Consider the following 57,671-nt stretch of genomic DNA (forward strand, 5'->3'; position numbering starts at 1 on the left):
CTATTGAGCAACGATTGAAATTACGCAACCCTATTTACGAAGAAACAGCGGCCTATGGTCACATGGGGCGTACCCCTCGTATGGTAGTGAAAAAATTTGAATCTCCTTACTTTGATGGCGTTGAGCTTGAAGTGGAATTATTCACATGGGAAAAATTAGACTACATCGAGAAAGTAAAAGAAGCGTTCAATTTGTAAACAACAACAAATACAATATATACAAAGCCATTCCATTTATTTGGAGTGGCTTTTCTTTTTTCTGTAAATATTCATTCGGGGGTTCCCCTATGGGGCGGGCTTTCCATTTCAAGTCCTCAGTCGTTCCTCCTTGCGGGCTTTCCACTTCAATCCCTAACCCAATAAAAACCAATTATCATGAGGGTTATGTGTATTAAATGAATAATAATGCAATAAATATTACAACAAAGGCAAAATAAATGCATAAAAAATAATGAGGAATGCCAACATTTGCGGAGGGAAATCATAAAAAAGCAAAATAAATTACAAAAAAGTAAAATAAAAATGCATTTATAGTAGGGGAAAAACAATAATTATTAGCTTTATACTCATCGATATCATTGTTCGAAGTTGAATAATTATTACAATAAGAAATCAAAAAGTATGAAATCAAAAGTTAAAAATCCAATAGCAATTAATGAATTGATACTATCCGAAATGAATCGACAAGGATTAAGTACGGCCGATTTTGCACAAAAATTACAAATCAGCATGAATTCCATGTATCATATCCTAAAACGATCTAGCATGCAAATCGATCGGCTGTGGGATATTTGTGAAGTTTTACAATTAAATTTCTTCAAAGTTCTGGCTGATGAAATAAACATTAATAAGCCTGCTGATGCTCAAATAGACCAACTAAAACAGGAAAACAAAACTTTAAAAGAGGTAATTAAGATGTTAGGTAAAGGATAATTTGCTGGTTTTTTTTATCTGGGATAATGCTTCAATGTATCCTTTATACTCTTTTCAATTGGAACGAACTCAAAATTCAAAGCTTCTTTTATTTTCTGATTCGAGTAGTATTTGATATTGTGTGCCGATCGTGCATTTTCTTTTGTAAATCCGGAAGGCTTAAAAAAGAATATCTTTTTCAATAAGGCTAATCGCCAGGCAATTTCGGTCATTTTTGGGTTCGCATATTTTGTAGGTCCGGCAATGCCTAAACCTTTGGCAATGGTTTTAAAAACGAATTCGAAAGTGCAGTTCTCGCTGTTCAAAATAAAGCGTTCATTCACAATATCACTTTTCATCAATTCAATCATCGAATGGCTTACATCACGAACATCAACATAGCCCGTAATTCCTTGAGTATAGTATTTTAAACCTTTGGCAACAGTCTTAAAAAGAAGCGAACTTCCCTTGTCCCATTGTCCGGGACCCAAAATAATTGAAGGGTTCACAATCACCGCATTTAAGCCTTCTTCTACTCCTCTCCAAACCTCCAGTTCCGATTTAAATTTACTGTTTGAGTAGCCCGACCTTTTTTCTTCCGGACTCCATGGCGTTTTCTCAGTTACAGTATCTTCTCCCTCTTCGGGCGAACCCAAGGCAGCAATAGAACTTACCATGCAAAATTTCCGAATATTTGTATCCAGGCAGGCATTTACCAAATTGCGGGTTCCCTCCACATTAATATCCTGCATGTTTTTGCCGTCTTCCTTACTAAAAGAGACCAAGGCTGCACAATGGTACACATCTTCAATTCCATCAAGAGCATCCTCTAACGAAAAGGGATCCAGCATATCTCCTTCTATCCATTCAATGGATTTAAAAAGTTCGTTGGCATTGCTTGAGTAGTAAGTAAAAGTAGTAAGTACGAACTCTACATTGCTGTTTTTTCTTTTCAGAGCACGAACTTTATTGCCTTTCGAAAGTAAATCAAATAGTAAATGTGAGCCAACAAGACCCGTTCCACCGGTAACTAAAATCATGGATTAGTGAATGTGTTAAAGAGTGAATATGAGTTGAAACGCAAGGCCGCTAAGCCACAATGTAAGGAAATATAGCTTTGTGCCTTGGCGCCTTTGCGTTCTGTTTTTCTTTTATCTCTTCCAGTTCAATTTAATCGTTTGTGTCATTTTAGTATGAACACTTAAAGGTACCGGGCTGGTTCCTGCTACGCTTTCAATAATTTGTTTTTCCTCTGAAGTATATTTTTTATCAGGAAAGTTGAATTCAACAATTACTTCATCAACTCTTCTTGGATCACTCGCCATAATTTTAGTGATATCCAGCTCAGTTCCTGTAATATCAATATTGTTATCGCGGGCAACAATTCCCATTATGGTCATAATGCACGATCCTAGTGAGGCTGCTAATAAATCGGTAGGCGAAAATGCTTCCCCTTTTCCCTGATTATCAGTTGGAGCATCTGTAAAAATTTTATTGCCCGATTGCAAATGAATGCACTCAGTCCGTAAATCACCCAGATATTTTGATTTGATAGTTGTCATGCTGTTTTATATTTAGTGAAGTGTGTAATAAGCAATTTTAGTTTTGTGAATTTAAGAATTATAAAATAGATAGTAAAATCTTCATACGAGTTAGATAATAAAATTTACTCTTGTCGGAATGTATGAGATTAGAAGTTAAATTCCTTGTTTATTTTATTTTTTTTCAATTGCATCAGAAAGGATTTTGAGTTTTGCATGTAAGATGTTTATGGAATTCGCAAAGTGCATGATTTGATTTAATTCTTAGATAAGAAACACGCACATATAATAAAACTCTGATTAGATCAAGTAAGGTCTGATAAATAGATCTCCTGAACAGCAATGTTTCGGAGATTTTTTTTTGTTTCCACTTTCAGATTCAAACCGAAAACAGAGCTTATAATTTCGAATTATAAGCAATCAGCAAAGGCTCTAAAAAAGTCAATTTTTATTACTGATTAAATAGAGCTTAGTCCCTTGATTCTACAATCACTATGACCATCAATTCTTGTAATTTTTCTATATTTGTAAACTTTTTATAACAGATAAGATAATTTTAGTCGGAATAATGTCGGTAGACATTTGTCAATCAGTATCTAATTTGCATGGATTAATGATGAATACGAATGTGGATCGGAATTAGCGAATACAAGATAAATTTTACAATAAATGAGCACTAAATTCCCAGAGTACAAGAATCTTGATCTATCACAGGTCAATAAGGATATTCTAAAAGATTGGAACGAGAATAATACATTCGAGAAGAGTTTGCAGACTCGCGAAGGCAATCCCACTTTTGTATTTTATGAAGGACCACCTTCAGCAAATGGTATGCCGGGTATCCACCACGTTATGGCTCGTGCTCTTAAAGATATTGTGTGCAGATACAAAACTTTAAAGGGATTTCAGGTGAACCGTAAAGCAGGATGGGATACACATGGCTTGCCTGTAGAACTTGGTGTTGAGAAAGAACTGGGAATTACCAAAGAAGATATTGGGACTAAAATATCGGTTGATGATTACAACCTGGCCTGTCGTACCAATGTAATGAAATATACCCGTGAGTGGGAAGATTTAACTTCTAAAATGGGCTACTGGGTAAATATGGAAGAGCCGTATATTACTTACGATAACCGTTATATTGAAACACTTTGGTGGTTGTTGAAACAACTGTTTGAGAAAGATTTATTATACAAAGGATATACAATCCAACCGTTTTCTCCTGCAGCAGGTACCGGTTTATCAACTCATGAGTTAAATCAGCCTGGCTGTTATAAAGATGTGAAAGATACTACAGCTGTTGGTATGTTTAAAGTGGCCCGCGATGAGAAAAGCGAATTTCTTTACGAAGGAATAGATTGCGATGCCTACTTTATTGCATGGACAACTACTCCATGGACACTTCCTTCGAATACCGCTTTGGCTGTTGGTCCAAAAATCGAATACGTTCGTGTTCGCACTTTTAATCCGTATACAGGAATTCCTTGTGTGGTTATTTTGGCTAAAAATTTATTCTACAATTTCTTTGATAAAAAATACGAAGGACTTGAATTGGGAGAATATGAAGTTGGCGATAAGCGTTTAACCTACAAAACGCTTTCGGAACATGTAGGAGCCGATTTGGAAGGTCTACGTTACGAGCAGTTAATGCCTTTGGTAAAACCTGAAGGTGATGCTTTCCGTGTAATTTTAGGTGATTTTGTAACAACAGAAGATGGTACAGGTATTGTTCACATCGCTCCAACTTTTGGTGCGGATGATGACAGGGTTGCCAAAGTAGCTGGTATCTCACCACTAATTCTTCGCGATAAAGAAGGTAAAATGCAGCCAATGGTTGATCGTACCGGTAAGTTCTTCAAAATCGAAGATTTGAGCGAGGAGTTTGTAAAAGAATTTGTGAATGTTGATGCTTACGGTGAGTATGCCGGTCGTTTTGTGAAAAATGCTTACGATCCAACCTTAACAGATGATGATGCGACTTTAGATATCGACATTGCTGTTGCCCTTAAGAAAGAAAGTCTGGCTTTTAAAGTTGAGAAGCATGTTCACAACTATCCACATTGTTGGAGAACAGATAAGCCAATTCTTTACTATCCATTGGATTCATGGTTTATCGAAACAACAAAAGTCCGCGATCGTATGATCGAACTAAATAAAACCATTAACTGGAAACCTAAATCAACAGGTGAAGGTCGTTTTGGAAAATGGTTGGAGAATCTGCAGGATTGGAATCTTTCACGTTCCCGTTATTGGGGAACTCCACTGCCAATTTGGGTGAGTGAAGATCGTGCTGAAATAAAATGTATAGGTTCAGTTGCAGAATTGAAAGCTGAAATTGAAAAATCGATGGCTGCCGGTTTCATGACCGAAAATATCCTGGCCGATTATATCGAAGGAGATAACAGCAAAGAGAATTACGAGAAATTCGACCTGCACCGACCATACGTTGATGGTTTGGTTTTGGTGAGTGAAACAGGCCAGAAATTGTTCCGTGAGCTTGATTTGATTGATGTTTGGTTTGATTCAGGTGCGATGCCATATGCGCAGCAACATTATCCTTTCGAAAACAAAGAGAATTTCGACAAATTGTTTCCAGCTCAGTTTATTGCCGAAGGTGTTGATCAAACCCGTGGATGGTTCTTTACTTTGCATGCCATTGCAACCATGTGTTTCGATGGAGTTGCTTTCGAAAACATCATCTCCAACGGTTTGGTGCTGGATGCAAAAGGCAATAAGATGTCTAAACGTCTTGGAAATGCAGTTGATCCATTTTCAACCATTGAAAAATATGGTTCGGATCCATTGCGTTGGTACATGATTACCAATGCTCAGCCTTGGGATAACTTGAAATTCGATTTAGGTGGTGTGGAAGAAGTTCGCCGTAAATTCTTCGGAACACTTTACAATACTTATAGTTTCTTCCAATTGTATGCGAATGTTGATGGATTTACTTATTCTGAAGCTGACGTGCCAATGGAACAGCGCCCTGAAATTGATCGTTGGATTCTTTCTCTGTTGAACTCCTTAATTAAAGAAGTTGAAGAGTGTTATGAAGCCTACGAGCCTACTCGTGCCGGTCGTGCAATTCAGAATTTTGTAAATGAAAACCTATCAAACTGGTACGTTCGTTTGTGTCGAAAAAGATATTGGGGTGGAGACTATTCTACCGATAAAATTTCTGCTTACCAAACTCTTTACAGATGTTTAGAGACCATTTCTGTATTGGCTTCACCAATTGCTCCTTTCTATATGGATCAATTGTTTAAAGATCTGAATTCAGTTACCGGTCGTTTTACTGAAGAATCGGTTCATTTGGTGAATTTCCCTAAATACGATCCAGAAGTAATTGATTCTGAACTGGAAGAAAGAATGGATATGGCTCAGAAGATTTCGTCAATGTCACTTGGATTACGCCGTAAAGTGAAAATACGTGTTCGTCAGCCTCTGCAAAAGATTATTATTCCCATTCTTGATGATTCTATGGTGCCTCAGTTAGAGGCTATTAAGAATATCGTTCTTTCAGAAATTAATGTGAAAGAAATGGAATTTATTACCGATACAACAGGTGTTTTAGTAAAAAATATCAAGCCTAACTTTAAGACCTTAGGGCCAAAGCATGGTAAGATAATGAAACAAATTGCTGCTGAAATTGGTAAAATGACTCAGGAAGATATTCTTGCTTTCGAAAAAGCAGGTAGTTACACAATTGTGGTAAACAATGAAAATGTCTGCCTGACTCCTGAAGATGTAGAAATTGTTTCTGAAGATATTCCAGGATGGTTAGTTGCAAATGAAGGGAAACTTACTGTTGCAATGGACGTAAACATAACCGAAGAATTACGTAAAGAAGGAATTGCCCGTGAGTTTATCAATAGAATTCAGAATTTAAGGAAGGACAGCGATTTTGATGTAACCGATAAAATTAAGCTTCAAATTATGATGCATGATTCTATTAATGATGCTGTAATTGCTCATAAAGAATACATTGGGACTCAGACCTTAGCAGTTAGTATTGAATTAGTAGAAAAATTAGCTGAGAATGAAGCTAAAGCAGTTGAGATTGAGCAGGGTGTAGAGAGCTTTATTAAGATTGAAAAAGTTAGTGAATAATCGATTTTTTGTTATCTTTAAAAAAAATAGAAACAATGGCAGAAAAGAAGCGATATACAGACGAAGAGTTGCAGGAATTCAAAGATTTGATTAATGCTAAACTTGAGAAAGCAAAAAAAGATTATGTGACTTTAAAAGCAGTAATCTCGAATAGTTCTGGAAATGATACTGAAGATACTTCACCTACTTTTAAAGTATTGGAAGAAGGCGCTTCTGTATTGTCGAAAGAGGAAGCAGGACGTTTAGCTGAACGTCAGGCGAAGTTTATTTCTCATCTGGAAATAGCTCTAATCCGCATTGAAAATAAAACCTATGGTATTTGTCGTGAGACAGGTAATTTAATTGCTAAAGAAAGACTTCGTGCTGTTCCTCATGCTACATTAAGTATCGAGGCTAAAAACAAACAGTAAGATCTTTTATTGAATATATCTTAATGATTGGAAGAATATTCTTCCAATCATTTTTGTTTACAAATCAGGGTTTCTATTTATTTGGAATCTGAAATAGATTAGCTGTTAACGATTAAATAGTCAATATGTCTTTATTTAAAAAATCGGTAGTACTTATTGTACTACTTCTTGTTTTGGATCAGGTAGTAAAAATTTGGATCAAAACCCATATGATGCTGGGAGAAGAGTATTCAGTATTCGGGGATTGGTTCTTGATTCATTTTATTGAAAACAATGGAATGGCTTTCGGAATGGAATTAGAAGGTCAGTGGGGGAAAATTCTTTTAAGTTTGTTTCGAATATTTGCTGTTTGCGGTATTGGGTGGTATCTGTACGATATCTCGACTAAGAAAGCGCCTTTGGGATTAGTAATTTCAATTGCTTTGATTTTTTCAGGAGCAATGGGTAACATTATTGACAGTGCTTTTTATGGATTAATTTTTAATGACAGCTACTATCAGGTTTCAACTTTTATGCCTGAAGCGGGAGGCTATGCATCTTTTTTACATGGCAAAGTAGTTGATATGCTTTATTTCCCTCTTCTGGAAGGAAGATTTCCTGAATGGTTACCCATGTGGGGCGGAGAACATTATATTTTCTTTCGTCCGGTTTTTAATATTGCCGATTCATACATAACAATTGGTGTTACTTTTATCCTTTTGTTTCAGCGAAAATATTTCATGAAAGAGCATAAATAAAAAAATAATTTATATCAATATAGTAAGTATAAAAGCCCGTTTAGGGCTTTTTGTACTATTGATAAGCAAGTACTGCCTGACCAATTCCTGATTCGTTAAAATGTCTGGAAATATGTAAGGTAAAATTTTCCTGTGACTTTTCTTTTTCTTACAAAACATAAATTATTATTTGCTGATTGTTTCAGATTGTCTTATATTTATTATTAAACTCATGTTTATGATTATATTTCTTGATTGAATTGTAATTAAGGAGTTTGTGTGTTAATAAAGACTACTACTAACGACTAGCAATTGTAAATTTATGCAAATACCATTCATTTCTATCAAACGGGAAGTATTCTCTTAATGGTAGTTTTTTTAATTTTTATCTGAATGATGTATGTAAGAACACTTCTGTAGCATACTTAAAGTATTCGATATTGCGCAATTGTTATATTAAATTGACTAAAGAGTATGAAAAGTAAGATCCGAATTTTAATAGTTGAGGATGAATATGCCATTGATGAAGGAATTCTGAACTGCTTAAACGATATGGATTATGAGATAGTTAAAACGGTATTTCATTCCAAAGCAGCTCTCGAATTTTTAGTGAGTACCGAAATCGATATTGTTCTGATTGATGTAAATTTGAACGATGATCTTAACGGATGTCAATTAGCAGAGATCATTAAATGTGAATTCAGAATTCCGTTTATATTTCTCATTTCAACTGTTGGGCAAATTAGTATTGAAAAGCTAAAGGAGGCGAATCCAAGTGTAATAGTATTGCAAAATCCGACATTAAATCAAATACATTTTTCATTAACAATTGCAGTGAGTAATAATGAGAAGTTGAATCACACTTTGGACGAAAATAAAGAAGAAAATTTGTCCTTGGAGCATTTAAATAATTGTCTGTTTTTAAAGAAGAACAATCATTTTGACAGAGTTAGTTTTGAGGAGATATTTTGGTTAAGGGCTGAGAATAACTATACGGTAATTCATACAACAAAAGGAGACTATCTATACTCAACTGTTCTTAAGAAGTTCACAGCAAAATTGACTGGAAATCAGTTTATTAGGGTGCATAGATCATATATAATTAATCTCACTAAAATTGATGGTTTTGAAGGGAAAATGATCATAGTTGATGGCCAGCACATTCCAGTTGCAAAAACTTACTGCAATAATGTGTTTGATTTATTGCATACCATATAATTATCAGTTCCCAACCAGTAAAACTGATCAAACAGAACAGCAGGAAATGATAGCAGAAATAAGAACGGCAAACAAGTTATAGTTCTTGTTGAAACGAATTGAAGTAGATACACTTAATATTACCGAAACATCTGGTACAATTATTCTGAAATATCCAGATATATTCTAATTATTTTTTGTTGAATTATTGGAACTGGCTGTAGAAGTATCAAAAGGAGAGGATAGTGCATATAAATTAGAGACATAAAAGGAAAAGGAGTTACTGGAATTGAAAAAGAGGCAGTTTCATAGTTAGGAGACAGCCTCTTTTTTAGATTAAGCGATTTTGCGTAAGTAGTATCCCATAAAGTGTGTAAGTAAAGTTATTCTGTTTCTTTGGATTAGCCTTAGGATTTTTTAACTTAACATCTACTAATTTCAGAAATCCGGGGAATGCCGTTTATAGGTTGATAAATTTCAATCATTGCAACCGTGGCAGGAGCATTTGGAGAGACTTCTTTAGCATTGCAAATGAATCTGAAGTTGGTTCCGCCAACAATTTGGCAAGCTACAGCGAAAGGACTATATTCAACTCCTACCAGATCCTCAGTGGCTTTTTGAAATATATCTATAGCTTCTTTTGAAATCTTTGTGCTGTAAGGAGTATAAACACCTGTTGTTACTTCTGATTTTTCCATCTTTGTTGTTTATTAATTATTGTATTGCAGGATATAATTCCTAAAACAAATATTAAGTTAACAAATTTGTGAAAAAAATTAAATGAGTGGATGGAATGAATGTTTTAGTGAAAAGCAAGTATTTTTGAGTAAAAAAATAATATTGATTCTAATCGAACCTATAAAAGATATTTTAGAAAGTAATTCGGTGTTTTATAAATGAAATTTGGTTTTGTTTTTTGAGAGGTTGAAGCGTATTATAAGCAAAAAAGCCCGTTAGGGCTTTTTTATGATTTAGTTTGATTGGCTTTTCTTTTTCGTTGTGCTTTAAAGTATAATATCTGACTGCGTAAACTCCATATTCCACCAGCTATTATAATGAGGAATATCCATTGTTTTCTGCCCCATCCTGCATCTCCAAAAATACCTTTCGACAGCATCACTAGAGACATGATTATTATTAGGCTTGTTACAAGTGCAGCAACATGTCCTACTGCGGCATTCTCTTTCTGAATGCCTGTGGTGCAAAAGTACAGTATAAGTCCAAAGAAAGTAGGAATCAAGGCTGTCAATTGCCAATCTCCTGCATCAAAGTACCTTGCTGAAACTCCAATTAATCCAACAAGTATTAGGATTATAGAATAAACTTTATTGATTTGATATGCTTCTTTCATGAATGTTATTTTTATTTAAATCAAATTAAAACACTAAAATACAAAAACTCATGAACAATCAAAACAGTTTCATCATTTGAATATTGATTACAAAATAGAAAGCATAAGAAAGGCCGTCACTCCTGACAGCCTTTCTTGGACAACCTTAAAACTCAACCATGTATTGATTATCGTACCGCGATTACCAAATACTTTGAAGATTTCCAGAATTCAACCGGATCCAGGATTGTAATGCCTTCAACTGTCTCAACTCCCTCAACCTTATAAGAGCTGCTTGGATGATTTGTTACAAAACTAATCTTCTTCCCGATGACAGGAATAGTAGTAACTTTGGTGATATCAATTTTTTCAAATTCACTTGTATTAAAATCTTTATTAAGAACTGCTGTTTTTCCAATTCCGATAAATCCACCGTCTTTGGTAATTACATTTTTCTCTTGTAATTCTTTGCTGGTTCCAAATATATAGTAAGCTGTATTTAGTTCGTTTGTTGCGTTTTCAATTACTTTTGTTTTGTTTTCGTTTTCAGTATTTAAAGCCAACACAGTTCCATTTAGCTCAGTCACTTGTCCATTTAAGTTATCTACTTCAATGTTCAATTTAGCTACTTTGTCATTCAGAACAATAATTTCACCTTCTTTAGCTTCCAATTCCGTTTTTAAACGATCAGTTAATTTGCGTAGCTTAGAGTTTTGATACCAGCTATTATTTAATTTTTTGTCTAATTCTTCAATTTTTAATTTGTTTTGTTCTAACAGATTATTGATTGAAGTTAAATCACTTGCAATTTTTTGTTTTTGAGATTGATTAGGATTCTCAGAGTTAACTGCAATAATATTTTCTTTTTGCTTAATCATTTCAAGATTTTCTTCAATTGAATTTAATGATCCAATAAATTCATTAATCGAAGAATCTTTTTCCTGAGCCATTACAGTTAGCTGCTGGTTTTGTTCTCTTAATTGTTTTAACTCTTTTTGATTACATGAGATAAATAATGGAACAAACAGCAATGCTATAAGAATACGTTTCATAAATTAGTTTTTAGAGATTAGGTTTCATTATCTTGTTTCTATTACATATATGAATATCATGCCAAGATTATACGCCAAAGGATATTATTCATCTATTCATTATAACTTACATGTTATCAGCGATTAATGCGCTGTTTCGTTTGCGCGGATAGATTGCGGTTTTAGAGTTGAGGAATCGGAATTGGGGAATATTTCCCCAGTTCATGGGTATAAAATACCCAAAAGGTTATGGGTTGTTTAAAGGAATGTGTACCAGTATTTTGAGCACGGACTAAAAATATTCTTATTAACTTTACCTTAAAGAATTTAAACCTTACGGTGATATAAGAAAACAAATAAATTCAAATGGTATCAGAAAGTAGAAGTAATATAAAGGTAAAAGTAGTTGCAGGGTACATATTTGTGTTCCTGGCTATTTTTGCTTCTGTCTTGATTGCTTACCAGTCTTATAATAAACTTCTGGATTCTGTTATATACTTATCGAAACCGGATGCCGAGATTGCCAGAATGAACCGGATTTTGACAAATTTATCGGAAGCTGAAAATAAAATCAGAATTTATTCATTAACAAAAAAGGAACGATACCTGGCTAATTATGCTGAAAATATTATAGAGATTCAAAATGATTTGGATTCCCTTAGATATTTTAGTGATGATAGTAGTAAATCGTTTTTATTAATTGATTCAATGAATTATTTATTGGAGGAACGTGCTGATAAATTAGAGAAGTTTGTTGAATTAAAAAGATCAAAAGAGAAGGAAAATCTTTCTCAAAAAGCGATGGAGCAACTAAGTGAAGTCTCTGATGCGGCAAAAACCAAAATTAAGACTACCACAACTACTACAACGTTTTTGGATACAGTTGTTAGTCCGGCTGAGGTGAAGGAAAAGAAGAAGAAAGGATTTGTTGCCAGACTTTTTAGTGGCAAAAAGAGTGAAACCAAAATAGATTCCATTGAAACTGTAATTCAACGAACTCAAATTCAGGTTGATACTAGTTATTTGCCACAAGCCGATAGTTTATTGAGAAGTTTAGAGAATATGTTGATTACTGCTCAGGCCAAAGAGCGATTGAACAGAGAGATTGTTTCGAATGAAGAATTGCGTTTAGTTGAGGAAAACTCATTAATGTGGGATAAAATTAAAATTTTATTGCGTCAGTTGGAAAAGGAAAGATTGCAGCAATTAACTCATGAATCCGATAGTGCTAAAATGATAGCGAGTAATTCAATATTTGTGATTTCTGTAATTATTATTGTTGGTTTTATATTGGGAATTCTGTTTATAATTTTCATTCTTACCGATATCACTAAAAGTAATTTTTACCGAAAGGAATTGATTGTTGCTAAAGGGAAAGCAGAAAAATTGGCAAAAGTGAAAGAGGATTTTTTAGCCATTATGAGTCACGAGATAAGAACTCCTCTTAATGCCATAATTGGTTTTACAAATCAGCTGAATAAAACAAAATTAGAAGAACAGCAACAGGGATTCGTACGGGTTCTTAAAAACTCTTCGAAACATTTACTTGGCTTGGTCAATGAAATTCTCGATTTGTCGAAAATTGAAGCTGGCAAACTACATATTGAAAATATTGCGTTTCAACCTTATTCACTGGTTTTTGACGTATTTGATGTTCTGAAGATTAATGCTGAAAATAGGGAAATCGATTTTACTTGGGAATACGATGGGGATTCTCAGATTAATTTGGATAGTGATCCGTTTCGAATTAAACAGATTCTATTGAATTTGGGTAGTAATGCCATAAAATTTACTTCGAAGGGATCTGTTAGAATCAAATCATCTGTTGTTCAAATCGATAAGTACTTTATGTTCGAAGTCAATGTAATTGATACAGGAATTGGAATTGATGAGAATAAATTAGAAACAATTTTTGAAGATTTCAGTCAGGCAGATTCGTTTTCGGCAAGGAAGTATGGTGGAACAGGATTGGGTTTGGCAATTAGCAGAAGATTATCACGATTGTTAGGTGGTGATTTGTATGTAGAGAGTAAGTTGGGTGAAGGATCTTGTTTTACTTTACGGATACCATTATTGGAATCGAAAGAAGAGGTGACTGAGCATAAAGGATTAAGAGAGGTTCAAATTCCTGATTTTTTAAAGCAAAAATCCTTTTTGGTTGCAGATGACGATCCATACAGCTTGTTACTGTTAAAAACTATTTTTTCCAGTTGGGGCTTGCAGGCAGATTTTGTGGAAGATGGATCTAAGGCCTTCGATTTGATCAGGCAAAAAGATTACGATCTGATTCTTACAGATATTCACATGCCTGAAATGGGAGGAATTGAGCTGTGTAAAAATATTAGAAAACTGGAGCAAACCCAAAAATTTGAAATTCCAATTATTGCTTTAACGGCGAATGTGAGAGAGTCGGATTTAAAACAGTATATACAATCGGGAATGACAGATTGCCTTGTGAAACCATTCGATGAGGCTGTTCTGATGAGAATGCTTCGAGATTTATTTGGGAATGCGAAAGAAGAGAGAATTGAATTAAAAGGTACTGACAAAACAATGTCGGATGATCTTTTCGACTTAACTCAAATTAAGCAATTTACCTCCGATGATCAGGGATTAGTTAATCAGATATTGGAGCAGTTTATTGTTTCTGCACACGAAAATGTCGATTTATTGAATAAAGCTTTGATTGATAAAAATTATCTGGCTATTGGTGAAATTGCTCATAAGATGCTTTCTTCGTTTAACCAGCTTAGGGTTGTAATTGTGGTTCCTATTTTAACGCGATTGGAAACCATTCTTCATAAAAAAGAAAATGCTGAGATAAACCACGAAGAGATAAGAGAGTTGGTTGCAACTGTTACTGCTAACACAAATTTAGTAATATCATCTATTCGTGATGAAATTATTGCCTAAGTCTATTTTTAAATATCGATTCCGTATTGTTTAATCTTATTGTATAAGGTTTTTCTGTCGATATTAAGCATTCTGGCGGCTTTCGATTTGTTATAGTTCACCTTTCGGAGCGTGGATACAATTAACTCCTTTTCGTTTGCGGCCTGAATTAATTTAAGATTGGAACCTTCCACAATAAAACTATTATTGACATTGTCATTTAAGATTTCATGGGGTAGACTTGTTAGTTCTACTTTCTTTTCAGGACTAAGCAAAACAGATCTTCTTATAACATTTCGAAGCTCTCTTAAATTGCCGGGCCATGAATAAGATTTGAATTTTTCCAAAACCTCGGAGCTAAATCCTGTTATTTCTTTATTCAGCTCATTATTGGATAGTTCGAGAAAATAATTCGAAAACAGTTCAATATCTTCAATTCTGTTTCGCAAGGCAGGAACAGTAATTTTGAATTCGTTTAAACGATGGTAAAGATCTTCTCTAAAGTCTCCATTATTTACTGCTACTGATAAGTCTTCATTGGTAGCAACAACAATCCGGACATCGACATCAATATCTTTATTGCTTCCAATTCTACGAACTTTACGTTCTTGCAAAGCCCTTAACAGCTTCATTTGAATTTCATAGGATAAATTTCCTATTTCGTCCAGAAACAAGGTTCCTCCCTGAGCTGATTCAAATTGACCTTCTTTATCGTTTATTGCCCCTGTAAATGAACCTTTTATATGACCGAACAGTTCGCTTCCTGCTAAATCTGTTGATAAAGCACCACAATCAACGGCAACAAAAGCTTTCTTTTTTCTTTTACTGTCAAAGTGAATTCTTCGGGCTGCAATTTCTTTTCCAGTACCACTTTCCCCTTCAATAATGACTGACATATCTGTGGGTGCCACCAATTTAATGTACTGGTCAATTTGTAAGGAATTTGGACTGTTTCCACTTACAAATTCAAGCTCTTCTTTGTTCTTCTTCTCTTGTGAATTTTTAGAACTTTTAGGTTCTTCTGATTTTGCAAGAGCAGAATTGATTAGCAAGAGTATTTCATCTGGGTTAAGCGGTTTGGTTACATATTCAAACGCGCCCATTTTTATTGCACTCACAGCGGTTCTTATATCAGCATAAGAAGTCATAATGATAACGGGAACATGAGGATGCATTGATTTTATTTTTTGGAGAAGTTCCAATCCATCAAAATCAGGCAAACGGAAATCACTTAATACAAGATCAAATTGATTAATCTCCAACTTTTTTAATGCTTCTCCGGCAGAAAACACAGTATCTGCATCAAAGTTTTTACGCTTTAGCAAGCCCTGAAGCATCAGGCAAATAGTTGGATCATCATCAATTATCAATATCTTTTTCATGCGGAACCTTACCTTTATTTAATATGTGTGGGTTTCAATCAAAATTACATAAAAAGAGTGGATGAATGAAATGATGCCTCTCATTTTATTATTTATTAAGAAATGTGTTTTATTAAATTGATTAACAATAGAAAAAGGCCGGATTTCAAATGAGAGATCCGACCTTGCTTTGCGTTTTTTTTGAATTATATATTTTTTTCAGAATCAGCTAATACAAAATCAAGTTGCTTGGCAACCAAATTTGCTTTGGCAACCAAAATTTCAACTTTATCTCCCAGTTGATAAATTTTACGATGATTGCGTCCAACAATACAATAGTTGTCTTCGTCAAATTCATAGAAATCATCTTCCAACTCACGAATTGAAACCATTCCTTCGCATTTGTTTTCATCCAATTCCACGTAAAAGCCCCATTCGGTTACGCCGGATATTGTTCCCACAAACTCCTGACCAAGATGTTCCTGCATGAATTCCACCTGTTTGTATTTTATGGATGCCCGTTCGGCTTGTGCTGCTTTTTGCTCCATTTCACTGCAATGACGGCAATACTCTTCGTATTTCTCTTTATTTACCGATTTAGCACCCGAAAAATATTTCTCCAGTAATCTGTGAGCCATCATATCGGGATACCTTCTAATTGGCGATGTGAAGTGTGAGTAATGATCGAAATGCAATCCATAATGACCAATATTTACGGTAGAATATTCGGCTTTTGCCATGGAGCGAATCGCTAAAGTTTCCACCAGATTTTGAATGGTTTCACCTTTTACATCGTGCAATAAAGTGTTTAGCGAACTGGATATGGCTCCCGGATTTGTTGTTTTTAAACTGTATCCGAATTTTTGAATAAATTGGTTGAAAGTATTTAGTTTTTCAGGATTTGGCTGGTCATGAGTTCTGTAAACAAATGTTTTAGCAGTTTTGCCTTTTGGTACACGTCCAACAACTTCAGCAACACGTTTGTTGGCCAAGAGCATAAATTCCTCAATTAGCTTGTTCGAATCTTTTGATTCTTTAAAATAAACGCGTGTTGGTTTACCCGTTTCATCAATATCAAATTTTACTTCGAAACGATCAAAATCAATTGCTCCTTTTTTGAATCTTCTTTTGCGTAGCAATTTAGCCAGTTTATCCAATTCAAGAACTTCTTCACTAAAATCTCCTTCTCCGGTTTCAATAATCTCCTGTGCCTCTTCGTAGGTGAATCGTCGGTTCGAATTAATTACGGTTTTACCAATCCATGTATTGATTACATCTGCAGTATCATCCATTTCGAAAACAGCAGAAAAAGTTAATTTTTCCTCATTGGGTCTCAGGGAACAAATTCCGTTAGATAAACGTTCCGGTAACATTGGAACCACACGGTCTACCAAATAAACAGAGGTTGCTCTGTCGAAAGCTTCTTGTTCAATGATACTCCCTTTTCTTACGTAATGTGTAACATCAGCAATGTGAACACCAATTTCCCAGTTTCCATTCTCCAAAGCCCGAATCGACAATGCATCATCAAAATCTTTCGCATCGTGCGGATCGATGGTGAAGGTTGTGGCCTCTCTGAAGTCTCTGCGAAGAGCAATTTCTTCTTTTGTTATTACATCGGATATTTCCTCTGCGGCTTCGTTTACATTTTCGGGGAAAATATGAGGCAGATCAAACTCAGCCAAAATCGCATGCATCTCGGTGTTGTTATCACCGGGTTTACCCAAAACAGTTGTAATCTGACCAACCGGATTTTTCGATTTTTTAGGCCATTCGGTTATTTGTGCAATTGCCTTATCGCCATTTTGTGCACCATTTAACTTTGCCAAAGGAATAAAAATATCGTATGGCATTTGTTTGCCCGATGAAACCAGAAACGCATAGTTTTTAGAAACATCAACGATTCCTACAAAAGTGGTTTTTTTCCTTTTAACGATTTCGACCACTTCGCCTTCGGGTTGCTTGCTTTTTTTACGTGCATACAAGGAAACTTTAACGATATCACCATGTAAAGCTCTATTTAAATTTGCCTGCGATACAAAAACATCTTCTTCAATTTCTTCCGAAACAATAAATGCAGATCCTCGCGCAGTCATGTCTACTTTGCCCGTGATGTTGCCAATTTTCGATTTTAATTTGTATTTCCCTGTGGAAATTTCGCTCAAAACATCTAAATCAACCATATCGCAAAGAATTCCGACTACGAGCTGTTTAGTGCCCATATCCTTAATCCCTAATTCGCCTGAAATCTGTTTGTAATTGAGCGTTTTTGTTGGGTTTTGGGCAAATATTCCATCAATTAGTTTTGTTAGACTACTGCGGTTATATTTTGGGCTTTCTTTTTTATTTTCTTTTCTATTTTTTTTTGACATTTCTTAAATTTTATAATTCTACTATTGAATTAATCATGTATGAGTTGACAGTTTAAAGTAAGAATAAAAAATGTATTTTGAATCTTAAAATCAATATTACATTGTTAAGGTTTTCTTCTCAGGCTATGAACTGTATCTATACTATTCTAGTTCGGTTAATCTCTATATAATTCTTGTTGTTATTTCCTTTTTGTTGATTTTCCCTTACATTCAATGAGGAAGGTGAATGTTTTAAAGTAACCATTGCTGATGACGGTAATCGCAATTAAGGATATTGGAAAGAATATTTTATGTCACAAAGATAGTGAAGGAATCTATATAGACAATAAAAAGAGTGGATTATGATTGAACTTACTGTTTTATTGTTGATTTTAAGCCCAAACTTTTGAGTTGAAAGGAGTTTTTTCGGAATCTACTTCTTCGGGAAGTTCAAAATTAGGATGAAATGGTGCCTATCTATCAGAATTCTAAAGTTATTCGCAAGATATTTTATGGCGAGCAATAATTTTTTATAATTTTACACTCCCAATAGAATTTCGATTATATTACAGTTATGGAAAATAAGTTGTTCATTTATAATACTCTAAATCGTAAAAAAGAATTGTTTGAACCCATTAATGCTCCCCATGTTGGGCTGTATGTATGCGGTCCTACGGTATATGGTGATGCGCATTTGGGTCATGCCCGGCCAGCAATCACATTCGATTTGGTTTTTCGTTACTTAATGCATCTTGGATACAAAGTACGCTACGTTAGAAACATTACCGATGTAGGGCATTTGGTGAATGATGCAGATGAGGGCGAAGATAAAATTGCCAAAAAGGCTCGTTTGGAACAACTGGAGCCAATGGAAATAGTGCAGTTTTTTACCGATCGCTATCACAATGATATGCAAGATTTGAATGTATTGAAGCCAAGTATCGAGCCTCGTGCATCAGGACATATTATTGAGCAAATGGAAGTGATTGATAAATTGTTTGCAAATGGATTTGCCTATGAGAGTGAAGGTTCTGTCTATTTTGATGTAGAAGCATACAGCAAAAAATATGATTACGGCAAGTTATCAGGTAGAAAAATAGAAGAACTGCTTTCGAATACCCGAGATTTGGATGGACAGAGCGAAAAGAAAAATAGTTTCGACTTTGCACTTTGGAAAAAAGCAAGTCCGGAGCACATTATGCGCTGGCCTTCGAAATGGAGTGATGGATTTCCTGGCTGGCATCTGGAATGTTCCGCAATGAGTCAGAAATACCTGGGTGCTAAATTTGATATCCACGGAGGTGGATTGGATCTGCAATTTCCGCATCACGAATGTGAGATTGCTCAATCGACAGGATCGAATGGTCACGAAGCTGTAAAATACTGGATGCATAACAACATGATCACCATCAATGGTCAGAAGATGGGTAAATCATTGGGAAACTTTGTGAATTTATCTTCTATGTTTTCAGGAGAGAATGATGTGCTGGAACAGGCATACAGCCCGATGACGGTTCGCTTTTTCATGTTGCAGGCTCATTACCGCAGTCCTTTGGATTTCTCAAACGATGCGCTTCAGGCAGCAGAAAAAGGTTTTAAACGTTTGATGACAGCTGTTGCAACGATAGATAAAATACAAGCATCGGCTTCTTCTTCCAATTCAGTAGAGGAATTAAAAGCGAAGTGTTACGAGGCATTAAATGACGATTTTAATACACCGGTATTAATTGCTCATTTGTTTGATGGTGTGAAGATGATCAATTCATTGGCTGTTGGAAAGGAAACGATTACTGCTTCTGATCTTTCTGTTTTAAAGGATTTGTATCACAATTTGGTGTTTGATGTGTTGGGCTTGAAAGATGAAGGTGAAACGGGAGGGGATAACGAGATACTCGATAAGGTTGTCCGTTTGCTGCTTTCGACCCGCGACGAGGCCAAAAAGAATAAAGACTGGGCTACTGCTGATAAAATAAGAGATGAATTGACCAATTTGGGCATTGTTGTAAAAGATACCAAAGACGGTTATGAATGGGAAATCTTAAAATAATACAAACTGTCCTGACCGATCAGGGCAGTTTTTTTATTTTTTAGCTAATTTTAAAGCTCGTACTACTAAAACTAATTGTTGTTTTCACTGATCGTTTTATCCTAAAAGAATTACCATGAATACTCACTCTTTTTTATCGCTTGTTTGTTTTTTGCTGTTAGTCTCGTGCAATGGCAAGAGTGTAAACAATAATAAGTTTACCGATAAAAGCTTTGATGAGCAGACAGAAAAAACGACAGTGATTGTTAATAGTTTGCGCTTAAAACAACCGCATCGGGGTGATTTATATACCATGAGAGGAAATGTTGAAATAGAAATGACCCCCAGAAACAGAGCGGCCGGAATTGATTCTGTTCAGTTTTGGGCTGATGAGACTTTAATTGGAAGTTTGACTGATGAGCCATGGATTGTGAAATGGGTTCCTGAGGATCAAAAAATGGGGAAACACGACCTGAAGGTGATGGCTTATCATGAAGACGGGACAATTGGTATTGTTTCCACATTTGTAAATCTGAAAACGAATATCCCTCCTGTTGAATATTCATATGAAATAATTAATGAGTTTCCCCACGACAGAGGTGCTTATACCCAGGGATTGTTTTATCATGAAGGATTTCTATACGAGGGAACAGGGCAAAGAGGCGAATCTACTTTGCGAAAGGTAAAACTTGAAAATGGTGAGGCACTTTCGGTTAAGAATTTAGAGCAGGAATATTTTGGGGAAGGCATCACATTTTCCAAGGGTAAAATTATTCAATTGACCTGGAATGCAAAAAAAGTTTTTGTTGTTGATCCAGTAACTTTTGAACAGGAGGATACTTTTGAACCCAACACGTCCAATAATCAGGGCTGGGGAATTACATCAGCTAACAATGAGTTGATTCTTTCGGATGGGACAAATGTGCTGACAGTTCTTGATGCTGACAATTATAGCAGGAAGAGAATAATTGAAGTGTATGATAATTCCGGAATGGTAACCAATTTGAATGAATTGGAATATATAAATGGAAAAATTTATGCCAATGTTTGGCTTACGGACCGCATTGTGATTATAAATCCGGAAACGGGAAGAGTGGAAGGAAATTTAAATTTAGGTAAGATTTTAAAATTAGCCGACAAAAAAATATTGATAGAGGGAGATGAGGTATTGAATGGAATTGCCTGGGATTCTATTACTAATCGTTTGTTTGTTACCGGTAAAAGATGGCCTAAACTTTTTGAGATTAAAATAGATAAACAGTAAGCTTCTTTTTTACATTTCGATGAAATAATGCAGCCGTTAAAATCCCAGGCTGGTTACGCTCTAACTGTAATCAAGCCGATTCTGTCAGGATAGGTTTTGATTATAAATCTAAAAGAATTATTTTCAATAGTTCGTTAAGTTTTTGTAAGCATTTGACTGTCAAAATGATTTGCTTTATGGTCGTTTCAATATAAAGATCTGAAAATAAGCACACTGCAAATCGATCTAATATCTCACATCTAAAATCTAACGATCTATTGCCAGTAATAGTAAGTTAAAATCCTCCTGATTTTAAGCTAACTTACCAATGATGACAAAAATTATTTTAGCTCCGGATAAATTCAAAGGCTCTCTCACCGGAATGGAATTTTGTGATGCTGTTGAGAGAGGGATCAGAAAACACACTTCTGATGTTGAGATCATCAAACTACCGTTGGCCGATGGTGGTGATGGTACGATTGAAGTTCTGAACTTTTATCTGGAAGGAGAAATGAACTCCATCGAGGCTTACGATCCACTGCATCGAAAAATTAATGCCTTCTATTTGTATTCTGAAAAGAAGAAGACTGCTTACATTGAGATGGCAGAAGCTTCGGGAATTCGTTTGCTGCAAGGCGATGAGGCAAATCCGATGCAGACAAGCACTTACGGAACCGGCGAATTAATTAAAGATGCTCTTGACAAAGGTGCAGAACACATTATTTTGGGTATTGGAGGAAGTGCAACCAACGATGCCGGCTTGGGCATGGCACGGGCGTTGGGTTATGCTTTTTTCGATAAAAATAATTGTGAATTGAAAGGTGCCGGTCAGGATTTAATTCAACTTTATTCTATTGATGATTCAGCCGTGCATCCAAGATTAAAAGAGGTAATGTTCGAAGTGGCCTGCGATGTTGATAATCCACTTTATGGAGAAAATGGAGCGGCTTATATCTATTCTCCGCAAAAAGGAGCAACACCCAAAATGGTGCTGGAATTGGATACCGGTTTACAGCATTTTAACGAAGTGGTTAAAAAACAATCCGAACTCGATTTACAACAAATAAGTGGTGCAGGCGCAGCAGGAGGATTGGGCGCCGGGTGCATTCTGTTTTTAAATGCAGCCTTGAATCCGGGTATCGATTTAATTAAGAAAGAGGCCAATTTTGATGCACTCATTAAAGGTGCCGGTTGGATAATTACCGGAGAAGGAAAATTGGATGAGCAGACCTTCTCGGGAAAAGTAATCCGTGGCGTATTGGATTCCGTTACTGATCAAAAACTGGCAATTTTTTGCGGATTGCTTGATTTGGATGAGGCAAGAGTAAAAGAAATGAATATAGATTACCTGTCCGAAGTAAGCAAATATGCTGCAAGCACAGATGATTCTATAAAAAACGCAGGTATTTATCTTGAAAAAGCAGCGGAAGATTTTGTCTTAAAGTCTTTGCAATAAATCGGACCACTACTGCTCCGGTAATGGGACTAGTACTAGTCCAGCAGTCGGACCACTACTTGTCCATCAATCGGACTACTACTAGTCCGGGAACCGGTCAGAAAAAATCTTACTCCGCAATATCAAGAGTTCCATAGCTTTTCTCTATTGGGATGATTTCCATTGAGTAAGTAGCTTGTTTTGAACAAAAGGGGGTATTTGTGAAGAGTTGTCACCTAATTTGGTGCAAATATCTTCTAACCAAACGGGAAAAGTTGTTTTTTGCATGATGAAGTTTAGTGGTTTTGCATTTTTACCAATATTGTAAATTATAGACTTGTGCTAGGTGGGTGTGAAGATAGAAAACCTTAAATCCATCCTTCTTTCAAAGCTCTTTTAAAGTAGAATATCAAATAGAAAGCTGTCAAAAATAGTATAAGTACAAATCGCACCATATTTTTATCAAATTTAGCCCACAAATAAATACAATATATCCATAGAATCGCTGTTAACACAGATAATACACTTCTTATGGACAAACCTGTATTAGTAGTCATGAAGTCCAGTAAACTATTTATCTCCAGAAAGCTTGCAACGGGTAATAAAATTATCAGTGCCACCAATAGTATATTGGCAATGTAGCAAGTTTAAAATAACATTTTTCATTGTCTTATTTTAGCAATTGTTCAGCTAGCGTCTTTCAATTCCCCTCTAGCTTTTTACTCCGCAATATCCAGATTCCCCTTGTTATTCTTGAAGAAAGAATTTTTGGTGTTTCGCAGACCGTCGTAGCTTTCCAGAATTCCCTTAACGCTGCCAACCAATACTTTTGCTTCCACCATAATTGGAATGCGGTTGTCGTCGTTGCTTAGCCAAACGGTCATGTCTTCGCCACCTTTAAACATGGTGCCTTCAACCAAAAGGGGCGAGAATTTTAGGCATTCGAAACGTTCGCCCGAATTTGCCTTGATGGTTTCCAATCCGCGGTAGCGAATATAGAGGGAGTGAATTTCGTTATCGATCAGCATCGAAATCGGAATTTTATCGCCTTTTTTGTATTTCGAGAAATCGAGATTCCGCACATAGTAGGCAACCGATAAAATATCGAAAGTGCATGGCTTGTTTTTTAGCGTATCTAGCTTTACAGGCTTATCGCGTTTCTGAATTTGCGATCTAATCTGATTCGATTTGTAATCGAACCAATACTCATGATGTGCATCGTATTTAGCCTCATGAGTCCGTCTGTCGAAGTAGAGTGGAGCAAGAGTTTTAGCGTCGGCATAGCAGGTTAATGTATCTCTAAGCTTAAAAAACCAGTCAAATGCTTTTGTGTTTCGGCCTTCTCCTTTTATTTTGAACACCTCTTTATTTTGAAACAGGTCTTTTTTTACAGACAGTTCGACTTCACCCGCAGCAACCCAAATAAATCCCCAGTTGTAGTAGCCTCTGAAAACTAATTTTTCGCCCGATTGAAATGCGAAGTTGTTTTCCAGACACTGCGCATTTACAGCGAATGTTCCCACAAGCAAAAGCAGAACCATAATTGTTCTTTTTGAAAAAATACGGTACTTAAGTGAGGCTAAAAATTTCATTCGTGAATTTTCTTGATACTTAATCCTTGGTCCTTGACACTTGTTCCTTGACACTTGTTCCTTTTTCCTTACTTATTAACCTTGCCAATCTTATTTTCGATGGCCTCTACTTTGGTTTTTAGTCGATTGTGTTTGTTCTTCTGAATATCGATTGTCATAGTAGTATAAACACGTTCTGAATCTTCTGCTAAAACATCATAACAGCGGTTTACAAGTGCTAAAGCTTCCGGTAACGCATCGGTCTCAATCAGCGTTCCCATTGCTGTTAGTTGGTAGCTAATACCGCTTTCGCGGATCAACTCAATAACCTGACTAACTTGTTTGCTTACGCTATCGCCTTTGTCGGTTGGGAAAATAGCAAATTCCAGAAGTACTGACATATCTAATTGTTGTTTTTGGTTCTTGTTTTCTTCTTATTATTTTCAGCATCTTTCAGTAATGCTTTTTCAATCTTTTTCTGCCTTTTTTGCTCAAGTTCTATTAAATGCTGATTGAAATTGATTTCCGGACCATTTTCCGGAATATAAATACGATCTTCTACATCGAAATACGAACGGACTTTAATTTCTTTTCTAAAGTAATGAACCATTTCAGGCTGAAGACCTTCTTTGTAATTACCGGTGTCCCATTTACCATTGTCGTTCTCATCAACAATTAATTTAATGATATAGGTGTCAGGAGCTAAATAATCGAATATTACAGTTTGATCGGAATAAATCCTTTTTGCCTGAACAATCCCTTCACTTTTGTTGTTTTTTAATAGTTGAACAATCAGTGGTTTTTTTACATTGGATACATTCAATAATATTTTCCCGTAATATTCTTCTTCCCGGGTTGTAATTTTCCCATTGTATTTATCGCTGTACAAACCATAAATATTGCGAAATGCGGTTGAATCAAACTCAACCTTATATTGGGTTTCTGCTTTCCAGTCAATTTTAACATGATAGCGAAGAATAGCTGCGGAATCCTGCTCTATTTTATAATCAACAGGGATTAGTATCGTGTCCTGAAGTTGATACAAGTGAATACTGTCTTTATTGATTTCGGCAAGAGGTTCATTAAAATCGAGAATTACATCTTTATTTAAATCCTGCGAACTACTGGCGTTCAATTTAAATCCATATGTAGGAATTTTAATTTTTGCCTGTTTCTTTTTATTCTTCGAAGCTTTTGCTTTTTTCGGAGCCTTATAATTTAATTTCACAGTATCGGTAAAACTTACAAGTTTACCCAACGAGTCAGTTTTTAAATATTCCAGTTTAGCTAAAAGAGTATCTCTTTGGTAAATAGTCGAATCGGTAATCCAGTAGGAAAGAGTATCGTTTGTTTTACTTTTATCAAGTAAAAACCAATTTGGATTTTCATCAACATTAATAAAATCAATCTTAAGACTATCGGTTCTTTTCGAGTTAAATTCAAAATAGATCTGTTCTCTTCGCTCTCTTTTATAAGTGGTAAGGTATTGAAGAGGATTTTCTTCATCAAACATTCTAAGGTAAATATTCGAAGGTTCTGTTGTCATCATTTGTTTTACAACAACGGAGTCGGCATTAATGCTGTCCAATTGTTCGTAAGCATGCATTTTTGGCGTAATTAAGTCATTGCTGAAACCGATCATTTCGCCCGGGCCATTGTAAAGAAAATCGCGGTTGCCATCAACAATTGCAAACAGCTTGTAATCCCCGCTGCTCAAATTGTTCAGCTGAAAATAACCTGCCGAATCGGTTTTAGCAACATAACTTGGAATTACTGTAAAGGGCACAGAATCATTCGTATTTAAGTAAGCCATTACCATCGCTTTTTCAACCGGTAATTGATTGAAGGAATTGTCTAATTTTCCCTTAATGCTTAGCGAATCCAGCTGATTGCCTGTTGAGAAAACAAATTGGTATTCTCCCAAAGGGTTTCCTTCATTATTATCGGCAATGCCATTTCCAAAATCGAGAGTATAGGTTGTGTTTTCGCGAAGTTTCTCTTCTAACTTCACGTAGATAGAACGACCTTTTAATTTCACCAAGGGTTTCTTTTTTAGTGGTGGGGAAATTGTGAAATTTGAACTTATATCTTTTAGCTGAACAAATTCATCAAAGAAAATTTCTACTTTTCCACCTTTAAAGTTTGTTGAGTAGTTTTGAGGCTTGGTTAATGTAACCTTTGGAGCTGTGTGATCAAGAGGCCCTCCGGTAGGCATTCCTTTTCGTGCACAAGAATATAATAGGGCTGAAATTGCAAATCCCACAAGGATATAAAAAGCTATCTTTTTCAAATTGATTAGTTTTGATATTTGATTATTAGGCAACAAAATTACAAAGATTCAAAACAAAAATAAGTTAATAAAAGTAAAATGGAGGACTCCTTACAATATTCCGTGTTAAAAAGAGATAAATTTCTTGAAACAGCAGCAAACACTCAATTCGATTTTGTGATACTAAGTGTTGGTATAAAGGAAGTTCTGTTTGCTTTTTTTGCTGCTGTTAACGGATATAAATGTGCCATTTTAACCGAAAATGATTTTCAGGAATCTTTGCACCCTATTGTTGATACTTCGGAAAGTACACATCCATTGGTTCTTGCTTTTCGCAACCGCTTCCCTCATTTAATTTTACCCGATGAATATTTAAAAGTCAAACGAAATACTTCGAAATGGGAAAAAATATTTACGGGAAGTATTCGCGATAAGGACATTTCAAAATACGAACCGACTCTTACTGCAGAAGCAGATGATGCTGTTTACATTGATAAGGAGTTTAAGATCTCAACAAACCGCCTGTTACTTTCTATACTGAAAAGTGCAGTTCAACAGGGGGCTGTAATTTTAAATCATGTTACAATAGAGATTAAAAGCGACTCAGAGATTGTATGCTGCGATAAAGTAGATTCAAATTCTAAAACGTATGCCATTTCCTATCAATCGCTGCTTTCCTTTTCAGCGATAAAAAAAACAAAAACCAAGACCGAAATCAGGTTCTGTCTGCATAAAAAAGGCTTATTCTTAAAACGAAGTTTAAAATTTACTTTGGACGGAGTTCTGATAAGAATGGTTAGGTATCAGGATTATTTTATGATTGTTTGCGATTCACAACCGGATAACAGGCAATTTGTCAGAATGATTCTTCAGGAAATAAACCGGATTGTGAAATGGGAGAATGAATTTAATGAAGATGATATCATCAGCTCAGAATTAGCAGCGACCACATCAAATGATTCTTTGAAAAATCACCTTATGGATTTTGCAAAAGTTGTTGAAAATAAGCTTTCCATTTCTTACTCTCAATTATTACAGCAAATACCATCACTTCCGGTTACCGACACACAATTTGAAGGGAAAACAGAAATACAGCAGTTGATCGAATTTGGAGATTCCCGTTTTGATGAGGCAAAGCAAACCGGTGTGCACCCTGTTCCTTTTAAAAATATGTTTTACCGGTTTGGTTCAGAAATAGAAGAACTAACGGAAAAAGCTTATGAATTACGCGCTCAATTTGGACCCGGAAATGATTTGTGGGTGTACGTTCAGTTTTGGTATTTGTATCAGAACGAGATGATATGCACGAAGGAAGATTATATTTCCCGAATCAGAAAATCTAAGCCTGTTTTGGACTCCGATTTGGGTGCTTCTGAGGATGTTATAAAGGAGTATTTCAATCTCCTTAATGAAAAACATGTTAAGTAACATGGTTGGAGTCAATGAATACCAACATATAGGTATTGTTAAACAAATATCGACTTTCTACTTTTGAGCCGTAATGTTAATGCCAATTTAATTCGGTAATGAACGGTTTTCGAAAAATAAAAACAGCGATTGTAAGTATACTGCTCCCGGCAATGATTTTGTTGGCGGGTAATGCTGTTTTTAATTGGCACGTTCATAGGCAAGTTGATGGAACTTTAATTGTTCATGCTCATCCCTATCAAAAATCAGGGAATTCTAACGGAACAGCAAATCATCATCATTCTTCTCATGAATGTTTTTCATTGCAGCAATTTACGAGTTTCCTGTTCTCGCTCGGGTCAGTTTTGTTTATAGCTGCATTAATAGGAAAATCTTATGAAATCAGTAATGTTTACCACCTTTTTATTAAGAAAGGAATTATAAGTTCTCTTCTTGACAACAGGGCTCCGCCTGCCTTCCTGTAACACCTTTATTATTACCTGAAAAGGTCCATTTAAAATTAGAGTATGTAACTGTTTCCTGATACTGGTTGAAAGTATGAGGGAGTGTTATGTATATCAACAAAAATAAACATCAAAAAAATACATCTAATAATGAGAGTACTAACTCATATATCTATTAGCATTGCTATGCTGATTTGTTTTGCATTTTCTGTTTCGGCCGAAAATATTACTTCCAGTGTAAAAGGCAAAGTGATTGACAGTAACAGCAGCAAACCTATTCCTTATGCCAGCGTTGCTCTCGAAGGATCGAGCATGGGAGCGGTAACAAATTTCGATGGTGAATTTGTAATTGAGAATGTTCCTGTGGGGCATTATCATGTAATTGCCACTTGTGTGGGATACAAATTGGATAAGAAGGAATTGGAACTAAAAGGAGGAAAGAACTCTGTTCTTGAATTTAAAATAGCAGAAGATTTTATTGGCTTGGATCAGGTTGTGGTTACGGCCGATCGAAACAGAATTCAACGTAAAGATGCTCCTGTTGTAGTAAATTCTATATCTACTAAGTTGCTGGAACAAACATCATCAGCAAACCTGGCTGATGGTTTGGTTTTTTCTCCTGGTTTGCGTGTAGAGAATAATTGTAACAATTGTGGTTTTTCGCAAGTAAGAATGAATGGTTTGGAAGGACCATATACGCAGATATTAATTAACAGCAGAGCTATTTTCAGCGGATTGGCCGGAGTATATGGGTTGGAACACATTCCGGCAAGTATGATTCAGCGTGTAGAGATTGTACGCGGAGGTGGTTCAGCTCTTTTTGGAGGGAATGCAATTGCCGGTACAATTAATATCATTACAAAAGATCCTGTTGCCAATACATTTAAAGCAGGAGTGAAATATGGAGTTGTAGGTGTTGGTGTTGATGGTGGTGGAGATGCTGCCAGTGATATGACTGCCGATTTTAATGCGTCTGTTGTTTCTGAAGATCATAACAGCGGGATATTTATTTTTGGGATGAACCGTCAGCGCGGCGAGTGGGATGCGAATAAGGATGGTTATTCCGACATGGTTAAATTGAAAAATATAAGTGCCGGTTTACGTGCTTATCATCGTCTTTCAGATTTAGCCAAATTGACTTTGGAATATCATGTAGTTGATGAGTACCGAAGAGGCGGAGATCAGCTGAATTTAAAGGCTCATGAAGCTACTGTTGCCGAAGAAGTAAGTCATCGTATTAATTCAGGAAGTTTGGCCTGGGATCAATATTTTAATCAGGATCGAATCAGTAAACTGTCTGTTTATGCTTCGGGACAAAGTATAGATAGGGATAGTTACTATGGAGCTGCCACTATTTATGATGAAAATGGTGCGGCCTTATCTACACCAATTCCTGATTATGGTGCTTATGGTCAAACCGATGATTTAGCTGTTTCAACAGGAATTCAGTTCTTTACAAAGTTTGATAATCTGTTTTTCGCTCCTGCAGATATCACTCTTGGATTGGAGAATGTTTACAACAGTCTGAAAGATGATAAATTGGGGTATTATGATTTTACAAATAATGAATTTGTGAAAACAACCAACATTGCCGATCAAACATCAAATACCATAGGTGCTTTTGCTCAAAGTAAATGGGATTTAGGGGCAGTAAAATTTCTATTGGGAGTAAGAATGGATTCCTATGAAATTAAAAATTCTGCTGAAAATTCCAATTATTCAAATACAGTATTTAGCCCCAGAGCTAACGTGTTATTCGATGTCTTTAAAGGATCGCAGTTGCGGGTTAGTTATGCAAGAGGTTTTAGAGCACCGCAAATTTTCGATGAAGATTTACACATTGAAGCTTCAACGGCCAGAAGAATCACACACGAATTGGCTGACGATTTAACAGAAGAGAAATCAAACAGTTATACTGTATCCTGGGATTACACCAAAGCCTTTGGTAAAATGCAGACCTATTTTCTTGCAGAGGGGTTTAATACACAGTTAATTGATCCTTTCTTTAACGAATTTAGTGAGGTAGATGCGAGTGGAAACATGGTTATGCTTCGAAAAAATGCCAATGGAGCGGTTGTTCGGGGGGTAAATTTTGAATGTAAACTGGCTCCGTCCTATAAGTTGGATTTCCAAATGGGACTAACTTTGCAATCCAGTAAATACGATGATGCTGTGGATCAGGGAGAGGATGAGGATACAGCCAATACGACTACTGATGATATTTTGAGAACACCAGAGCAGTATGGCTATTTTGCAATGAACTGGAAACCTCTTCATGAGTTTACTACTACCTTATCAGGATCATATACCGGACCAATGAATTTGATTCACTTAAGTGGAGGAGATGATAAATATGGAAATGAGATTCAGGAAAGTTTAGTGAAATCAGATCATTTCATGGATTTGGGAATCAATTTTTCTTACCATTTTGATTTAGGCAGTGATGTGAAGTTGCAGTTTGATTTGGGGATGAAGAATATCTTCAATTCTTTTCAGGATGATTTTGATTTTGGTCCGTCTCGTGATGCCAGTTACGTATATGGTCCTTTAAATCCAAGAACAATCTATTTTGGTGTGAAATTGGGTAACATCCTGTAGAAAAAATCTACTTCATAAAAAACAAACTATAGGGTTAGTTTGGTAACGGGGCGCATTCTTTAACAGGATGTTAGCTCCGTTATTTTGTTTAGTGATTTCAGATTTCGAAATTTGGTTTGTTTATTGCTGTGGTTCAATTGACAATTGTATTTGGTTTTACAATGCATTGATTCTATTCATTATTGATGAGCATCATGTACTCAAACAAATATGAATTTGAGAATACTATTAAAAAAAAGATAAGTAAATTTGTTCGAATTAATTAAGTAGAGTTTTTATGGCAGAGATTAAAGGTAAAAGTAAAAAAGACAACATTTATATTGGGGTATTGTCAACTTTAGGGGTAATTCTTGTGATTTTAGCGGTTATGTATTACATGGAACATAGAGATAATAAGCGCTATATCTCCGAAATTACTACCGAGAAGATAAGTTTGGAAAACGAATTGAAATTACTTTCTCAGGATTACGATTCTCTGCAAACAAGTAACGATACTTTGAATGTTCAGCTGAAAATGGAACAGGAAAAGATAAATGAACTTTTGGATCGAATGAAAGTATTTCGAAACAATTCTTATTTCGAAATTAATAAATACAAAAAAGAGTTAGGAACTTTAAAAGGAGTATTAAGAGATTACATTGTTCAAATCGACTCTCTAAATACACGCAATCAATTGCTTACTGCTGAAAATGTAAGAGTTAAAAAGCAGATCGATTGGGTTAAAGATCGTAATACCAAACTCGAGGAATCAACTGAAACAATGAAAGAGGTAATTAGTAAGGCGGCTACTCTTTCGTTAGTGGATCTTGCTTGTTCTCCTATAAATAGAAAAGGCAAAGAGGTGAAAAAGATTTCCAAAACGGAAAAACTGGTCACTAATTTTACGATTCAAAAGAATGTAACTGCATCAACCGGTGTTAAAGCATTATTTGTGCGCATTACCCGACCTGATGAAGTTGTTTTGGGTAATCCGGAAAATCTTTTATTCGATTTTGAGAATACTAAACTTAGCTATTCTGCAACACGTGAGATTGATTACGAAGGGGAACAGCTTGATGTTGCTGTATTCTGGGATAATGATGGAAGTCTTATTGAAGGAGAATATAAAGTAGATGTTTTTGCTGAAGGAAACCATATTGGGACAGCTAAGTTTTTGCTGAAATAATAGATGAAACTATAGAAATGAAAAAAAAACCATCTTTTGCGGGATGGTTTTTTTTGTTTCGTAAGTTTCGACTCAGAAAATGATCATTTAAAAATGGTTCTCGATCCAAAAGCTCTAAAACCAACTAAAATTGAAACACAGCCACTTTCAATCCGCTCCTTTTTTTGATCTTCGGGGACTAGAACACGAATTACAAAATCATCGGTACTCTCAACCATAAAATCCCACAGGTTGGTGTGATCTTCATCAGCATTATCATACAATAAATTGTAATCAGTATCAAAAAGCTGAAATTGAATTTTACCAAGGCTCTCTTCTCCTTCAACCAAAATTCGATATTCCTGATCCTTATAAAAAGTAAGCTGCAATTCAGCAGTTTCACCTTCCGATAACACCGCATTATTTAATTGCCCGTTAAATGTATAAGGCGTAAGTTTCGGAATGCATTCCTTTTTGGTGTATTCATTACACTGCGCAACCACAATATTTGGCAACGCGAATAAGTAAAAAATAAATAATATGGTTTTTATAGTCGTTTTCATCCCAATCTTTTTAGTGCTCCCCAATCCTATAATTCCGTAATTGTTTCTCTGATTTTGTTGTTAATTTCTTTTATCGCCCTGATTGTTTCGTTCGAGGCAGTTAAAGTAACCTGATTTTTTATAACTGTTTTGCCGTCTTTTGTTTTAATGCTCGATGCAGAAGATTTAGTTTGTGATATTTCCTGAAATTTTGCATCCAGTTTCTTTAAATCCGGCAGAATCTGATTTATTTTATAATTATCTCTATATTGATTTAGTAAACCAATTAAGTTTTTCACAGAATGTTTTTGCTGTGAAATTAAGTTGACCATTTCTTTTTGAGGGTTTTTTAAATCAACAATATTTGTTGCCAGATATAAGGTTTCAATCCATCCACCAAAAACAATTAAAGCAGCAACACCACCTCTTTGATTTTCTTTCAGATAACTGTCCGATTTTGTAAAAGTTTCGGTAATAATCTGAAGCAAAGAATCTTGGTTTTCAATATTTTCTTCCATTCTTCGGGCAGTAATTCTCTCCTGCTCTTCAGGAATGCCCAATTCGCGTGTAAATTTCTTGATTACGGCTAAATATCTTGCTGCATCCTGAAACTGTTCATAAATCCGAATGTAACTTAAATCCGCACCGTAAATACCAATGTTGACAGCCACATCTGCTTGTGATAAATAATTATCTGCATTGGAAACCGGATTCATTAAATCGGGCTGATAGGGAAGGTTCATTTTTTTGATAATACCAGTCACTTCAATTGGGCTTGGCACATTGTAAAACAAAGTTTTAACCGATTTAAACTCCTTTTGTTGCGGAGCCATCTCAGGTACTTTATCAGCTGAGGGTTTCTTATTTTGACAACCAAAAGTTAGCACTGATGACATGAAAAAAAGAATGAAACAGCTTATTTTAATAGATGTTTTAAACATAGATTTATTGTTTTCTCGTAGGTTTTATTTTGTAATAAACTTAAAGTTATACTTTTAGAGAGTAATTGCAAATAAAAAATGGATATAAGCAATTATTGTAAAAAAACTTCTGGGATGGAGAAACAAAAGATATTTGCAGACGTAATAATGAAGTTAAAAATCTCACTTTGCAACAACAAGAATTCCTCTTTTATTGGGCTTTTGGCGGATAAAATGTTTTTTATGCAATTTACCTCAGCTCCCATTGAGCATTAAAAATTAATTTCAGGAACCGATAGAACCTCATCGTTTTACAAAGACAAAATATTAACCGCTGATTTGTGTTTTAAATCCGGCATCCTCTACTTTTTGTGCAATTTGCTGCAATTCTTCCATTGATATTTTCTCCAGATTATCACTTGGCGTATCCCTCGAAATGGTATAAATCATCACCTCTTTAGGTTGGATTTTTTGCAGGTGCGTCAACCAGGCTTCTATTTCTTCTTTGGTTGTATTGTCTATAATTTTACCTTCGTATTCTCCTCTGATAAAAAGGGTTTGAATTATTAAATTGCCATCAAATTTTGAAAGAAGTTCAACCGTATTATTTAGATTGAACTTTCCAACTGGCTGATCTAAATTGATTATGGTTTCTTCTGTTCCGCCATCCAGTTTTAAAATGTTATCATCTACCTTATTTAGAGCTTCAAATACCGATTTTTTGTGAATCATCGATGAATTAGAAAGAACAGCGATTCTTGCCTGTGGAAATACTTGATTTCTAACCTCGATCGTGTAATTAATGATTTCGCTAAATTCCGGATGAAGTGTTGGTTCTCCGTTTCCTGCAAAGGTAATCACATCCAGATCTTCATTATTGGCCTTCATCAGGCTCAGTTTCTCGAATAGACTCTCTTTCACCTGATCTTTAGGATGAAAGTTAATTTTTTGTTCATAGTGATCCGGATTCCAACCACATTCACAATAAATACAATTAAAACTGCAGAGTTTGCAATCGTTAGGCAATAAATTAATACCTAATGAAACCCCAAGTCTTCTGCTTTTTACAGGACCGAAAATAATTTTATCGAAGAGAAAAGTAGCCATTTACACGTTTTTTTTTGTTGTCCAAATTTAGATAAATTCCTGAGTTGATCTATTAAAACAGAGAGTTTAAATCGAGGATTTAATTCGCCTTGATTAAACAAGGACTTTCAGTTCGCTTACCGTGTTAAATTTCTGATTGGAATAATCAAGATTTGTGAGCAAATTCAAGCCAGGTTTTTTACCAATTTCAAGACTTCCAAATTTATTTTCAATCTGTAAATGTTTTGCTCCGTTTATGGTTCCCCATTTAATCAATTCCCAAAACGTAAGTGCCGGCAGAATTTTCTGAAAAGCTTTTAATTCCTCAAAAACAGATAGTTTCGAATGCGTTCCTAGTGATCCTGTGCCAATGCAGTATCGGCTCATTTCACTTGCAGCAGGTATAAACCCATTCAATTTTTCTAAGATCATTTGATTCAATAGAACGGATTGGGTTGGATTTAGTTGCTTGTTTGATATTGGGATTTGTAACGAACAGTTTGATTCTACTGCGTTACTATCAGAAAAATACAATTTAGATTTTCGTTTTTGCTCAGCATGATCATTTACAGTAAAATAGTCTGCTGCGGCAACAGTTCCATAAGCTTCTAATTGATTAATCCCTTTTTGTACTGTAGAAGGAGTAGTTTCTTTTTGGAGCAGTCTCTTTTTAAGTGCTGAACCAAAATCATCCTGCAAACATTTTTCAAAATCATTTTTTGAAAAAGAAGAAATACTGAGTAGGGTAAATACATCAATAAATCCGGGAATAATTACCCCACTGTAGAATTCCAGATTTTGAATTTCTTTAAATTGTCCCTTTGTATCAATTATATCGACAATATAATTTTTCTCATCAAGTACAATAATTCCATTTTTTAGAGGAGTAGCTGTAACTGGAAAAATGTAGTTCGCGGCTATTTTTCTCATCGCACACGCCTAAGGTTCTGTTCCACATCTTGCTCTAATTCCTTAATCACCTGCAGGGAATCAGGTCTAATCTGCGGATTGAAAATTATGATGTCCTTAATTTCGAAATGCTGAGTAAACTCAACAAGATCATTTTCTCCGGCAAATAAGTTGCCGCGCAGTTCTGTGTAGCTCGAATCCGGATAGGACAAACTTAATTCATAAGTGTTGAATTTCATTTCTTTAGCAATTGGGCGTGGCATAAAGCTTACTTTATGTTCTTCGCCTAAACTGTCCTGTTTCCAAAAATAAGCCTCCAATTTAGGCTGATCAGTTTGATCATCCTTAAATATTTTAATGGAAGCTTTAATGGTGTAAATTCCTTTCTCTTTGATTGGAATCGCAAAGTCAACTTGGTTTTTATCTTTTTCAGGAACTCTCCAATCCTGTTTTTTTGTCCAAAGATTTACAGTGTCTTGTTCCAGTTTTTTGTTTTTAACCTCAATACGATATTGAGTTTCAAGTCGGTTAAGCGAATCAATAATCACATCGTAAATTTGAGTAAATCTTTTCGTATTGTTAGAATAATAGGATACGCAGGAATCAAATTGATCACGGGTGATATTGTATTTCCGAAAAATAGAATTGTAATAGTAGCTGGGGCGATAATTATCGCCGGAGCGATAAATATTCTGGGATTCTAAAGTTCCATCAATAATATGAATATCAATAAGCATCTTAGTGAATTGATCTTCATTTAACTGAGGAGTATTTTTATTATTTTCTTTGCAGGATATCAAAAAGGTGAATGCACAGCAAATAAAGAAAAGTAGTATTTTATTCATGAATTGTTTCTTGTTGATCTGAAAGCAAAGATAATAAATCGAATAGAATGTACGAGTGTGATTTCTACTAGCTTATTTTTTTAATCTTTTTATACAATTCCGAAGCAAAAACAAAATCATTTAAATCCTTATTGTCGGTATCAAATATTTCATCTTTGGAACCTTCCCAAACTTTGTTTCCCTTGCTTATAAAAATAATTTTCTCTCCAATTTCCATTACCGAATTCATATCATGAGTATTAATAATGGTAGTCATATTATACTCTTTTGTTATTTCCAGAATCAGATTATCAATCAAAATTGCGGTTACAGGATCTAAACCAGAATTGGGTTCATCGCAAAAAAGATATTTTGGATTCAAAGCAATTGCTCTTGCAATGGCAACACGTTTCTGCATACCACCACTAATCTCGGCAGGAAACAGGTGATTTGAATTTTGTATGTTAACACGGTTTAAGCAGAAGTTTGCACGATCTTTTTTTTCTTTTTCACTCATATCCGAAAACATATCCAAAGGAAAGAGTACATTTTCTTCAACACTCATGGAATCAAATAAAGCACCGCCCTGAAATACCATGCCCATTTCCTTTCGAATCTCTTTTCTTCCCTTCAGATTCATGGATGTAAAATCTCTGTTGTTGTAGAAAATACTACCAGAATCAACCTCGTGAAGTCCGATGATAGATTTAAGCAGAACAGTTTTACCGGATCCGCTTTGTCCTATAATAAGATTGGTTTTACCAGCCTCAAAATTGATTGAGATATCGTTCAACACTTTTAAGTCGGCAAAGGATTTATTTACATTACTTACAGTGATCATTTTAAAAGGATTTGTGTGAGAATCACATTAGCAAGAAGAATAAGAATACTACTGTTTACAACAGCTTTTGTGCTCGCTCTACCTACTTCCAGTGCACCTCCTTTTACGTAATATCCATAGAAGGATGGTATTGCTGTTATTATGAAGGCAAAAACTGCTGTTTTTATTAAGGAGTAGGTAATGTAATAAGGAATAAAAGCATATTGTATGCCATCAATATAGTCGGCTAAGTTAACTGTACCAGTTAAATAACCAGCAAGTAAACCTCCTGTTATTCCTACAAACACACTAAGAATGTATAGAAATGGATTAATAAAAATTGCTGCTATAATTTTTGGTAAAACCAAATGATTGGCAGAATTGATTCCCATGATTTCCAAAGCATCAATTTGTTCAGTAACCCGCATCGAGCCAATTTCAGAAGCTATGTTTGAACCGACTTTTCCAGCCAATATTAAACCAACTATTGTCGATGAGAATTCAAGAAGCATCGATTCTCTTGTAGTATAACCAACCAAATAATCCGGAAGTAAAGGGTTCAGCATATTGTATGCTGTTTGCAGGGTGATAACAGCTCCCATAAAAAGAGATATTATCACTACAATTCCAATAGAATTGATTCCGAGTTTATCAATTTCGCGGATTATTTGTGAAAATAAAGTCTTGCCTTTTTCTGGTTTTGAAAATACCAATACAAGAAATCTTGAGAATTTTCCTACGTTTTCAAACAAGTTCATAGTTATTTTGCTTTACGATAAAATTACAAATTATTTGTTTACCATCTTCCAGGATAAGTGTATCTATTGAAATTTCTATTCTTTTTTGATTTAATAAGGCTTTTCAGTATTTTAGGGTATAATTTTACTACTCTTGAATTCCGATTTAATTTGGTAGGGATTCAGATAAATAATTTCCAATGGATAAAAATAATTATTGCGTAATTATGGCTGGGGGCGTAGGCTCACGTTTTTGGCCTTTAAGTAAAAATAATAAACCCAAACAATTTCTTGATATTCTTGGTACAGGTAAGACACTAATTCAGTTGACTTATGAGCGTTTTGCATCTATATGCCCGACCGAGAATTTTTTCGTGGTAACCAATGCAAATTACAAGAGTCTTGTGCTTCAGCAACTCCCAAATATTAATGAGAATCAGGTTTTGTTGGAGCCAATAAGAAGAAATACTGCACCTTGTATTGCTTACGCCAATTATAAAATACAGAAGCGAAATCCGAATGCATCAATTATTGTAACGCCTGCAGATCATTTAATATTAAATGAGACTAAGTTTTTAGGAGTTTTGTCGGAAGGAATTCAATTTGTACAAGAGGGAAATAAATTATTGACATTGGGTATTACTCCCTCAAGACCGGAAACCGGTTATGGTTATATTCAGGTTTCAAATAAAGCAGTTGAGAATTATTCTGATGTGTATCCTGTAAAAACATTTACAGAAAAACCACACCTCGAATTGGCAAAAATATTTCAGGAATCGGGCGAATTCTTTTGGAATTCAGGGATATTTGTTTGGAAACTTTCGACAATACAGGATGCATTCGATAAGTTTTTACCGGATATAAAAAATCTGTTTGAGGCCATATTGGATAAACTTGACACTGGAGAAGAACAAAGTTTTATTGATCAGATTTATCCAAAATGCGAGAATATTTCTATTGATTACGGAATTCTGGAAAAGTCAGAAAGTGTATTTGTGTATTGCTCTGAATTTGGTTGGTCTGACTTAGGAACTTGGGGCTCACTTTATGAGCATACTGCTAAGGATAATAATCTGAATGCAATTCAGGGCGAAAATGTGATGCTTTACGAATCAAAAAATTGTCTGATAAATGTACCAAATAACAAATTGGTTGTTGTTCAGGGCTTAAAGGATTACATTGTTGTTGAGACTGATAATTCTCTGCTCATATGTCGTAGAAGAGATGAGCAGGAGATAAGGAAAATTGTTAATGATGTGAAAATAACAAAAGGGAAAAAATTTGTATAATAAAAAAGGACCTGTGAGGTCCTTTTTTTATATCAGTATATTTTTTTAGAATTCCCAAAGATCATGTTCAAATGTGAAAATCTCATTCTTAATTCGCTCTGCTTCAAGCATTGAGTTTAAACCAACAGTGTATTCACTAATCTGACGATTGTTGTGAACATTGGAGATTTGTGAAATAAAACTCGAAAAATGTCTTTTTAAGAACAAATCATCGAAAGAATAACGAGCAGCGTCGTTATTTGGATTAAATACTTCGTGAGAAGCAAGCAAAGGCCGGGCTTCAGGGAAATAGATCCAAAACAGTTTTTTCTGTTGAATACCATCTAATTCTGAATCGCCATCTTTTATATATTCACGAATTGGACAAATTCCAATGATCCGAACCTGTAAAGTCGATGTTTGTTTGTCAAAGAACCACTGCTCTTTCACCATATATCTTTTTACATCATCCGTATGCATTTCACCGGGAAGAATTTTTTGTTCAAGTTCTCCTGTCAATCTATTGCGTTGCATAATCGTATCATTTTGAGCATCAAACTTCGAACGAATCTGATCAATCGTCATAGGAACCTTAAATTCATCATCGTTTGTCTCGTAAGCAGTTAAGCCTTCATTTTCAATTCCATACATCAATAGATCGATTAAACTGTAGCGGTCATCTTCCGGTGTTGTTGGATAATACATAGGAAGGTTCATTTTTTCCCGTAAATCCACGAATCTCCAAACTAACTTCGACCACATCACATCTGACTCACGTATATTTGAGTAAGGGATAGGTTTTCTGTTTTTGATATGATTTTTTGAATAAACACTTGTTGCATTTGTCTGTGCACTGGAATACGAGGCACAAATCAATACAAGACCAATTACTAGTAATAAGCTTTTCTTCATCATATATAAATTTTATTACTCAATTCTAAATGAAATTGTAGGTAAGTCTCTGGTTACACCATCCGGACCAACTGCCCTAATATCTTCAATATATAGTTTCTGACTTCTTTTTAAATTTCTAAACATATCAATCTGTTCCTTTGTAAATACATCCGATCTGGATTCCTGATCAACAGTAAAGCCTTTAACAATTGTAGAAACCGTAAAACCGGTAATTTTAAACTTTAAATCAAAGTCAAAATTATCCATCACTGCATCAACACCTGTTTGTACCAACAGTAAATTCTTTTTAATTTTACCACCACCTAAACCTGCAACTTTAGCAATAGGATCAGGAATTGGTTTCACTCTAAAATCAACAGTACGTAACGGCCTCCAGCCATCCTCAAATTGAGCTTCGACTTGTACCTTAGCATTCTTAAAAGCAATTTTTGGTTGTGCAATATATGCATCACCTTTTTTAATTAAGCTGCCATTTGTCATTGTCGCGCGTACTCTGTCCGATGCAAAACCAGGAGCCGATATGCTTACAGGATTGTCAACACCAACATAGAATACATTCATTTTAGTAGCCGACACCACTACATTTGGTTCTGCTACAATATAGCTTGATTTAAAGTCATATTTTTTATCAATTCCAGACGGACTGGTGTACGTGATAACACCTCCCCATGTTACCTCGCCAACTTTATCTGCTTTTGCTGTATAAACCCCCCGGCCATCTTTGAAGGTCTTAATGGCACCCTCCCGGTCAATAACTATTTTAGGATTTTGTGTCGTGTCAATAGCCGCAAGAAAAACCTGAGCCTCGTAGGTGTCACCTTTTAAAATGTAATTTGAGGGTGAAAATACTTCTGCTCTTAATTTATTGAATTTAAAGGATTCTGCTTCAATTTGATTGAATAAATAACTCACAATATCCGATTCAGTACTGCGGATATCTGTCTGAATTTTAGAAAGAAGTGTGACTGCTCCAATTAATGGTGTATGTGAAAATTGTAGAGACTCCCAAGAATAATTAGGATCACCTTTTGTCATCTTTTTTGGTTTTTCCGTATTCAGAGTTTTCATAATTGCTTTACGCAGAGTAGAATCTTTTCCTGCAACGTGACTTAATACCAAATCACGATAAGATTCAATAGCTTCTCTTAAAACTTTACCCTGTCCTCCAATAATCATAATTTCAGGAGGTACATCCAAATTGTCTCTACTCTCGATGTTATTCATATCGTATTCAGGACCATCTGCAGTTTTAACGATTCTATGTTTCAGAGAATCGATTAAATTTGATAATTTATTTGATTCGGATTTTATCTTGTTAGCATTATCCCAGGCTTCCTGAACTTTAGCCGGGTTTGCTTCCAAGGCAATTAGGAAATCCTTATATTTATTTTCATTTTTTTCTTCGAAGGTTTGAATGGTTTTAGCCAAACCATTATCAATAATCGTGAAAGCATTAAGGACTTCGTTTGATACATTTATCGCTAACATTGCTGTCAGGAATAAATACATCATCCCAATCATTTTTTGCCGTGGCGTTTCTTTACAATTCGTTGCTCCCATTTCAGCTCAGCTTGACAGTTAAATTAATTTTTTTTTCTTACATCCATGGCACTCAGCATATTACCGTATATGGTGTTAAGCGCGGCAAGATTTTCGTTTAACTGTTCAGTTTCTTTTTTGTAAGCTTGTGCATTTTGTAGAGTTACCGTAAGAGTTTCAAGAACTTTACCTAAATCCTGATGTACAGTTTTTGAATTAGTTATTTGCTCGTCACTTTGTTTTAACTGCAACTCGTAAATCGCGTTCAGTGATGACAGGTTGTTATTCAAGGCTGACATGGAACCATTAAACGTATTACTGTTTTCAGAGATTTTATCAAATCCGCTTTGTAAAGATTTGTCCAAATTTTGATAGGACTCTAACAACTGATTTCCTGACTCGTTTATATTTTTAGCAAAATTTTCACCTGATAAAGAAATTGTATTTGCAGTTTCTTGATAAGACTCTACTAATTTATTGCCTGACTCATTAACATTTTTTGCAAAACCTTCGCCTGAATTACTAATTGTATTAGCTGTTTCCTGATATGAATTACTTAGTTTTTGAGCTGAATTGGATAATTCTTCGGTTGATTCAGCGTATCTATTAGAAAATTCACCAACAGAACTTGACGCTTTCTGTATACTTTCAATGTAACCATTGGTTGCAATAGCTGCTTCAGATAGGTTTGAAAGGTTTTCTGCAACGTTGGTTAATTTTGCAAGCCCTTGACTTAAATTCGATATTTTGTCCGGATGAGCACTCATTTTTTCCAGGAATGATTGTAATTGTTCCAGTCCTTCAACCTGAACACCGCCTCCGGCACCACCTTCTCTTGGTTCCAATCCAATTAATTCCGGATATACTAAACTCCAGTCTGGTTGCTCGTGTGGTGGTTCAAAAGCTGAGAAGAAAAAGATAATGGCCTCTACAGTCATACCAACGGTAAGAAGTTCTCCTGCATATGGGTAATGTTGTATTTTGAATAGTGCTCCAATTAAAACTACGGAAGCACCCCAGCCATATACATAGCCCATAAATTTTTTCCATCTAGGAGATTGAACAAGTTCGGTAATATTCATGATCAGTTAAGTTTGAAAAGGTCTAAAATAAATAGTCTACGGGTAATATTATTTACCTAAATGAGTTCTGACACAACGGAATCCGATATAAGATTTTGCAGTATCCTGATACTCGTATGTTCTGGTTGCACACTGCAAATAGTATCCTATATCTTTCCATGATCCTCCTCTGGTAACTTTTCTTTTTAAAGCTGGTGGATCATCGGGTAATGCATTGTATTCATAATTTGGATTCATATCATGAGTAAATGAATAGGCCGACTCATCGTAAGCTCCAGAAGTCCATTCTGCAACATTACCTGCCATATCATATAATCCGAATTCATTTGGCTCGTAGCTGCCAACAGGCAGGGTTACAAGACCTCCATCGTCTACGTAGTTTCCGCGCAGAGGTTTAAAATTGGCAAGAAAACATCCTTGGTCGTTTCTTGTATAGGGTCCACCCCATGGATACATATTTAATGCAATGCCTCCTCTGGCAGCATATTCCCATTCCGATTCTGTAGGTAAGCGATAATCCTGAACAGGATAATCACCTTCTGCTTTTAATGCAGAATTGTGAAAACGGGTTCTCCAGATAGAAAATGCAGATGCTTGTTTCCATGAAACTCCAACTACAGGATAATCATCATAACCAGGATGCCAAAAATATTGTTTTGTCCAAGGTTCGTTATATGAGTAGGTAAAATCCTGAATCCAGCATAATGTGTCCGGGTAAATATTAAGGGCTTCTTTCATGATAAAAGAAGAACGGTCTTCAATTTTTTTACGGCCTCCTTTGTAATCATCAACCATTCCTTCATATTCTCCTGTTTCATAATTGTAACGGTTCGACTTTTTTGCGGCTTGCTGAAGATCAACCCACTCGTACTGATACTTTAGTTTACGGGAATCAATTTCTTTATTTCTGAAAAATCTTTCGTTAACAGGCAGATACATGTCTTCCAGAATTTCAGTATATTCTTCATTATCCCATTCCAATCTTTCGTCCCAATTAATAAAAGGAGGATCTATTGGATTGCCATTGTCATCTTCAGCAATTAAGAACTCTTCGAATTGTTGTCCTAATAATTCGCGTGCAATAGAATCTCTGACCCAATATACAAACTGACGATACTCATTGTTTGTAATCTCGGTTTCATCCATCCAATAAGATTCAACAGATACGGTTTTAGCCGTAGCATTAAGTGCCCAAGCTACATCCTGATCATTTGGACCAACAGTAAAGCTTCCGCGTGGAATCAATACCATACCATATGGTTTAGGTTCAAACCATTTACCTCTCTGACCCGCACCGGTAAGTTCTCCGTTCCCAGTGTTTTTGCCACAACTGGTTAAGAACAATAAAACAATTACACAAAGTGTTGTAAGTAGTTTATTCATAGTGGTTTTATAAATTATACTGATTGTATAGTTTTTCTAATTAATATTACAAAAATCGAATGCTCTTATATTTTTGATTTCGTTTTTCCAATTTTGTACTGAATCGATAAGCTAATAAAAACTCATGCGATCCTCTTGCAATTTTTGAGGTTGAAATGTCGTATGCATATCCAATTTGAATGCCATTATTAAACAAAACTCCTAACATTCCAACAATGGCGTCATCAACCCTATATGAAACGCCTCCCCAAATCTTTTTATTGTACCTGATGTTCGTATTTAAATCAAATTGAGACACTACGGCATCAGTTTTGTAAAAAACCGAAGGTAAAATTTCCCACGATTCATTTAATTCGTATTTATATCCTGCCATTGCATAATAATGACGCGCAAGATAGGTTTCAATATTTTCATTATATCCAATATTTGGTTTGTTCAGATGACTTACGGAAGTTCCTACATAAAAGTTGTCTGTTTTATAATATATTCCTAGTCCTAAATCAAAAACCATTTTACTGTCATCTACACTTGAAGAGCCCAAATCATCATCGGGTGTAGAAAAACCATCTCCGTCGGGAACAAACCATTCTCCTTTAAGGGAATTGTTTTGAAAACCGAAACTGAATCCAATATTTAAAGAACCTTCACCTGTTTTTCTTTGATATGCATAACTAAAACGTATGCCGGTATTCTTTTCGAAACCTAATTTATCGCTTAGTATAGTTAATCCAATTCCATGATCTGTTCCCATAAATGTAACTGGTGTGCTTATATTAAACACAGTGGTAACAGGAGCATTTTCGAAACCAACCCATTGTTGACGATTAATTGCCGACACAAATATATCCTTGTCTGCGCCAGCAAATGCAGGGTTTACAGAAAGAATATTGAACATGTTTTGACTGAACTGCGGATCTTGCTGAGCCTTTATTAATAAGGTGTTGCAAGACAATAATATGAAGAAAATAAATTTTTTCATGTAATACATTATGGTTCAGTAACGGTCAAAAACTGTGAGGGGTAAAGTAAATAAAAATAAATGTGCCTTACAAGTTTTATCAGAGGTTCAGGTGCATTAATCAATAATTTTTACGGTTCTATTTAAAACTTAATTTTTTTAATTATAACATTAAATTAAATAACAGGATGGTAGTCTACTTGTGTAGATTAGAGTTTCCCGTATTTTATTGTAAGTCTTATTTACGAGGGTTTTATTGTTTTGTTAAGAATTTTTGTAAATTTTAATGTGAAATTAACAATAAGATAAGATTATAGATTGTTTGAATTTAATTGTAAGGCAATAAAAAAGGGCTGTCTGTATAGAAAGACAACCCTTAACTTTTTTTTTATTTTTTTTTATTTTTTTGCCTTTTTCGCAGCAACAGTTTTCTTTGTTGCCGCAGCTTTCTTTTTGGGCGGTGCTTTTTTTGTTGTTTTCTTCTTAGGTGCCGATTTAATAATTTTTAAGCAATCCTCATAACTTAGTGTCTTTGGATCCTCTAAATCTTTAGCCAGACGATAGTTTTCCTTTTGGTAAGAAATATAAGGTCCCCAACGACCGTTAAGAATTTGCAAATCTGCATCTTCATCAAAGGATTTGATGTGTTTCAATCTGTCTTTCTCCTTTTTTTCTTCTATAAGAACGATTGCTCTTTCCAAATCAATTTCCATCGGATCATCCACATCTTTCTTTAAAGAAGCAAATTTTCCATCGTGGCGAACGTATGGACCAAACCGACCAATTGCAACGACTACTTTTTTGTCTTCGTAAAGGCCAAGGTCTCTGGGAAGCTTAAATAAATCGATAGCTTCCTCAAGTGTGATTGTTTCCAGGTGCTGACCGGTACGAAGGCTTGCAAATTTTGGAGCTTCAGCGTTTTCATCATCAGAGCTTTCTCCTAGTTGTGCCATTGGACCATATCTTCCAATACGTACCAATATTACTTTGCCGGTAGCCGGATCGTTACCAAGAATTCTTTCTCCAGTTTCTCTTTCGGATTCTTCCAAAGTTTTTTCTACGTTAGCATGAAATGGATTGTAGAATTTTCCAATCATTTCGTACCACACAAGTTTCCCAACAGCTATGTCATCGAATTCTTTTTCCACATCTGCTGTGAAATTGTAATTCATGATTGTTGTAAAGTGCTTATTTAAAAAGTCAGTAACTACCATTCCTATATCCGCAGGAAAAAGCTTTTTGTTTTCAGCTCCGGTTATTTGAGTCTTGGTTTCTTCGGAAATATTATTATTTGAGAGCGTTATTATTTCATAGCTTCTTTCTATTCCGTCTCTGGATTCTTTTACAACGTATCCACGATTTTGAACTGTGGTAATTGTTGGGGCGTAAGTTGATGGCCGGCCAATTCCAAGTTCTTCTAATTTCTTCACTAAGCTGGCTTCGGTATATCTTGCAGGACGATAGGTGAAATTCTGAGTGGCATTCATTATTTCTTCGCGAAGTAAATCGCCAACTGCAACTGTAGGCAGAAGTGTTTCTTCTTCTTTCTGATTTTCATCATCCGAAGATTCCATATACACTCTAAAGAATCCATCGAATTTGATCATTTCGCCAGATGCTACCAACTCCTTATTGTTTGTTGAGATGCCAATCTTAATATTCGTTTTTTCAAGCTTTGCATCAGCCATCTGAGACGCAATGGTTCGCTTCCAGATTAAATTGTACAAACGAATTTCATTAGATTCGCCTGAAATTTCGTCCTTATTTAAATAAGTAGGACGAATTGCCTCGTGAGCTTCCTGCGCTCCTTTGTTTTTTGTTTTATACCTCCTGATTTGAACGTATTCGGAACCATGACGTCTGGTGATTTCTTCCTTGGCTGCTGTAAGTGCAGTTTCCGCAAGATTTACCGAGTCAGTTCTCATGTAGGTAATATTTCCAGCTTCATAAAGGCGCTGAGCAACAGTCATTGTTTGTGCTACTGAAAATCCGAGTTTTCTGCTTGCCTCTTGTTGAAGGGTAGAAGTTGTAAATGGTGCTGCGGGTTTACGGGTAGATGGTTTTTTCTCGATATCATTAACCCGGTACTCCGCATTTTTGCAGCTATTTAAGAATTTAAGAGTTTCCTCTTTTGTTGAAAATCTTTTAGGAAGTTCTGCTTTCAGTGTTTTTTCATCGCCATTCTTATCGGTTACAGTAAGAAGAGCAATAACTTTAAAATAAGATTCAGAGGTAAAGTCAATAATTTCCCTTTCTCTTTCAACAATTAAACGTACAGCAACCGATTGTACCCGTCCGGCCGATAATTGTGGTTTAACTTTTTTCCATAAAACAGGAGAAACTTCAAAGCCAACCAATCTGTCAAGAATTCGTCTGGCTTGCTGTGCATTTACCAAATTCACATCAATATCACGTGGATTTTCAATAGCATTTAAAATTGCTTCTTTTGTAATTTCATGGAAAACGATACGTTTTGTATTTTCTTTTTTCAGCTTTAATACTTCGTATAAGTGCCATGCAATTGCTTCTCCCTCGCGATCCTCATCAGATGCGATCCAAACCGTAGAAGCTTCTTTTGCTAATTTCTTTAATTCAGCAACTACCTTTTTTTTATCTGTGGAAACAATATAATTGGGGGTGAAATTATTCTTGATGTCAATTCCAAAATCTTTCTTTTCTAAGTCTCTAATGTGCCCAAAGCTAGACTTCACAACAAAGTTTTTGCCTAAAAACTTTTCGATGGTTTTTGCTTTTGCAGGGGACTCGACTATTACTAAATTCTCTACCATACTTGTATCTTTACTTTGGAAAGTTTAGGTTAAAATTTTTGCAAAGTAAAACAATAAGGAAGCTAACTTCAAAATTTAATGATGATTATTTTGAAATTACCTTTTTCATTTATCTAAAATAATTCTAAATCAATAGAAGGTGTACCTCCAATAATTGTTCGAATAATATTTGCTATTTTTACAGCACAAATTAAATTAATTGATTTAAAATGTCAGAAAGAAACACTGAGTTTAACTCGGACAACGAACCAATTTCGAAAATACAAATGTTTAAAAAGCCATTGATTATTTTTTGGTCAGTTTTTTCGATATGTATATTAATTGCAGTACTTTTTTTTGCCGGTGTTTCAAATGGGACATTTGGCTTTATGCCTTCGTTTGAAGAATTGGAAAATCCTAAAAACAGTTTGGCAACAGAAGTGTATACAGTAGATGGAAATTTAATTGGTAAATTCTATTTTGAAAATCGATCTTTTGTTGAATATTCCGAATTGTCTCCATTTTTGGTGGATGCATTAATTGCTACGGAAGATGTGAGATTTAATGACCATTCGGGAATTGATGTACGTGGTTTAGGTCGGGTAGCAAAGGGATTGATTACTGGTGACAGAAGCGCTGGAGGAGGGAGTACAATTTCTCAGCAATTGGCTAAAATGTTATTTCCGCGAGAGAGTTTCGAGAAGAAAATGGAGATTGTTTTCAGGAAATTTCGTGAATGGGTGATTGCGGTAAAGCTGGAGCGAAGCTATACCAAAGAGGAGATCATGACCATGTACTTTAATAAATTTGATTTCTTAAACCTGGCAGTAGGTGTTAAGTCGGCTGCAAACGTATATTTTAATACAACACCTGATTCTCTTAAGATTGAGCAAGCTGCTATGCTTGTAGGTATGGCAAAAAACCCATCATATTTTAATCCGTTGCGACGACCTGAATTGACATTGAACCGACGTAATGTTGTTTTATCTCAAATGGTAAGGTATGATTACTTATCGAAAATGGAATTTGATTCATTGAAAAACCTTCCTTTAGGAATCGATTTTCAGAAGGTGGATCACAAAAGAGGAATGGCTCCCTATTTTAGAGAGTATCTGCGTACTTCTTTAACAGCAAACGAGCCGTCAAGAGACAGGTATCCATCTTATGCTGATCAACAATTTGTGAAAGATTCGATAGAGTGGGAAACCAATCCTTTTTATGGATGGTGCAATAAAAATGTAAAAGCAGATGGAACTCCATACAATATATATAAGGATGGATTGAAAATATATACAACCCTTGATTCCAGAATGCAGCGATATGCGGAAGAGGCTGTGGTTGAGCATCTAGGATCGGATTTGCAAAAAGCATTTAACCGGGAGAAAGAAAATCACAAATACCCGCCTTTTTCTGATGATTTATCTAAGGAGGATGTAGATCAAAATATCGAAACTTCAATGAGAAGAAGTGAAAGATATCGCGTTTTAAAGAAAAATGGCATGAGTTTGGATTCCATTCGGTTGGTATTTAAGAATCCTGTGAAAATGAGAATTTTCACATGGAAAGGAGAAAGAGATACCATTATGAGTCCAAATGATTCCATGCTTTATATGAAGGGATTTTTACGAGCTGGATTTATGTCGATGGAACCTCAAACCGGAGAAGTGCGTGCTTATGTTGGAGGACCAAATTATGAACATTTCATGTACGATATGGTTAATGTGGGTAAACGGCAGGTGGGATCAACTATAAAGCCATTTTTATACACTCTTGCCATGCAGGAAGGCCTGGGGCCTTGCGATAGGGTTCCCAATATCCCTCAGACTTTTATTTTGCCGGATGGAACACCTTGGACATCAAAAAATTCCACAGATGCCAGGAACGGTGAAATGGTGACTTTAAAGTGGGGGTTGGCTAATTCGGTGAACTATATATCTGCCTGGGTTTTGAAACAAACCACACCGGAATCGGTTGTTAAAATGGCTCATGAAATGGGTGTTATCAGTGAAATTGATCCAGTTCCATCTATCTTTTTAGGAACCTCAGAAATTACTGTATATGAAATGGTTGGAGCGTACTCAACGTTTGTAAATAAAGGGGTTTACATTAAACCAAGTTTCATCACTAAAATAGAAGATCATAAAGGAAATGTACTTGCTCAATCGGTTCCTCGAAAACATGAAGTAATGGATGAGCGAACAGCCTATTTAATGACAAATTTATTGCAAGGTGTTGTTCAGAGGGGAACCGGAGTCAGATTGAGATATAAATATGGTTTGATTAATCCTATCGGGGGTAAAACCGGAACGACACAGAATCATTCGGATGGGTGGTTCATGGGAATTACTCCTGAATTAGTTTCCGGTGTATGGGTTGGTGCCGAAGATCGTTCAGTTCATTTTGAGGGAATTTCGCTGGGACAGGGAGCGAATATGGCATTGCCAATTTGGGCTCTTTATATGCAGAAGGTTTATGCGGATAAAAGTTTGGGTATTACTCAGGGGGATTTTGAAAAACCAAGGGGTGTAAGTATAAATCTGGATTGCGATGATGAATCTAATGAATCGAATAACAAAGAATTGATAGAGTCGGAGAATGAAGATTTCTTTTAGATTTTCAGTAAATTTTTAGTTGGAAGATCAATATTTTTTCTTTAAAATTGTATTGAGATTCAGGTTTCCGAAAGGAAATAATAGGGAATCCTGTTTAAGCAGGAGCTGTCCCCGCAGCTGTAGATTCCGGTTCGTTTTTTCGAATCAGTATTTTAAGCAATAAAACCACTGTTCCTGAAGGAATGGGAAGGTGTTTAAAATTGGAATAAGCCAGAAGACCTGCCTGAGATCATGGATTTTAGCTTTCGGTGGAAAAAAGCGGAAAGATTCAGTTTATTTCTTTCTTATTCCGACGCTATTCGATTCGAACTGCCATACTCGAATCAACAAAATTCATAGTAACTGTTAAAGGTCGAAACGCAAGTTTCGACCTTATTTTTTATCTGAAAAGGGTTTGGAATACTTCTCCAACCTTGCTTACCAAATGAATTTTTATTTTAAATTTTGAGGTGTCAAGACCTTTGGAATTGTGTTTTGGAATGAAAATTTGTTTGAATCCCAACTTCTCAGCCTCACTAATTCGTTGATCTATTCTACTAACAGGTCTAATTTCTCCGGATAAACCTATTTCCCCCGAAAAACAGACTTCCTTAGGAATAGAAATATCTGTACTCGATGATAGTACAGCAAGAATTACTGCCAAATCGATAGCAGGATCGTTTACTTTAATTCCTCCTGCAATATTTAAGAATACATCCTTGGTTGAAAGTTTGAATCCGGCTCGCTTTTCCAAAACGGCTAAAAGCATGTTTAAACGACGAAGGTCGAAACCGGTTGATGACCGTTGAGGGGTTCCGTAAGCTGCAGAACTGACCAAAGCTTGTATTTCTATTAAAAAAGGACGCATTCCTTCTATCGATGCAGAAATAGTTACACCGCTTAGGCTTTCATCTTCATGTGAAAGAAGAAGCTCTGATGGGTTCGATACTTCCCGGAGTCCGTTGTGCTGCATCTCATAAATTCCCATCTCGGAGGTGGATCCAAACCGATTTTTTGTTGACCGCAATATTCGATACATGTGGTTTTGATCTCCCTCAAACTGAAGTACTGTATCCACCATGTGTTCCAAAATTTTAGGGCCGGCTAAATTTCCATCTTTTGTGATGTGGCCAATTAAAATTACAGGCGTTGACGATTCCTTAGCAAATCTTAATAGTTGAGATGTGCATTCTCTGATTTGTGATACACTGCCAGGTCCTGCTTCTATTGATTCTGTCACAAGGGTTTGAATGGAATCAATAACTATAATATCCGGAGTGGTATTTTTTACATGAGAAAAGATATTCTCCATGGATGTTTCGCTAACAATCAGACAGTTTTCGTTATCGGAATTTATGCGGTTGCCACGCAGTTTTATTTGTTGGGCACTCTCTTCCCCCGACACATATAAGGTTGTATAGCTTTTTAAATTCAGGGCAATTTGAAGAGCAAGTGTTGATTTGCCAATTCCCGGCTCCCCACCAATTAATATTAACGATCCGGGAACAAGGCCTCCCCCAAGAACTCTATTTAATTCTCCGTTTTTGGTGTCGAATCGTGATGCTTCCGACGAAGATATTTCAGATATTTTTTGAGGTTTGTTTTTTTTGCTCTGTCCATTGATTCCTGCTATTGTTGATGCTGTTGATTTTACAACAACTTCCTCAACGAAGGAATTCCATTCTCCGCAAGAGGGACATTTTCCTACCCATTTTGTAGATTCTACTCCACAACTCTGACAAAACCAGGCGCTTTTTGTTTTTGCTTTGGTGGCCATGCGTAATCAATTAGTAATTATTAATTAACAATGATGAATTGTTTAGAATTCTTGAGATTTATAATTATTTAAAAAGTCTGGTTTGCTTCTTTTTAATCTCTATCCTTTTTCCTTTATTTTATTAATGATTCCGGTTGAAGAGAATCCTTCAATGAAATCAAGTGTTTTAATTTCTCCTCCTTTGGCTTTTACAATGTCGTATCCAACAATGTCTTCAGCATTGTAATCGCTTCCTTTAACCAAGATGTCAGGCTGAACAAAATTAATTAGTTCGTAGGGTGTTTGTTCGTCAAAGTAAATTACCATGTCTACAAAGCCTAATGATGCCAATAGAAAAGCTCTTGAATATTCATCAATAATTGGTCGGTCAGGACCTTTTAGTTTTTGAACGGAGGCATCAGTATTTAAACCAATAATTAGTTTATTGCCCATAGAGGCTGCTGAAGCTAAATAGTCTAGATGTCCGCGGTGAACCAGATCAAAACAGCCATTGGTGAAAACAATTTTATTTTCCTTGAATCTCCAGGTTTGAAGAAGGTTAAAGGCGTTTTTTTTATCAGATATGATTTTATTTTTTACAATATCAAGTTTATTCATTGGGCTGACTTTATTTAAAGCTAATAATTTACAAGTATAGAGTATCGGAAACAAAGTATCAAGAATCGTGATCAAATTGTTCAATCTCTATTCTGTAAGTAAATTTTAATATTTGAATCGTTTTAGAGTGGCAAGGCCATAAAAAAAGGGCTGATCGGTTAGAACAGCCCTGTACTTATTAAATACTGTAATTTAAATCAATTTGTTGGTAGCAGTATCAGGAAAAACCAAACTAGGTTCCCATAATTTTGCTTCCTCAAATTCCATAGATGCATAAGAGATGATGATAACAATATCACCAACAGCACATTTTCTGGCGGCAGGGCCATTCAAACAAATGGTTCCGGAGCCTCTTTCACCACGAATAACATAGGTTTCCAATCGTTCTCCGTTGTTTACGTTAACAATTTGAACTTTCTCATTTTCAATTAGATTGGCTGCATCCATTAAGTCTTCATCAATGGTTACACTTCCAACATACTGAAGATCAGCACCAGTTACTGACGCTTTGTGAATTTTCGATTTACAAACTTCAATGTACATATCGTTTTTTAACTAATTTTAAAAAGTAACGTTATCTATCAGGCGGGTTTTCCCAACCTGAACTGTAATACAACCTATCTTATTATTTGACTCATTCCAGTCGTTAATCACCTCAAGGGTTGTATCGTTAACAATCTCAAAATACTCGACTGAAAGATAATTGTTTTTATTGATTTCTTCAACAACCCATTCTTTCAATTGAGAAACACTTAATTCCGCGACTAAGTTACGAGCTTTAAATAAAGTTTCAGAGATTTTACAAGCATTTTTTCTCTGATCTTCAGAGAGCAAAACATTCCTTGAGCTCATCGCTAAACCGTCCTTTTCCCTGATAATAGGGCAGGGAACGATATTAACATTTAACTTAAGATCTTTTGTCATCTGCTTAATAACAGCTACTTGTTGGAAATCTTTTTGTCCAAAGTAGGCATTTTCAGGGCTTACGATATCGAAAAGTTTACTAACAACCTGAGCAACACCATTGAAATGACCTGGACGTTTTTTCCCTTCCATAACCCTGTCAAGCACACCGAAATCAAAAATTCTGGTGTCAGGTTCAGGATAAATTTCATTTACTTCCGGAATAAAAATTAGGTCTGGTTTGCAGGCCGAAAGTTTCTCCAAGTCCTCTTCAATAGTTCTTGGGTAAGTCAATAAATCCTCTGGATTATTGAACTGTGTTGGGTTTACAAAAATACTAACAACTGTAATATCATTGTTTTTTACAGATGTATCTACAAGAGACAAATGCCCCTTATGAAGAGCTCCCATTGTAGGAACAAATCCAATTGTTTTTCCTTCTGCCTTTAACTTGCTGATCTTACTTTTAATCTCAGCAACAAGCTTTACTGTTTCCATCCCTTGAATTGTGTCGGTAAAATCTAATTGATTTTTATTTAAGACTGCAAATAAAATAAATAAATATAAATTGGAGAAATATTAATTGCATTTAATTGTATTGTAGGAGCTTTAAGCTTCGCTTTCGGACAGGTATGTTAATTATTTTTACTAATTTTGCGCAGATAATCTGTATTATATTATTAGCGACTATATGGAAAAGACAAAAGTATTGTTTGTTTCACAAGAAATTACCCCTTATCTTCCTGAAACTGAAATGTCTGCAATAGGTAGATATCTACCTCAGGGAATCCAGGAAAAAGGAAAAGAGATCAGAACTTTCATGCCCAGATATGGATGTATCAATGAGAGAAGAAACCAACTACATGAAGTTATCCGCCTTTCGGGAATGAATTTAATAATTGATGATACAGATCATCCATTAATTATTAAGGTTGCCTCGATTCAAGCGGCTCGTATGCAAGTTTATTTCATTGATAATGAGGATTATTTTCATAGAAAAGAGATTCTGTTAGATGAAAACGGAGATGCTTTTGAGGATAATGATGAAAGAGCTATTTTCTTTGCAAGAGGGGTACTTGAAACAGTTAAAAAATTGAGATGGGCGCCGGATGTAGTACATTGTCAAGGTTGGTTCACCGGTTTGGTGCCTTTGTATTTGAAAAAATCATTCAATGAGGATCCGTTATTTACTGATACAAAGGTTGTTTTCTCCATGTATGATGATGAATTCTCAACAAAATTCAGCAGTCGGTTTAGAGAAAAGTCAATTATTGAGGGAGTTAGTCAGGAGGATGTTAGTATTTTAGAAGATGCGAGTTATGTTGCACTTCATAAATTAGCAATTGATCAGTCTGATGCCCTGATTATGGGAAGTCCTCAAATAAACGCAGAAGTGATGGCATATGCAGTTGCTTCAGGAAAACCTTTTCTGGAGTATAAGAACAAGGATGAATATGTGTTGGCTTACTCAGAACTTTATGACGAATTAGTAGCAGAATAGTTACTATTTACGATATATTCAAAAGGTGTATTTAAGCATTTGCTTACTTACACCTTATTTTTTTATTCTTTAATATACTTTAAGAAGTTTGGAGAGCTTTCTAACTTATCGTATTTTTAGCTGGATTTATGATAATTCAATCGGTGATGCCTGTTTTAACGCTAACTAATTGCTGGCAAGGCATGTATCTTTATTTGATGAATTGTTTTTTAACAAGTTTCGCGTGGTACCGAAACTGAAATATTTGTATTTATGTGTGGAATAGTTGGTTACATTGGGGATAAGCAGGCTTATCCTATACTCATTAATGGTCTTAAAAGATTAGAATACAGAGGGTATGATTCTGCAGGAGTTGCTCTTCGTACAAATCGGACTCAGGTATTTAAGTGCAAGGGAAAGGTTCAGGATCTGGAAAATCATGCCAAAGGAAATGATGTTTCGGGAACCATTGGAATTGGACATACCCGCTGGGCAACTCACGGGGAACCTAACGATGAAAATGCTCATCCTCATAGTTCGATGAATAACAAATTTGTAATTATTCATAACGGAATTATTGAAAATTACTCAACCTTAAAGGATAAGCTGATTAAAAGAGGATATGCTTTTCAAAGTGATACAGATACAGAAGTTCTGGCAAATTTGATTGAGTATATCTATTTGAAAGGTGAAGTTTCTGCAGAACTTGCAGTTCGATTGGCTTTAACAAAAGTGGTTGGAGCTTATGGTTTGGTTGTTATTTGTGATGATGAACCAGATAAATTAATTGCGGCCAGAAAAGGAAGTCCATTGGTGGTTGGAGTTGGAAACGGAGAATATTTTCTTGCTTCGGATGCCACACCTATTATTGAATATACTAATAGTGTTATCTATCTGAATGATAATGATGTTGCGATTATAAGCAGAGATGAATTGGTTTTAAAAACCATTCAGAATGACAAATTAACTCCCCATGTTCAACAATTGGATTTGGATATTGAGCAAATTGAAAAAGGCGGCTACGATCATTTCATGTTAAAAGAAATTTTCGAACAGACCAGCTCTATTTATGACACTATCCGGGGAAGAATTTCTACTACAAATAAAGAGGTATTTTTAGGTGGGATAAATGATGTTATTCCGCAATTGGTGAATGCCCGCCGAATATTAATTATTGGATGTGGAACATCATGGCACGCAGGAATGGTAGGGGAATACTTGTTTGAAGAATTTGCCCGAATTCCTGTTGAGGTAGAATATGCATCTGAATTCCGTTATAGAAATCCTGTGATATTTAAGGATGACATCGTTTTGGCGATTAGTCAGAGTGGTGAAACTGCCGATACCTTGGCTGCTATTAAATTAGCTAAAGAGGCTGGTGCTACTGTTCTTGGTATTTGTAATGTGGTAGGATCAAGTATTCCCCGTGAAACTCATGCGGGTGTATATACTCATGCCGGGCCGGAAATTGGAGTTGCTTCTACAAAGGCATTTACAGCGCAGGTTACCGTGCTAACCATGATGGCAATGCTTGTTGGATACCGCAAAGGAACTCTGGCTAAGGATGTATATGAAGAGCTTATTGCAGAATTTGCAAATCTTCCGGAAAAGATAAAAAGAATCCTGGATAAAGAAGATGACATTAAAGAATTATCGAAACAATACATGAATTCTACCAATGCTCTTTATTTAGGACGAGGTTTCCTATTTCCGGTAGCTTTGGAGGGAGCTCTAAAATTAAAAGAAATTTCCTACATACATGCCGAAGGATATCCTGCTGCAGAAATGAAACATGGACCAATTGCTCTTATCGATGAACAAATGCCGGTTTTTGTTGTTGCAACAAAGGATAAATCTTACGATAAAATTGTAAGTAATATTCAGGAAGTAAAGGCAAGAAAGGGACACGTTATTGCTATTGTTACTGAAGGCGATACTGTAATTAGTAAAATGGCCGATTTCGTGGTGGAAATTCCAGAAACCTTGGAACCATTGGCACCATTGTTAACGGTTATTCCTTTTCAGTTGATTTCTTATTATATCGCTGTTTACAGAGGCTGTAATGTTGATCAGCCAAGAAATTTAGCAAAATCTGTTACTGTAGAGTAACTTAAGATTTAAGAATTACAAATAGAGCGATGTGATTGTTTCACATCGCTCTTCTTTTTATCGGTTGGTATATTGTTGTTCGTAGAACTTTTCGTAGTCTCCCGACAGAATATTATTCATCCAGTCTGAATTTCGCAGATACCAGTCAATTGTTTGCTCAAAACCCTCTTCGAATTGGATGCTTGGCTGCCATCCCAATTCTTTTTTAATTTTTGTTGCATCTATAGCATAACGCTGGTCATGACCTGCTCTGTCCTTCACAAAAGTGATTAATTGCTGTGAACTTCCTGTTTCACGATTCAGTTTCTGATCCATAATATCACAAAGTTTTTTCACTAAATCCAGGTTAGTCCATTCGTTATCTCCTCCAATATTATAGGTCTCTCCAATCTTCCCATCATGGTAAATGGAATCAATTGCCAAAGCATGATCTTTTACAAACAGCCAGTCTCTTAT

At 35.5% G+C, this 57,671-nt stretch carries 46 protein-coding genes and 1 riboswitch (2 of these 47 running past the window's edge); of the genes, 18 read left to right on the top strand and 28 right to left on the bottom strand.

The annotated features are described in order from the left end of the window. On the top strand, window positions 1-197 hold the 3' end of the coding sequence (metK, locus tag ACHZAX_RS20190) for a methionine adenosyltransferase (RefSeq protein WP_101310965.1). The gene continues 1,060 nt to the left of window position 1, outside the view; 197 of the gene's 1,257 nt are visible here — the last part of the coding sequence; the start codon falls outside the window, past its left edge; the stop codon is at window positions 195-197. 423 nt (window positions 198-620) lie between these two features. Continuing rightward, on the top strand, window positions 621-932 hold the full coding sequence (locus tag ACHZAX_RS20195; RefSeq protein WP_101310967.1) for a helix-turn-helix domain-containing protein: 312 nt from the start codon (window positions 621-623) through the stop codon (window positions 930-932). 14 nt (window positions 933-946) lie between these two features. On the opposite strand, the gene ACHZAX_RS20200 is transcribed toward ACHZAX_RS20195, so the two are convergent. Beyond that, on the bottom strand, window positions 947-1,951 hold the full coding sequence (locus ACHZAX_RS20200) for an NAD-dependent epimerase/dehydratase family protein (RefSeq protein ID WP_320020329.1): 1,005 nt from the start codon (window positions 1,949-1,951) through the stop codon (window positions 947-949). A gap of 111 nt (window positions 1,952-2,062) precedes the next feature. Continuing rightward, window positions 2,063-2,473, bottom strand: coding sequence for an OsmC family protein (locus tag ACHZAX_RS20205; protein WP_101310969.1), 411 nt, complete (start codon window positions 2,471-2,473; stop codon window positions 2,063-2,065). 648 nt (window positions 2,474-3,121) lie between these two features. Here ACHZAX_RS20205 and ileS point away from each other — a divergent pair. The 4 genes from ileS (at window position 3,122) to ACHZAX_RS20225 (ending at window position 8,906) form a co-directional block, all read left to right on the top strand. Next, the gene (ileS, locus tag ACHZAX_RS20210; RefSeq protein WP_320020330.1) at window positions 3,122-6,562 is read left to right on the top strand and encodes an isoleucine--tRNA ligase; all 3,441 of its coding nucleotides are present in this window, start codon (window positions 3,122-3,124) and stop codon (window positions 6,560-6,562) included. A 35-nt stretch (window positions 6,563-6,597) separates the two neighbouring features. After that, window positions 6,598-6,972, top strand: coding sequence for a TraR/DksA family transcriptional regulator (locus ACHZAX_RS20215; RefSeq protein WP_101310971.1), 375 nt, complete (start codon window positions 6,598-6,600; stop codon window positions 6,970-6,972). A gap of 125 nt (window positions 6,973-7,097) precedes the next feature. After that, entirely contained in the window at window positions 7,098-7,709 is a 612-nt protein-coding gene (locus tag ACHZAX_RS20220; protein WP_101310972.1) for a lipoprotein signal peptidase, read from the top strand. A gap of 453 nt (window positions 7,710-8,162) precedes the next feature. Continuing rightward, on the top strand, window positions 8,163-8,906 hold the full coding sequence (locus tag ACHZAX_RS20225; protein ID WP_320020331.1) for a LytR/AlgR family response regulator transcription factor: 744 nt from the start codon (window positions 8,163-8,165) through the stop codon (window positions 8,904-8,906). A gap of 401 nt (window positions 8,907-9,307) precedes the next feature. Here the strand turns inward: ACHZAX_RS20225 and ACHZAX_RS20230 are convergent, their stop codons facing one another. The 3 genes from ACHZAX_RS20230 to ACHZAX_RS20240 all read right to left on the bottom strand — a co-directional run bounded on the left by ACHZAX_RS20230 (window position 9,308) and on the right by ACHZAX_RS20240 (window position 11,267). Continuing rightward, window positions 9,308-9,583, bottom strand: coding sequence for a hypothetical protein (locus ACHZAX_RS20230; protein ID WP_320020332.1), 276 nt, complete (start codon window positions 9,581-9,583; stop codon window positions 9,308-9,310). Window positions 9,584-9,849: 266 nt separating this feature from the next. Then, window positions 9,850-10,236, bottom strand: a complete 387-nt coding sequence (locus ACHZAX_RS20235; protein WP_101310975.1) for a hypothetical protein — start codon at window positions 10,234-10,236, stop codon at window positions 9,850-9,852. A gap of 167 nt (window positions 10,237-10,403) precedes the next feature. Further along, a complete protein-coding gene (locus ACHZAX_RS20240; RefSeq protein ID WP_101310976.1) occupies window positions 10,404-11,267 on the bottom strand; it encodes a Cbp1 family collagen-binding glycoprotein adhesin in 864 nt (287 codons plus the stop codon). 345 nt (window positions 11,268-11,612) lie between these two features. Here ACHZAX_RS20240 and ACHZAX_RS20245 point away from each other — a divergent pair, with 345 nt between their 5' ends. Then, window positions 11,613-14,159 carry a response regulator gene (locus tag ACHZAX_RS20245; RefSeq protein ID WP_320020333.1) on the top strand — a complete coding sequence of 849 codons (2,547 nt, stop codon included), beginning with the start codon at window positions 11,613-11,615 and terminating at the stop codon, window positions 14,157-14,159. Window positions 14,160-14,167: 8 nt separating this feature from the next. Here ACHZAX_RS20245 and ACHZAX_RS20250 read toward each other — a convergent pair whose 3' ends face one another. Next, window positions 14,168-15,520, bottom strand: a complete 1,353-nt coding sequence (locus ACHZAX_RS20250; protein ID WP_320020334.1) for a sigma-54-dependent transcriptional regulator — start codon at window positions 15,518-15,520, stop codon at window positions 14,168-14,170. A gap of 185 nt (window positions 15,521-15,705) precedes the next feature. Continuing rightward, window positions 15,706-17,871, bottom strand: coding sequence for a ribonuclease R (gene rnr, locus ACHZAX_RS20255; protein ID WP_320020335.1), 2,166 nt, complete (start codon window positions 17,869-17,871; stop codon window positions 15,706-15,708). A gap of 553 nt (window positions 17,872-18,424) precedes the next feature. Here rnr and cysS point away from each other — a divergent pair. The 3 genes from cysS (at window position 18,425) to ACHZAX_RS20270 (ending at window position 22,575) form a co-directional block, all read left to right on the top strand. Next, window positions 18,425-19,897, top strand: a complete 1,473-nt coding sequence (cysS, locus tag ACHZAX_RS20260; RefSeq protein WP_320020336.1) for a cysteine--tRNA ligase — start codon at window positions 18,425-18,427, stop codon at window positions 19,895-19,897. Between the two features lie 115 nt (window positions 19,898-20,012). Then, on the top strand, window positions 20,013-21,140 hold the full coding sequence (locus ACHZAX_RS20265) for a glutaminyl-peptide cyclotransferase (protein WP_320020337.1): 1,128 nt from the start codon (window positions 20,013-20,015) through the stop codon (window positions 21,138-21,140). Window positions 21,141-21,447: 307 nt separating this feature from the next. Next, on the top strand, window positions 21,448-22,575 hold the full coding sequence (locus tag ACHZAX_RS20270) for a glycerate kinase (protein WP_320020338.1): 1,128 nt from the start codon (window positions 21,448-21,450) through the stop codon (window positions 22,573-22,575). A 698-nt stretch (window positions 22,576-23,273) separates the two neighbouring features. On the opposite strand, the gene ACHZAX_RS20275 is transcribed toward ACHZAX_RS20270, so the two are convergent. From ACHZAX_RS20275 to ACHZAX_RS20285, 3 genes are all read right to left on the bottom strand, one after another. Continuing rightward, a complete protein-coding gene (locus ACHZAX_RS20275) occupies window positions 23,274-24,146 on the bottom strand; it encodes a DUF3108 domain-containing protein (protein WP_101310472.1) in 873 nt (290 codons plus the stop codon). Between the two features lie 68 nt (window positions 24,147-24,214). Then, window positions 24,215-24,526, bottom strand: a complete 312-nt coding sequence (locus ACHZAX_RS20280) for an MTH1187 family thiamine-binding protein (protein WP_101310473.1) — start codon at window positions 24,524-24,526, stop codon at window positions 24,215-24,217. Between the two features lie 2 nt (window positions 24,527-24,528). Continuing rightward, entirely contained in the window at window positions 24,529-26,415 is a 1,887-nt protein-coding gene (locus tag ACHZAX_RS20285; protein WP_320020339.1) for an Ig-like domain-containing domain, read from the bottom strand. 78 nt (window positions 26,416-26,493) lie between these two features. Between ACHZAX_RS20285 and ACHZAX_RS20290 the strand changes: the two genes are divergently transcribed. The 4 genes from ACHZAX_RS20290 (at window position 26,494) to ACHZAX_RS20305 (ending at window position 32,028) form a co-directional block, all read left to right on the top strand. Beyond that, window positions 26,494-27,822, top strand: a complete 1,329-nt coding sequence (locus tag ACHZAX_RS20290; protein WP_320020340.1) for a hypothetical protein — start codon at window positions 26,494-26,496, stop codon at window positions 27,820-27,822. Between the two features lie 98 nt (window positions 27,823-27,920). Then, window positions 27,921-28,286 (top strand): hypothetical protein, encoded by a 366-nt coding sequence (locus ACHZAX_RS20295; protein WP_320020341.1) that lies wholly within the window; start codon window positions 27,921-27,923, stop codon window positions 28,284-28,286. Window positions 28,287-28,415: 129 nt separating this feature from the next. Further along, complete coding sequence (locus tag ACHZAX_RS20300) at window positions 28,416-30,863, top strand: TonB-dependent receptor (protein ID WP_320020342.1); 2,448 nt, start codon at window positions 28,416-28,418, stop codon at window positions 30,861-30,863. Window positions 30,864-31,140: 277 nt separating this feature from the next. Then, entirely contained in the window at window positions 31,141-32,028 is an 888-nt protein-coding gene (locus ACHZAX_RS20305; protein ID WP_101310478.1) for a coiled-coil domain-containing protein, read from the top strand. Window positions 32,029-32,111: 83 nt separating this feature from the next. Here the strand turns inward: ACHZAX_RS20305 and ACHZAX_RS20310 are convergent, their stop codons facing one another. The 7 genes from ACHZAX_RS20310 to ACHZAX_RS20340 form a co-directional block, all read right to left on the bottom strand. After that, on the bottom strand, window positions 32,112-32,570 hold the full coding sequence (locus ACHZAX_RS20310) for a hypothetical protein (protein ID WP_320020343.1): 459 nt from the start codon (window positions 32,568-32,570) through the stop codon (window positions 32,112-32,114). Window positions 32,571-32,596: 26 nt separating this feature from the next. Next, window positions 32,597-33,445 carry a hypothetical protein gene (locus ACHZAX_RS20315; RefSeq protein ID WP_320020344.1) on the bottom strand — a complete coding sequence of 283 codons (849 nt, stop codon included), beginning with the start codon at window positions 33,443-33,445 and terminating at the stop codon, window positions 32,597-32,599. 351 nt (window positions 33,446-33,796) lie between these two features. Further along, a complete protein-coding gene (locus tag ACHZAX_RS20320) occupies window positions 33,797-34,576 on the bottom strand; it encodes a radical SAM protein (RefSeq protein ID WP_101310482.1) in 780 nt (259 codons plus the stop codon). Between the two features lie 93 nt (window positions 34,577-34,669). Then, window positions 34,670-35,485, bottom strand: a complete 816-nt coding sequence (locus ACHZAX_RS20325; RefSeq protein WP_320020345.1) for an amidohydrolase family protein — start codon at window positions 35,483-35,485, stop codon at window positions 34,670-34,672. Continuing rightward, window positions 35,482-36,309 (bottom strand): DUF4296 domain-containing protein, encoded by an 828-nt coding sequence (locus ACHZAX_RS20330; RefSeq protein WP_320020346.1) that lies wholly within the window; start codon window positions 36,307-36,309, stop codon window positions 35,482-35,484. Before ACHZAX_RS20330 ends, ACHZAX_RS20325 begins: the two co-directional genes overlap by 4 nt. 67 nt (window positions 36,310-36,376) lie before the next feature. Next, on the bottom strand, window positions 36,377-37,129 hold the full coding sequence (locus tag ACHZAX_RS20335) for an ABC transporter ATP-binding protein (RefSeq protein WP_101310485.1): 753 nt from the start codon (window positions 37,127-37,129) through the stop codon (window positions 36,377-36,379). After that, the gene (locus tag ACHZAX_RS20340; RefSeq protein WP_101310486.1) at window positions 37,126-37,866 is read right to left on the bottom strand and encodes an MlaE family ABC transporter permease; all 741 of its coding nucleotides are present in this window, start codon (window positions 37,864-37,866) and stop codon (window positions 37,126-37,128) included. Before ACHZAX_RS20340 ends, ACHZAX_RS20335 begins: the two co-directional genes overlap by 4 nt. 179 nt (window positions 37,867-38,045) lie before the next feature. On the opposite strand from ACHZAX_RS20340, the gene ACHZAX_RS20345 reads away from it, so the two are divergent. Next, window positions 38,046-39,134, top strand: coding sequence for a mannose-1-phosphate guanylyltransferase (locus ACHZAX_RS20345; protein WP_320020347.1), 1,089 nt, complete (start codon window positions 38,046-38,048; stop codon window positions 39,132-39,134). 45 nt (window positions 39,135-39,179) lie between these two features. On the opposite strand, the gene porN is transcribed toward ACHZAX_RS20345, so the two are convergent. The 6 genes from porN to topA all read right to left on the bottom strand — a co-directional run bounded on the left by porN (window position 39,180) and on the right by topA (window position 47,779). Next, complete coding sequence (gene porN / locus ACHZAX_RS20350; RefSeq protein WP_101310530.1) at window positions 39,180-40,025, bottom strand: type IX secretion system ring subunit PorN/GldN; 846 nt, start codon at window positions 40,023-40,025, stop codon at window positions 39,180-39,182. A gap of 15 nt (window positions 40,026-40,040) precedes the next feature. Then, window positions 40,041-41,588: a type IX secretion system motor protein PorM/GldM gene (gene porM / locus ACHZAX_RS20355; protein ID WP_101310488.1), complete on the bottom strand. Its 1,548-nt coding sequence runs from the start codon at window positions 41,586-41,588 to the stop codon at window positions 40,041-40,043. A 23-nt stretch (window positions 41,589-41,611) separates the two neighbouring features. Continuing rightward, on the bottom strand, window positions 41,612-42,649 hold the full coding sequence (gene porL / locus ACHZAX_RS20360) for a type IX secretion system motor protein PorL/GldL (RefSeq protein WP_320020348.1): 1,038 nt from the start codon (window positions 42,647-42,649) through the stop codon (window positions 41,612-41,614). A 48-nt stretch (window positions 42,650-42,697) separates the two neighbouring features. Then, window positions 42,698-44,032: a T9SS ring complex lipoprotein PorK/GldK gene (gene porK / locus ACHZAX_RS20365; protein ID WP_101310490.1), complete on the bottom strand. Its 1,335-nt coding sequence runs from the start codon at window positions 44,030-44,032 to the stop codon at window positions 42,698-42,700. Between the two features lie 46 nt (window positions 44,033-44,078). Beyond that, entirely contained in the window at window positions 44,079-45,011 is a 933-nt protein-coding gene (locus ACHZAX_RS20370; protein ID WP_320020349.1) for a PorP/SprF family type IX secretion system membrane protein, read from the bottom strand. A 377-nt stretch (window positions 45,012-45,388) separates the two neighbouring features. Further along, the gene (gene topA, locus ACHZAX_RS20375) at window positions 45,389-47,779 is read right to left on the bottom strand and encodes a type I DNA topoisomerase (RefSeq protein ID WP_320020350.1); all 2,391 of its coding nucleotides are present in this window, start codon (window positions 47,777-47,779) and stop codon (window positions 45,389-45,391) included. Window positions 47,780-47,988: 209 nt separating this feature from the next. Here topA and ACHZAX_RS20380 point away from each other — a divergent pair, with 209 nt between their 5' ends. After that, window positions 47,989-50,370 carry a penicillin-binding protein 1A gene (locus tag ACHZAX_RS20380; protein WP_245870377.1) on the top strand — a complete coding sequence of 794 codons (2,382 nt, stop codon included), beginning with the start codon at window positions 47,989-47,991 and terminating at the stop codon, window positions 50,368-50,370. 44 nt (window positions 50,371-50,414) lie between these two features. Next, a riboswitch (cobalamin riboswitch) is annotated at window positions 50,415-50,611 on the top strand. A gap of 138 nt (window positions 50,612-50,749) precedes the next feature. On the opposite strand, the gene radA is transcribed toward ACHZAX_RS20380, so the two are convergent. From radA to panC, 4 genes are all read right to left on the bottom strand, one after another. After that, window positions 50,750-52,126 (bottom strand): DNA repair protein RadA, encoded by a 1,377-nt coding sequence (gene radA, locus ACHZAX_RS20385; protein ID WP_320020351.1) that lies wholly within the window; start codon window positions 52,124-52,126, stop codon window positions 50,750-50,752. A gap of 99 nt (window positions 52,127-52,225) precedes the next feature. After that, window positions 52,226-52,723 (bottom strand): D-glycero-beta-D-manno-heptose 1-phosphate adenylyltransferase, encoded by a 498-nt coding sequence (gene rfaE2, locus ACHZAX_RS20390; RefSeq protein ID WP_101310494.1) that lies wholly within the window; start codon window positions 52,721-52,723, stop codon window positions 52,226-52,228. A 192-nt stretch (window positions 52,724-52,915) separates the two neighbouring features. Continuing rightward, the gene (gene panD / locus ACHZAX_RS20395; protein WP_101310495.1) at window positions 52,916-53,266 is read right to left on the bottom strand and encodes an aspartate 1-decarboxylase; all 351 of its coding nucleotides are present in this window, start codon (window positions 53,264-53,266) and stop codon (window positions 52,916-52,918) included. Window positions 53,267-53,284: 18 nt separating this feature from the next. After that, window positions 53,285-54,124, bottom strand: a complete 840-nt coding sequence (panC, locus tag ACHZAX_RS20400) for a pantoate--beta-alanine ligase (protein ID WP_320020352.1) — start codon at window positions 54,122-54,124, stop codon at window positions 53,285-53,287. Window positions 54,125-54,317: 193 nt separating this feature from the next. On the opposite strand from panC, the gene ACHZAX_RS20405 reads away from it, so the two are divergent. Both ACHZAX_RS20405 and glmS read left to right on the top strand, forming a co-directional pair. Continuing rightward, the gene (locus ACHZAX_RS20405) at window positions 54,318-55,127 is read left to right on the top strand and encodes a glycogen/starch synthase (RefSeq protein ID WP_101310497.1); all 810 of its coding nucleotides are present in this window, start codon (window positions 54,318-54,320) and stop codon (window positions 55,125-55,127) included. Window positions 55,128-55,379: 252 nt separating this feature from the next. After that, entirely contained in the window at window positions 55,380-57,215 is a 1,836-nt protein-coding gene (gene glmS, locus ACHZAX_RS20410; protein ID WP_320020353.1) for a glutamine--fructose-6-phosphate transaminase (isomerizing), read from the top strand. A 57-nt stretch (window positions 57,216-57,272) separates the two neighbouring features. On the opposite strand, the gene rfbB is transcribed toward glmS, so the two are convergent. Continuing rightward, window positions 57,273-57,671: the final stretch of a dTDP-glucose 4,6-dehydratase gene (rfbB, locus tag ACHZAX_RS20415; RefSeq protein WP_101310499.1), read on the bottom strand. It continues 657 nt past the right edge of the window; only the last 399 of its 1,056 coding nucleotides appear in the window; its start codon lies beyond the right edge, outside the window; the stop codon is at window positions 57,273-57,275.

The sequence above is a fragment of the Labilibaculum manganireducens genome, assembly GCF_963665805.2.
Taxonomy (GTDB): domain Bacteria; phylum Bacteroidota; class Bacteroidia; order Bacteroidales; family Marinifilaceae; genus Labilibaculum; species Labilibaculum manganireducens.

Coding starts and splice junctions, on each gene's coding strand:
- ACHZAX_RS20195 (WP_101310967.1), top strand. CDS start 621: ATGAAATCAAAAGTTAAAAATCCAATAGCAATTAATGAATTGATACTA.
- ACHZAX_RS20200 (WP_320020329.1), bottom strand. CDS start 1,951: ATGATTTTAGTTACCGGTGGAACGGGTCTTGTTGGCTCACATTTACTA.
- ACHZAX_RS20205 (WP_101310969.1), bottom strand. CDS start 2,473: ATGACAACTATCAAATCAAAATATCTGGGTGATTTACGGACTGAGTGC.
- ileS (WP_320020330.1), top strand. CDS start 3,122: ATGAGCACTAAATTCCCAGAGTACAAGAATCTTGATCTATCACAGGTC.
- ACHZAX_RS20215 (WP_101310971.1), top strand. CDS start 6,598: ATGGCAGAAAAGAAGCGATATACAGACGAAGAGTTGCAGGAATTCAAA.
- ACHZAX_RS20220 (WP_101310972.1), top strand. CDS start 7,098: ATGTCTTTATTTAAAAAATCGGTAGTACTTATTGTACTACTTCTTGTT.
- ACHZAX_RS20225 (WP_320020331.1), top strand. CDS start 8,163: ATGAAAAGTAAGATCCGAATTTTAATAGTTGAGGATGAATATGCCATT.
- ACHZAX_RS20230 (WP_320020332.1), bottom strand. CDS start 9,583: ATGGAAAAATCAGAAGTAACAACAGGTGTTTATACTCCTTACAGCACA.
- ACHZAX_RS20235 (WP_101310975.1), bottom strand. CDS start 10,236: ATGAAAGAAGCATATCAAATCAATAAAGTTTATTCTATAATCCTAATA.
- ACHZAX_RS20240 (WP_101310976.1), bottom strand. CDS start 11,267: ATGAAACGTATTCTTATAGCATTGCTGTTTGTTCCATTATTTATCTCA.
- ACHZAX_RS20245 (WP_320020333.1), top strand. CDS start 11,613: ATGGTATCAGAAAGTAGAAGTAATATAAAGGTAAAAGTAGTTGCAGGG.
- ACHZAX_RS20250 (WP_320020334.1), bottom strand. CDS start 15,520: ATGAAAAAGATATTGATAATTGATGATGATCCAACTATTTGCCTGATG.
- rnr (WP_320020335.1), bottom strand. CDS start 17,871: ATGTCAAAAAAAAATAGAAAAGAAAATAAAAAAGAAAGCCCAAAATAT.
- cysS (WP_320020336.1), top strand. CDS start 18,425: ATGGAAAATAAGTTGTTCATTTATAATACTCTAAATCGTAAAAAAGAA.
- ACHZAX_RS20265 (WP_320020337.1), top strand. CDS start 20,013: ATGAATACTCACTCTTTTTTATCGCTTGTTTGTTTTTTGCTGTTAGTC.
- ACHZAX_RS20270 (WP_320020338.1), top strand. CDS start 21,448: ATGATGACAAAAATTATTTTAGCTCCGGATAAATTCAAAGGCTCTCTC.
- ACHZAX_RS20275 (WP_101310472.1), bottom strand. CDS start 24,146: ATGAAATTTTTAGCCTCACTTAAGTACCGTATTTTTTCAAAAAGAACA.
- ACHZAX_RS20280 (WP_101310473.1), bottom strand. CDS start 24,526: ATGTCAGTACTTCTGGAATTTGCTATTTTCCCAACCGACAAAGGCGAT.
- ACHZAX_RS20290 (WP_320020340.1), top strand. CDS start 26,494: ATGGAGGACTCCTTACAATATTCCGTGTTAAAAAGAGATAAATTTCTT.
- ACHZAX_RS20295 (WP_320020341.1), top strand. CDS start 27,921: ATGAACGGTTTTCGAAAAATAAAAACAGCGATTGTAAGTATACTGCTC.
- ACHZAX_RS20300 (WP_320020342.1), top strand. CDS start 28,416: ATGAGAGTACTAACTCATATATCTATTAGCATTGCTATGCTGATTTGT.
- ACHZAX_RS20305 (WP_101310478.1), top strand. CDS start 31,141: ATGGCAGAGATTAAAGGTAAAAGTAAAAAAGACAACATTTATATTGGG.
- ACHZAX_RS20310 (WP_320020343.1), bottom strand. CDS start 32,570: ATGAAAACGACTATAAAAACCATATTATTTATTTTTTACTTATTCGCG.
- ACHZAX_RS20315 (WP_320020344.1), bottom strand. CDS start 33,445: ATGTCATCAGTGCTAACTTTTGGTTGTCAAAATAAGAAACCCTCAGCT.
- ACHZAX_RS20320 (WP_101310482.1), bottom strand. CDS start 34,576: ATGGCTACTTTTCTCTTCGATAAAATTATTTTCGGTCCTGTAAAAAGC.
- ACHZAX_RS20325 (WP_320020345.1), bottom strand. CDS start 35,485: ATGAGAAAAATAGCCGCGAACTACATTTTTCCAGTTACAGCTACTCCT.
- ACHZAX_RS20330 (WP_320020346.1), bottom strand. CDS start 36,309: ATGAATAAAATACTACTTTTCTTTATTTGCTGTGCATTCACCTTTTTG.
- ACHZAX_RS20335 (WP_101310485.1), bottom strand. CDS start 37,129: ATGATCACTGTAAGTAATGTAAATAAATCCTTTGCCGACTTAAAAGTG.
- ACHZAX_RS20340 (WP_101310486.1), bottom strand. CDS start 37,866: ATGAACTTGTTTGAAAACGTAGGAAAATTCTCAAGATTTCTTGTATTG.
- ACHZAX_RS20345 (WP_320020347.1), top strand. CDS start 38,046: ATGGATAAAAATAATTATTGCGTAATTATGGCTGGGGGCGTAGGCTCA.
- porN (WP_101310530.1), bottom strand. CDS start 40,025: ATGAAGAAAAGCTTATTACTAGTAATTGGTCTTGTATTGATTTGTGCC.
- porM (WP_101310488.1), bottom strand. CDS start 41,588: ATGGGAGCAACGAATTGTAAAGAAACGCCACGGCAAAAAATGATTGGG.
- porL (WP_320020348.1), bottom strand. CDS start 42,649: ATGAATATTACCGAACTTGTTCAATCTCCTAGATGGAAAAAATTTATG.
- porK (WP_101310490.1), bottom strand. CDS start 44,032: ATGAATAAACTACTTACAACACTTTGTGTAATTGTTTTATTGTTCTTA.
- ACHZAX_RS20370 (WP_320020349.1), bottom strand. CDS start 45,011: ATGAAAAAATTTATTTTCTTCATATTATTGTCTTGCAACACCTTATTA.
- topA (WP_320020350.1), bottom strand. CDS start 47,779: ATGGTAGAGAATTTAGTAATAGTCGAGTCCCCTGCAAAAGCAAAAACC.
- ACHZAX_RS20380 (WP_245870377.1), top strand. CDS start 47,989: ATGTCAGAAAGAAACACTGAGTTTAACTCGGACAACGAACCAATTTCG.
- radA (WP_320020351.1), bottom strand. CDS start 52,126: ATGGCCACCAAAGCAAAAACAAAAAGCGCCTGGTTTTGTCAGAGTTGT.
- rfaE2 (WP_101310494.1), bottom strand. CDS start 52,723: ATGAATAAACTTGATATTGTAAAAAATAAAATCATATCTGATAAAAAA.
- panD (WP_101310495.1), bottom strand. CDS start 53,266: ATGTACATTGAAGTTTGTAAATCGAAAATTCACAAAGCGTCAGTAACT.
- panC (WP_320020352.1), bottom strand. CDS start 54,124: ATGGAAACAGTAAAGCTTGTTGCTGAGATTAAAAGTAAGATCAGCAAG.
- ACHZAX_RS20405 (WP_101310497.1), top strand. CDS start 54,318: ATGGAAAAGACAAAAGTATTGTTTGTTTCACAAGAAATTACCCCTTAT.
- glmS (WP_320020353.1), top strand. CDS start 55,380: ATGTGTGGAATAGTTGGTTACATTGGGGATAAGCAGGCTTATCCTATA.